Below are 54,411 nucleotides of genomic sequence, written 5' to 3'. Positions count from 1 at the left end.
TGACTATGTGATTTCTCGCATGGCCACTTGTGATGCTGATAATCTTTTTGACTATCAGTCCGTACTCACAAGCACCCACACGAATTGCTTGATTCAATTTGTTAAAGAGCGTTTGGTTAAGAGCTTTTCGTCTCAACCGAGGCGCGCATTCTACGCTTTCCTCAGAGCCTGTCAAGCGTTTATTTTGAAGTTTTTTGCGAGAAACTCGTTTAGCTTCAAACACTTGGCTCGCTGCGATCTCTCGTAGCGGGAGGCGAATTCTACAGCGTTTAAAACCGCTGTCAACCTTCTTCTCAACCGCTGGCGATCATTTGATCGTAGCCCTTTCAGCGCCTTCCGAATCGGCTAACTCGTTGAATTTCAAGGAGTTTGTCGTTCCGTTGTCGCTGGAAGTGGGGCGCATTATAAGGGGATTAAAAGACTGGTCAAGGGTTAATTTCATTTATTTGAAATATCCCGAGCGAAGACCCTGTAAAGGCCACCAAGTGCTCGCCACAACACCTTCAGCGCCTGTGAGATCGAGCGCCGCCCGCGCGGCGCTTCGCGGGACAAGCCCGCTCCCACAGTCTGTTTCAGGCCAGTTATTCCTGCACCTCCCCACTCGCACCCTGGGGATTGTAGAAAAGCTGAGGCGACACCTTCTATATCGAGGGGGACAAACAAGGCGGGCAGCGGAAACCTCACAGAAAAGACTGGCCCGAAACAGACTGTGGGAGCGGGCTTGTCCCGCGAAGCGCCGCGCGGGCGGCGCTCGGTCTCATAGGCGCTGCAGGTGTTGTGGCGGACACATCTCACCTAACACTATCTACAGCCAGGCCCACCGCCCAACCTGACACCCCACCACAACACCCCACCCCAAAAACAAAACGGGGAGACCTCTCGGCCTCCCCGCTTCTACATAGCTACACCCCAGCCAATCACTCAGCCTTCAGCGTAACCCGGCCAAACGACTTCTTGCCCGCCTGGCACACATGGGTAGCACCCAGGACAAACATGAAGTCCTTGTCGACCACCGCGCCATCAACCTTCACCGCACCGCCACTCAGCAAGTCCCGTGCCTGCGCCGAATTCTTCACCAGGCCAGCCCGGTTAAGCACGGCAGCAATCGGCAGGTCTTCCGCCGCCGCCACTTCGATCTCCGGCAGGTCTTCCGGCAGCTCGCCTTCCTTCATACGGTTACCCGCCGCACGGTGGGCATTGGCCGCAGCCTCTTCACCATGGAAACGCGCCACAATCTCTTCCGCGAGCTTGATCTTGATGTCTCGTGGGTTGGCACCCTTGGCGACATCAGCGCGGAACTGATCGATCTCTTCCATCGAACGGAAGCTCAGCAGTTCGAAGTAACGCCACATCAAGGTATCCGGGATCGATACCAGCTTGCTGTACATCACCCCTGGCGCTTCCTGAATACCAACATAGTTGCCCAACGACTTGGACATCTTCTTCACGCCGTCGAGCCCTTCGAGCAGCGGCATGGTCACGATGTTCTGTGCTTCCTGGCCATAGGCACGCTGCAGCTCGCGCCCCATCAGCAGGTTGAACTTCTGGTCGGTACCGCCCAGCTCGACGTCCGCCTTCAGTGCTACCGAGTCGTAGCCCTGCACCAGCGGGTAAAGGAACTCGTGAATGGCAATCGGCTGATTGGTGGTGTAGCGCTTGTCGAAGTCATCACGTTCGAGCATGCGCGCCACGGTGTACTGCGACGCCAGGCGAATGAAGTCGGCCGGGGTCAGCTTGTCCATCCAGGTGGAGTTGAACGCGACTTCGGTCTTGGCCGGGTCGAGAATCTTGAACACCTGCTGCTTGTAGGTCTCGGCGTTGTCCAGCACCTGCTCACGGGTCAGCGGCGGGCGCGTGGCGCTCTTGCCGCTCGGGTCACCGATCATGCCGGTGAAGTCACCGATCAGGAAGATGACCTGGTGGCCCAGCTCCTGGAACTGGCGCAGCTTGTTGATAAGCACCGTGTGACCCAGGTGCAGGTCCGGGGCGGTCGGGTCGAAGCCGGCCTTGATGCGCAGAGGTTGGCCGCGCTTGAGCTTCTCCACCAGTTCCGACTCGACCAGTACTTCTTCCGCACCGCGCTTGATAAGCGCCAGCTGCTCTTCAACCGACTTCATAGACAAACCCGCAAGGCTCAGATTCAGGGGGAGCCAACCATACAAGATCGGCCGTCAATTACAAGTTTCGCAAAGGAATGTGACCCGCACACAGGTCTGCGGCGTCTACGCGCCCTTGCGCGAAAATGGATTTGGTTATATTTTATACAGTTATTTCATCTTCATCATGTCATTCATCTTTTCCATTTCACCTTTTTCAAAGTCACCTTACTCATGACCAACGAACCGCCTAAAGCGCCCAAGCTTTATCCGAAAAGCCATCTGTTGGCCGCCAGCGGCATCGCCGCCCTGCTCAGCCTGGCTTTGCTGGTATTTCCCTCCAGCGAAGTGGAAGCCAAGAAAACCACCCTCAACCTCGAGCTGGAAAGCCCCGCCGAGCAACTGAAGGACGATTCCCGTGCCGCACCGCTGGTGCAGGCACAAGGTGAGCAAGGCTCGCCATTCGCCCAGATCGAAGACACCGCACCCGAAACCCAGAAAGCCGAGCAGCAAGCTCCGGAAGCCAAACCGGTCGCCGAAGCCGACAAGGAACCTGGCCATCGCGAAGTTACCGTCGCGCGTGGCGATACCCTGTCCACCCTGTTCGCCAAGGTTGGCCTTCCGGCCAATGCGGTGCACGACCTGCTGGCCAGCCACAAGCAGGCCAAGCAGTTCAGCCAGCTCAAGCATGGCCAGGTACTGCAGTTCGAACTCGACAAGGATGGCCAGTTGGCCAGCCTGCACAGCAAAGTCAGCAACCTTGAAACCATTCGCCTGACCAAGTCTGCCAAGGGCTATACCTTCAACCGTGAAATCAGCAAACCGGTCGTGCGAACCGCCTATGCCCACGGTGTGATCAAGAGCTCGCTATCGGCTTCCGCCCAGCGTGCAGGCCTGTCTCACAGCATGACCATGGACATGGCGCGCGTGCTGGGTTACGACATCGACTTTGCCCAGGATATTCGCCCTGGCGATGAATTCGATGTGGTCTACGAGCAGAAGGTGATGGACGGCAAGGTCGTGGGTACCGGCAACATCCTCTCCGCGCGCTTTACCAACCGCGGCAAAACCTACACCGCCGTGCGCTACACCAACAAGCAGGGCAACACTACCTACTACACGGCCGACGGCAACAGCCTGCGCAAGGCCTTCATCCGTACCCCGGTGGACTTTGCCCGCATCAGCTCGCGCTTTTCCGCCGGCCGCAAGCACCCGATCCTGAACAAGATTCGCGCCCACAAAGGCGTCGACTACGCTGCCCCGCGCGGTACGCCAATCAAGGCTGCCGGTGACGGCCGCATCGAGCTGGCCGGGCGCCGTGGCGGTTACGGCAACACCGTGATCATCCAGCACGGCAACCGTTACAAGACGCTCTACGGCCACATGCAGGGCTTTGCAAAAGGCATCAAGACCGGCAGCTCGGTCAAGCAGGGTCAGATCATTGGCTACATCGGCACCACCGGCTTGTCCACCGGTCCGCACTTGCACTACGAGTTCCAGGTCAACGGCGTTCACGTCGACCCGCTGAGCCAGAAAGTGCCAATGGCTGACCCGATCGCCAAGAACGAGCGCCAGCGCTTCCTGCAGCAGAGCCAGCCGCTGATCGCCCGCATGGATCAGGAAAAGGCCACCCTGCTCGCAGCGAACAAGCGCTAAGCCATGGCGCTCTACCTGGGGGTGATGTCCGGCACCAGCCTCGATGGCCTGGACATCGCCCTGATCGAACAGGGCGAGCAGCTTGAGCTGCTCGCCACCCACTACCTGCCCATGCCTACCGATCTGCGCCAGGAATTGCTCTCCCTGTGCAGCAGCGGGCCGGACGAAATCGCGCGGGCAGCGCTGGCAGAAAACCGCTGGGCCAGCCTGGCAGGCGAAGGTATCCACCAACTGCTGGCCCGACAAGGCCTGCAGGCTGACGCCATCCGCGCCATTGGCAGCCACGGCCAGACCATCCGCCACGAACCGGCACGCGGTTTTACCGTGCAGATTGGCAACCCGGCACTGCTCGCCGAGCTGACGGGTATCAGCGTGGTCGCCGATTTCCGCCGCCGCGATGTGGCTGCAGGCGGCCAAGGCGCGCCGCTGGTTCCGGCCTTCCATGAAACCCTGTTCAGCCACCTTGGCCAGCGCTTGGCAATTCTAAATGTGGGCGGTTTCAGCAACCTCAGCCTGATCGAGCAGGACAAGCCGGTCCACGGCTTTGATTGCGGCCCGGGGAATGTGCTGCTGGATGCGTGGATCGAGCGCAAGCGCGGCCAAACCTACGATGCTGACGGCGCCTGGGCAGCCTCGGGTGTGGTGCAGGCCGACTTGCTCGGCGCACTGCTGGCCGACCCGTTCTTCGCCGGCAGCGGCCCGAAGAGTACCGGCCGCGAGGTGTTCAACCTGCCTTGGCTGGATGGCCACCTTGCCTGCTTGCCCGCTTATCGCGACGAAGATGTACAGGCGACACTGTTGGAAATGACCGCACGCAGCATCATCGAGTCACTAGGCAGCGCCCAGCAAGGCACCCAAGCGCTGCTGGTCTGTGGTGGTGGCGCCCGCAACGGCGCACTGATGGCCCGCCTCGGCCAGTTGCTACCCAAAGCCCAGGTCGCCAGCACTGGCGCCCATGGCGTAGACCCAGACTGGGTCGAGGCCATGGCCTTCGCCTGGCTCGCTCACTGCTGCCTGGAAGGCATTGCCGCCAACCGCCCAAGCGTCACTGCCGCCAAGGGCCTGCGCGTACTGGGCGCGATCTACCCGGCATAACCGCTACGCCAAAAAGCAAAACGCCGCGCAATTGCGCGGCGTTTTCGTATGGCCAGGCTTCAGATCGAGAACGACGAGCCGCAACCACAAGTGGTAGCAGCATTCGGGTTCTTGATCACGAAACGCGAGCCTTCCAGGCCTTCCTGATAGTCCACTTCGGCGCCAGCCAGGTACTGGAAGCTCATCGGGTCGACCACCAGGGAAACGCCTTCGCGCTCGACGATGGTGTCGTCTTCGGCCACGTCTTCATCGAAGGTGAAGCCATACTGGAAGCCCGAGCAACCACCACCGGTCACGAACACCCGCAGCTTCAGACGTTCATTGCCTTCCTCATTGACCAGGTTCTTCACCTTCTGGGCTGCCCCATGGGTGAATTCCAGACCAGTAGGGGTGAAGGTTTCGACGCTCATGTTGATTCTCCCGGCGCGGTAGCCGCCATAAAACTCGATGACGCGCATTATCCGCTTTCCCGAGAAAATCGGTCAAGAATACGTAAGCAGCAAGTGCTAGCTACAAGCTGCAAGATGAACACGATGCACCCTCTTGCGGCTTGTAGCTTGAAACTTGCAGCTATATCAGGGCAGCAGGCCAGCGTGGGACAGGCCCATGCGCTCATCCAGGCCGAACAGGATGTTGAGGTTCTGCACCGCCTGGCCGGAAGCGCCTTTGACCAGGTTGTCGATCACCGACAGCACCACCACCAGGTCACCACCTTGCGGGCGATGAACGGCAATGCGGCAGACGTTGGCACCGCGCACGCTACGGGTTTCCGGGTGGCTGCCCGCCGGCATCACATCGACGAACGGTTCATCGGCGTAGCGCTTCTCGAACAGCGCCTGCAAGTCGACCGAGGTATCGACCACGTTCGCGTACAGGGTAGCGTGGATGCCACGAATCATCGGCGTCAGGTGCGGCACGAAGGTCAAGCCGATGTCCTTGCCAGCGGCCAGGCGCAGGCCCTGGCTGATTTCCGGCAGGTGGCGGTGGCCCTTGACCGCATAGGCCTTCATGCTTTCGCCAGCTTCGCAGAACAGCGAACCCACCGCTGCGCCACGGCCCGCGCCGCTGACACCCGACTTGCAGTCGGCGATCAGCCGCGAAGGGTCGGCCAGGCCGGCTTCCAGCAGCGGCAGGAAGCCCAGCTGGGTGGCGGTCGGGTAGCAACCCGGTACGGCGATCAGTCGCGCCTGGCGGATCTTCTCGCGGTTCACTTCGGGCAAGCCGTACACCGCGTCCTTGAGCAGCTCTGGCGCGCCGTGCGGCTGGCCATACCACTTGCCCCACTCGGTGGCGTCCTGCAGGCGGAAGTCGGCCGACAGGTCGATCACCTTGGTGCCGGCCGCCAGCAGCTCGCCGGCCAGGGCGTGGGCAACACCGTGCGGGGTGGCGAAGAACACCACATCGCAAGCCGCCAGGGCCTGGCTGTCCGGCACGCTGAACGCCAGCCCGTCATAATGGCCGCGCAGGTTCGGGTACATGTCTGCCACTGCCACGCCCGCCTCGGAGCGCGAAGTGATGACCGCCACTTCGGCCTGTGGGTGCTGTGCCAGCAGACGCAACAGTTCGACGCCGGTGTAACCCGTGCCGCCGACAATACCGACCTTGATCATAACGCTTGCCCCTTATCAACGAGCCGTCTGGAAAGCGCACGATAATAGGGGCGCAAGGCGCCTGTAACAACTCTTCGGGTGACCCTTCGGGCGCTAGACCACTACTATCTGACGACCGTGATTACCTGAAGGAACTCCCTCCATGCTTTACCTATGGATCAAAGCGTTGCATATCGTCAGCGTGGTCTGCTGGTTCGCCGGCCTGTTCTACCTGCCGCGGCTGTTCGTCTACCACGCCCAGAGCCAGGACAGCATCAGCCAGGACCGCTTCGTGACCATGGAACGCAAGCTGTACCGTGGCATCATGAACCCGGCAATGATCGCCACCTACGTGTTCGGCGCCTGGATGCTCTACCTCACCCCCGGCTGGCTGAGCCAGGGCTGGCTGCATGCCAAGTTGACCCTGGTGATCCTGCTGACCGGCTACCATCACGTGTGCGGCGCCCAGCGCAAACGCTTCGCCAGTGGCACCAACACCCGCAGCCACGTCTACTATCGCTGGTTCAACGAAGTGCCCGTGCTGTTCCTGCTGGGTATCGTAATTCTGGTGGTGGTCAAACCGTTCTGACATTGCCACCCTGCCTAGGAGCCTTGCCATGTCGCTACCTGCCTCGCTCGAACAACGCTTGCGCCTGCCTGTGGTTGCCGCACCGATGTTCCTGATTTCCAACCCCAGCCTGGTGCTGGCCTGCTGCGCCAGCGGTGTGGTTGGCAGTTTCCCGGCCTTGAACCAGCGTGAGAGCGCCGGCTTCAAGGCCTGGCTGGAGGAAATCGAGGCCGGTCTGGCACGGTTGCTGGCGCCAGCGCCCTATGCGGTGAACCTGATCGTCCACCCGACCAACCCGCGCCTGCAGGCCGACCTGGCCTTGTGCGTCGAGCACCGGGTGCCGATCGTCATCACCAGCCTGGGTGCGGTAAAGGAAGTGGTCGATGCCGTACACGGCTATGGCGGCCTGGTGTTTCATGATGTCACCACTCGCCGCCATGCCGAGAAGGCCGCCGAAGCGGGTGTCGATGGGCTGATTGCCGTTGCTGCCGGTGCAGGCGGCCATGCCGGCACCTGGAGCCCGTTCGCCCTGGCAGCGGAAATTCGCCAGTTTTTCGACAAAACCCTGCTGCTGGCGGGCTGTATCAACCACGGCCACGAGATCCTTGCCGCACAACTGCTGGGGGCCGACTTGGCGTACATGGGCACGCGCTTTATCGCCACGGCAGAAAGCCAGGCCCAGAGCGCCTACAAACAGATGCTGCTGGAGGCCCACGCTGCCGACATCGTCCACACACCGGCGGTCTCCGGCATTCCAGCCAGCTTCCTGCGCCCCAGCCTGGAACAAGCGGGCTACGACCTGAATGCTCTCAAGGGCGGCCATGAACAAGGCAAACTCAAGCCGATAGACGACGAAGCCAAGGCGTGGAAAACCGTCTGGTCGGCAGGTCAGGGCGTTGGCGGTATCGACGACCTGCCCAGCGCCAGCGCACTGATCGAACGCCTGTACAGCGAGTACCAGCAAGCCCTGCAGCGCTGCCAGGCCCTGCAGGTTCGGGCCTTGTAGCAAAAGGCAACACCTTGCCCGGCCAAGCTGTACACTAGGCGCCCTCTTCCGCCCCCAGGAGCCTTGCATGACCCGTTACGCCATGATTACTGGTGCTTCCAGCGGCCTGGGCCTGGCCCTGGCGGAAGCACTGGCACGGCGCGGGCGCAACCTGATCCTGGTGGCACGCCAGCGCGAAACGCTGGAACCGGTGGCCATCGAGCTGACCCAACGCTTTGGTGTCGAGGTGCTGTTCCGCGCCTGCGACCTTAGCCAACCGCTGCGCCTTTCAGGCTTCGTGCTGGAGCTGGAAGAAGGCGAGCGGCGCATCGACCTGCTGGTCAACTGTGCCGGCCAGCGCACCTACGGGCCGTTCCTGGCCCATGAGTGGGCAGACGAGCAAGACCTGTTGGAGGTCAACGTGCTGGCCCTGAGCCGCCTGTGCCACGCCATCGGCAACCTGATGGCGGTGCAAGGTGGCGGGCAGATTCTCAACGTTGCCGGCCTGGCTGGCGTAGCGCCTGGCCCGTGGATGGCCGCCTACGCTGCCAGCAAGGCCTACGTGCTGAACTTTTCCCAGGCCCTGCGCGAAGAGCTCAAGCCCGCCGGCATCAAGGTCTCGGTACTGTGCCCGGGCCCGGTGCGCTCTGCACGCCGGCCCATTGCTCGCCTGGAGGGCAAGCCGCGCTGCCTCAGCCCCGAGGAAGTGGCGCTGTACACCGTACGCGCGCTGAACAAGAACCGTGCCCTGATCATGCCCGGCCGGCGCAACCGCTGGCTGGCATTTGCGCCGCGCCTGCTGCCGCGCTGGCTGCTGCGAAAGCTGGCCGGGGCCATTCACCGCCGCTATTGCCCGGTCGGCATGGAATAGCCACTGGGCGAGCAACGCTCGGCTGAGTACACTCGGCCCGACCCTCACCATGGAGCAAGTGCTGTGGACGATCTATTCCTCAAAATCATCAACCGGGAAATCCCGGCGGATATCATCTACGAAGACGACCAGATCCTGGCCTTCAAGGACATTGCACCCGCAGCGCCGGTACATTTTCTGGTCATCCCGAAAAAGCACATCCGTACGCTCAATGACCTGACCGAAGAGGACAAGGCCCTGGCTGGCCACATCCTGTTCACCGCCCAGCGCCTGGCTGTCGAGCAAGGCTGCGAGGAAGGCTTCCGCGTGGTCATGAACTGCAACCCGAAAGGCGGCCAGACCGTCTACCACATCCATATGCACGTGCTTGGCCAGCGCCAGATGAACTGGCCACCGGGCTGATCCACGGCAAGCGACCCTGCCGCTATTGCGGTAAACTGTCGGGCACATTCTTGCGGAGGTGCCCGATGGCTACCGAACGTCACTACTCGCCGCTCGACCGCTTGTTGCTGCAGGCCGATACCGCCATGCGCACCTTGCTGCCCTTCAGCGGCCAACCTGCCCGGCCATCGCCGGCCATCATCCAGCCAGACGCCGACCTGGACGAACAGCAGTCCCGCCATATTGCCGGGCTGATGCGCATCAACCATACCGGTGAAGTCTGCGCCCAGGCGCTGTACCAGGGCCAGGCTCTGACTGCCAAGCTGCCCGAAGTGCGCAAGGCCATGGAGCATGCCGCCGAGGAAGAAATCGACCACTTGGCCTGGTGCGAGCAGCGCATTCGCCAGCTGAACAGCCACCCGAGTGTGCTCAACCCGCTGTTCTACGGCATGTCGTTCGGCATCGGTGCACTCGCCGGGCTGGTCAGCGACAAGGTCAGCCTGGGCTTCGTCGCCGCCACCGAGCACCAGGTGTGCAAACACCTCGACGAACACCTGGAGCAGATCCCGCAAGAAGACGAAAAGTCCCGGGCCATTCTCGAGCAGATGCGCATCGACGAAGAGCAACACGCCGAGTCTGCCCTGGAGGCCGGTGGCTACCGCTTCCCTGCCCCTGTCCGGTTTGGCATGAGCTTGCTGGCCAAGGTCATGACCAAGAGCACCTACCGTATCTGAAGGCACCCCCATGACGGATCGATTCGACGCCAAGGACCTGGCGCGCGCCGTGCAAGCCGGCGTTCTCCAGCAGGGCCAGGACCAGGCCCTGCTGGCCTTCCTGCGCCAGCAACCGGCAGCACGCGGCAGCTTCCAGCTGGCCCATGTTGCCTTCTACTTTGGCGCCATGCTGATCATGGCGGCCATGGGCTGGTTGCTCACCGAGGCCTGGATGAGCATCGGCGACGGCGCACTGCTGGTCATTGCCAGCCTGTACATCCTGCTGATCACCTTGTTTGCCCTGAAACTGCAGCGCCGCGGCCAGCCCATCGCTGCCGGGGTGCTGGCAGCCGTCGCGGTCAGCATCGTGCCGCTGGCCGTACTCGCCATCGAACGGCTGGTTGGCTGGTGGCCCGTGCACGACACGCAGGCAAACTACCACCATTACTACACCTACGTGCAGAGCGGCTGGCTGGCGATGGAACTGGCGACAGTACTGGCCGGTTTGCTGATGCTGCGGCTTATCCCCTACCCGTTTATCGTCATGCCCATCGCCGTGGCGCTGTGGTTCATGTCGATGGACCTGAGCGAATGGTTCTTCGGTTCGCCGTTCAGCTGGGAACAGCGCCGTGAAGTATCGCTGTGGTTCGGGTTGGGGATGTTGGTGGTATTCCTGGTGGTGGACGGCCGCACGCGCGAGGATTACGCCCATTGGGGTTACCTGGCCGGGCTGGCGGCGTTCTGGGGCGGCCTGACGCTTGTGGACGACGGCAGCGAGTTGGGCAAGGCCCTGTATTGCCTGATCAACATTGCGCTGATGGGCATGGCGGTGCTGCTGCGCCGGCCGGTGTTCATGGTGTTCGGAGCGCTGGGGGTGGCGGCTTACCTGGGGTACCTGTCGTACGACGTGTTTGCCGAATCGTTGTTGTTCCCGGTGGTGGTGACCTTGATCGGGTTGGGGGTTATCTGGTTGGGGTTGGTTTACCAGAAGCGGCGGGAGCGGTTGAGTGAGGCGCTTAGAAGCGCAATGCCGCAATGGTTGAGGGAGGCTCTTCCAGCACTGCGTGACTGAAGATCGCCGGGGCCGCTCTGCGACCCATCGCCGGCAAGCCAGCTCCCACATGTACCACGCCAGTCCTGAACCTGATGCTGTACCTGTGCAGGCTGTGTGAAAACCTGAAATTTTTAGCCAGCTCCTGCAAAATGCCCCGCATCAACGATGCGGGGCATTTTTCATGGCGTACATTCAGGGCGAACCACGGAATCAGACCAGCCTGTTTCCAGTCTCGATTGATGAGCTCATCCCGGCTGACCACCTGGTGCGTGTCATTGATGCGTACGTCGCCCGAATTGATTTGAAGGTGCTCGGCTTCGACAGGGCAGAGCCCAAAGTGAATGGACGTCCGCCCTACAACCCCGCTGATTTGCTCAAGCTTTACCTATACGGCTACTTCTACCAGATACGTTCTTCCCGTCGTCTCGAAGCCGAGTGTCAGCGCAATGTCGAGGTCATGTGGCTGCTCAACCGTCTTGCTCCAGATTTCAAAACCATCGCTGATTTTCGTAGAGACAACACGGTGGCGTTTTCAGCCACCTGCCGTGCTTTCGTGCAGTTTTGTCGAGGAGCGGGCTTGGTCAAGGGCGACCTCGTCGCTATTGATGGCAGCAAATTCAGAGCCGTAGCTTCCAATAACCGCCATGTCAGTCTCAAACATCTCAAGCGGGACCTGGAAAAGCTGGACCAGCGCATTGCTCGATATCTGGCAACGCTGGATGAGTCGGATCTGAGTGAGAGTGCCGAGAAAATCGATACCAACAAGGTGAAAGAAGCCTTGCACCGCCTTCAGTCAAAGCGCGCTAACAACCTGACCGGTCAAGCACTGATGGAGGAACTGGGGCTTTCCCAGATTATCGTTGGGGAAGACGAGGCGAAGATGTGCTCCGCAGGGCAACTTTGCGGGCTACAACGTGCAATCTGCAGTGGATGAAGAGCATGGGTTAATCGTGCACCACGAAGTAACCCAGGACAGTGATGACCGCAGGCAGCTTGCCCCGATGGCAACGGCTGTCCAGCAGGTGCTGGATCAAGAAGACGTCACAGTGACTGCAGATGCAGGTTATTCAAACGGCGAGCAATTCCAGGTCTGTGACGATGCCGGTATCACAGCAATCGTACCGCTCAACCGAGAAAACCGCTCGGCTGAAAACGCCCTCTTTCCTCAGGCTGACTTCAAGTATGACCCTGAAACTGACAGCTATCGGTGTCCGGCGGGTCAGGTGTTGATACTGAAAAGTATGAACAAGGGATCGGCTAACTACCACGCTCAAGCATCTGCCTGTGGCAATTGCGCTCTGAAAGGAAATTGCACGAGGGCACGACAACGCACGCTAAAACGCCATCCCAATGAGGCAGCGTTTGAACGAATGACCAAACGCTTGCATGCCAATCCGGACATGATGCTCAGGCGCAAAAGTACGGTTGAGCATCCTTTCGGCAACTTGAAGCAGTGGGCACTGGGAACCGGGCGGTTCCTGCTACGCCAATTGCAGGGAGCCAAAGCTGAGATGGCGCTGGCAGTGACCAGCTACAACCTGAAGCGAACCATCAATATCCTGGGAACCCGCAGGCTGCTGGAGATGCTGGCCTGAGAGGTATCTCTCGGGTATGTGAAAATATCAATCAGAGATCAGCCCTGGCGGGCTGATCTCTGATTCTGAGTTTTCACACAGCCTGTGTGGGAGCTGGCTTGCCGGCGATGGGCTGCGAAGCAGCCCCAAAAATGGTGGCTTTAACCCAGCTCTACAATTTCATAGCCATGGGTAATCTCAACCCCGGCACGCTCAAGCATGATCGACGCCGAGCAGTACTTTTCCGCCGACAGCTCCACCGCACGCTTGACCTGCGCTTCTTTCAGCCCACGCCCCTTCACCACGAAGTTCATGTGGATCTTGGTAAACACCTTCGGGTCTTCGCTGGCGCGCTCGGCTTCCAGGAACGCCTCACAGCTCTCCACCGTCTGGCGCGACTTCTTCAGGATGCTGACCACGTCAAAGCTGCTGCAGCCACCCAGGCCCAGCAGCAGCATTTCCATCGGGCGCACACCCAGGTTGCGGCCGCCGGCCTCGGGCGGGCCGTCCATCACGACGACATGGCCGCTCCCCGATTCGCCGAGGAACATTGCCTCACCGGCCCACTGGATACGTGCCTTCATCTACCTGGACTCCTGATTTTCGGAAAAGGGTGTCAGCTTAGACCTTGTGCGGCTGTGGGAAAAGTACGAGAGGTGTTGGTTTAGTGCCGAAACATCCGGTGACGTCTGATAAGCTGGCGCCAAATGACTGGCGCTTGCCGCCAGCCAACCTCTAAAAAAAGCCTATGCCTCGTATCGAACAGGATTTCGTGATGGTTGCCTCCGCCCTACCCGCCAAGATCAAGAACATCGACAAGCTGCTGGTGCACTGCCAGCGCCGCCGCTACACCGCCAAAAGCAACATCATCTGCGCCGGCGACCGGGCCGAGACACTGTCGTTCATCATCAAGGGTTCGGTAACCATCCTCATCGAAGACGACGATGGCCGTGAAATGATCATTGCCTATCTCAACAATGGCGATTTCTTCGGCGAGCTGGGCCTGTTCGAGCCGATCGACGGGGAACAGCAGCGCAGTGCCTGGGTGCGCGCCAAGACGGAGTGCGAAGTAGCTGAAATCAGCTACGAGAAATTTCGCGAACTGGCGCGCCAGGACCCTGACATTCTTTACGCACTGGGCAGCCAGATGGCCCAGCGCCTGCGCAACACCACGCGCAAGGTCGGTGACCTGGCCTTCTTCGACGTAACCGGGCGGGTTGCCCGTTGCCTGCTGGAGTTGTGCAAACAGCCCGACGCCATGACCCATCCCGATGGCATGCAGATCAAGATTACCCGTCAGGAAATCGGCCGTATCGTCGGTTGCTCGCGGGAAATGGTCGGCCGCGTCCTCAAGGATCTTGAAGAGCGCAGCCTGGTACAGGTCAAGGGCAAGACCATGGTGGTCTACGGTACCCGCTAGTCCTTGGGCAGCTCGGCCAATACCTTGGCATAGGCCTGGGACAGGCGCTCGAACCAGGGCGCCGCAGGCGCCACTTCGTGCAAGGCAATGTGCGCATCGGCGCGGCAACGTTGCTCAAGCTCGCAGCACTCGTTGAAACGATTGACTGCCGCCACCATCGAATCTCGCTCGTTATCCAGCAGCAGTGCACCGTGCACCAGAACCACCGGGCGCTTGCCACCCAGGCCCTGGCGCCAGCGCTGGGCAGTACCGACCAGCTTGCGACCGTTAAGGTTGACGTTGTAGCGGCCATCGCAGAAGGCACCGTCGATTTCCCCCACTGACGCCACCCCGCCCCACTCGCGCAGTACATCGCACAACGGCAGGCACAGGCGTTCGTAGGCGTTCTCGATACGGCCGTGGTCACCTTCGCTGCGAGGTGCGGCGTAGACCAGTGCAACATTTACAGTGGCATGCGATTGCGGCACCGGCTCACCGCCGGTTTCACGCAGCAGCACTGGCCAACCGGCAATGGCCAGCTCTGCACAGGCGGCTTCAAAGTTGTCCAGCCGGCTCATGCGCCGGGGCATGACCAAGGCATGGTCGGTGGGGCGCCAGAACAGCACGCCACTTTCGCGTTCGCCGCGGCAGACGGCAGCCAGCAGTTCCTGTTCGGCGTGCAGGCCTTGTTCAACGGTCAGGGCCAGGGGTTGATCGGTCATTGATCCACCTTTGATGTTGTTCTCAGGGGCCTATTCGCGGCGGTCCGACGCATCGGTGAACCCGCTCCTCCAACGGTACGCATACCCATGTAGGAGCGGGTTCACCGATGCGTCGGACCGCCGCGAATAGGCCATTCCAGGCATACAAAAAAGCCGGCAACAACGCCGGCTTGGTTTTGCTCAGTCCAGTTGCTGAACAGTCTTCTTCACCTGATCCGGGAAGAACAGCCGCTGCAGCTCCAGCCCAGGTTGCTCGGCGCGCATGAACGCCTCACCGACCAGGAACGAGTAAACCTCGTTGATCGCCATCAACTCAACATCGGCCCGGTTCAAGATGCCGCTCTCGGTAATCGCCAAGCGATCACGCGGTATGCGCGGCAGCAGGTCAAGGGTGGTTTCCAGGCTGACTTCAAAGGTGTGCAGGTTGCGGTTGTTCACGCCCACCAGCGGCGTATCCAGGGTTTTCAGTGCGCGCTCCAGCTCATCGCCATCGTGCACTTCTACCAGTACATCGAGACCTACGTCCTTGGCAGTGGCGGCCAGTTCGGCCATCTTCACGTCATCCAGCGCTGACACAATCAACAACAGGCAGTCCGCACCCAAGGCCCGGGCCTCGACGATCTGGTACGGGTCGACCATGAAGTCCTTGCGGATCACCGGCAGCGAAACCGCCGCGCGAGCCTGTTGCAAGTACTCATCGGCTCCTTGGAAGTAATCTACATCGGTCAGCACCGACAGGCAGGTAGCACCGCCCTTCTCGTAGCTGACGGCGATTTCCGCCGGCACGAAGTCTTCACGGATCACGCCCTTGCTTGGCGAAGCCTTCTTGATTTCGGCAATCACCGCAGGCTGCTTGCGCTTGGCCTGCTCGATCAAGGCATTGGCGAAGCCTCGCGGGGCATCAGCGGCCTTGGCCAGGCGCTCTAGTTCAGCAAGGCTGACCCGCGCACTGCGCTCGGCCACTTCCTGGAACTTGCGGGCAATGATCCTTTCCAGCACCGTCGGCACACTCATGCTTCGTTCTCCACCTTGAATACTGCAGTAAAGGCACCCAGTTCCTGCAACTTCTCCCAGGCCAGCCCGGTGTGCAACACGTCGTGTGCCAGTTCTACACCTTGGGCCAGGGTCATAGCATGGTCGGCGGCATACAGTGCCGCGCCCGCGTTGAGCACGATCATTTCCGCAGCCTTCTGGCCGTTTTCGGTCTTGCGCCGGCCCAGCGCATCGCGGATCAGCTCCAGCGACGCCTGCGGATTCTCGACGGCCAGGCCATGCAGGCTCTGGCTTTTCATGCCGAGGTCTTCCGGCTCTACCCAGTATTCAGTGATTTCGTCGTTCTTCAGCTCGGCAACAAAGGTGGGCGCGGCCAGGCTGAACTCGTCCAGGCCGTCCTTCGAGTGCACCACCAGCACATGCTTGCTGCCCAGGCGCTGCAGTACTTCGGCCAGCGGGCGGCACAGGGCCTGGGCAAACACGCCGACCACCTGGTGTTTCACTCCGGCCGGATTCGTAAGCGGGCCGAGCATGTTGAACAGGGTACGCAGGCCCAGGTCGCGACGCGGGCCGGCGGCATGCTTCATGGCCGAATGGTGGCTTTGCGCGAACATGAAGCCGATACCCAGGCTGTCGATGCAACGGGCAACCTGGACCGGCGTCAGGTTCAAGTAGATGCCGGCAGCTTCCAGCAAATCGGCACTGCCGCTCTTGCCCGACACGGCGCGGTTGCCGTGCTTGGCCACGGTGCACCCCGCTGCCGCGAGGACGAACGACGACGCCGTGGAAACGTTGAAGATGTTGGCGCCATCACCGCCGGTACCGACGATATCGACCACGCCATCGAGGCTCTGCAGCTCAACCTTGTCGGCCAGCTCGCGCATCACCGACACCGCACCGACAATTTCATCGATGCTCTCGCTTTTCATGCGCATGCCCATGAGGAAGGCGCCGATCTGCGCCTCGCTGCACTGGCCAGTCATGATCTGGCGCATGACATCACGCATTTCTTCGGTGGAAAGGTCCAGCTGGCCGACGATACGGCTCAACGCGCTCTTGATATCCATGTGCGATCCTTAGCGGCGGCCGCCGGTCTGCTTGAGGAAATTGGCGAACAGCTCGTGGCCCTGCTCGGTCAGGATCGATTCGGGGTGGAACTGCACCCCTTCGATATTCAGTGTCTTGTGACGCAGGCCCATGATCTCGTCGACCGAACCGTCAGCATGAGCGGTCCAGGCAGTCACTTCCAGGCACTCAGGCAAGGTTTCGCGCTTGACCACCAGCGAGTGGTAGCGGGTTACCGTAAGCGGGTTGTTGAGGCCGGCAAACACGCCCAGGTCACGGTGGTGGACCGGGCTGGTCTTGCCGTGCATCACCTGGCGGGCCCGTACCACGTCACCGCCAAAAGCCTGGCCGATGGACTGGTGGCCCAGGCATACGCCAAGAATCGGCAGCTTGCCGGCGAAATGCAGGATGGCCTCGATGGATACGCCCGCCTCGCTCGGCGTGCATGGGCCTGGAGATACGACGATGCGCTCGGGGTTGAGGGCTTCGATCTGGGCGATGGTCATTTCGTCATTGCGTATGACCTTGACCTCGGCACCTAGCTCGCCGAGGTACTGCACGACGTTGTAAGTGAATGAGTCGTAATTGTCGATCATCAGTAACATCGTATTAAACCTCTTGAATCTACTGACTTCAGGATTCGAACCTTCTTGCTCCCGCCGCAGGCGCAGCTTGGCCTATAAAAGGCGGTAGACAGGAAGGCAAACGGGGGCGGGCCGGACGGGCCGGCAGGGGATAAAGTCAGGCGCGCCAACGCCAACGGGCGTGGGCCTTGATTACGCGCATCAAGAGTTTACTGACGATCAACACAGGATAGGTCTCGCTCATACGTCCCGGCACAGTAGCCTACCGGGGCGGCGGGCGCAATATGCCCGTAAACACGGGGAAACGAATGGACTTGGGAGCGATGCCCCTCGATTTGCTAAGGTCGACCGGGTTGTCTTGATAAAAACAAAGAAAAGGATGTTCCCCGATGCGAAAAGCCCCGTTATTGCGCTTTACCCTAGCCTCCTTGGCATTCGCTTGCAGCCAGGCTTTCGCTGCACCTTCGCCCTACTCCAGCATGATCGTGTTTGGCGACAGCCTCAGCGATGCCGGGCAGTTTGGAGGCGCACGCTTCACCAACCGTGATGCCGATGGCAACTATGCCCCCGTGTCGCCGATGATCCTCGGCGGGCGGCTGGGGGTAGACCCGGCAGCCCTTGGCCCTTCCACCTCCCCCATAAACCCGGCGCTGGGGATCCCCGACGGCAACAACTGGGCAGTCGGCGGCTACACCACCCAGCAGATCCTCGATTCAATCACCAGCACGTCCAAAACCGTGATCCCGCCTGGGCGCGAAGGTGCCGGGCTGGTACTGCGAGAAAAGCCCGGCTACCTGGCCAACGGCCTGCGCGCCGATCCCAATGCACTGTACTACCTCACCGGCGGCGGCAACGACTTCCTGCAAGGCCTGGTCAACAGCCCGGCCGACGCGGTGGCTGCCGGTGCCCGCCTGGCCGCCAGCGCCCAGGCCCTGCAACAAGGTGGCGCACGCTACATCATGGTCTGGCTGTTGCCCGACCTCGGCCAGACACCAAACTTCAGCGGCACACCACAACAAAACCCGCTCTCATTGCTATCAGCGGCCTTCAACCAGTCGCTGCTCAGCCAGTTGGGGCAGATAGATGCCGAGATCATCCCGCTGAACATCCCGGTGCTGCTGAGCGAGGCATTGGCCAGCCCCAGCCAGTTCGGCCTGGCCACCGGGCAAAACCTGGTCGGCACTTGCTACAGCGGCGAAGGCTGCGTGGAAAACCCGGTGTACGGCATCAACGGTGCCACGCCAGACCCGACCAAGCTGCTGTTCAACGACTCGGTGCACCCGACCATCGCGGGCCAGCAACTGATCGCCGATTACGGCTACTCGATCCTTTCCGCCCCGTGGGAGCTGACCCTGCTGCCAGAAATGGCCCACGCCAGCCTGCGCGCCCACCAGGATGAATTGCGCAACCAGTGGCAAACACCCTGGCAGGCAGTTGGCCAATGGCAAGCCTTTGTCGCCAGCGGCGCCCAGGACCTGGACTTCGACGGCCAGCGCAGCGCCGCCAGCGGCGATGGCCGCGGCTACAACCTGACCGTGGGTGGCAGCTACCGCCTGAACGACGCCTGGCGCCTGGGCCTGGCCGGCGGGGTGTACCGGCAGAAGCTGGAAGCCGGCGCACAGAACTCGGACTACAAGCTCGACAGTTACCTGGCCAGCGCCTTCGCCCAGTACCGCCAGGATCGCTGGTGGGCCGATGCGGCACTGACTGCCGGCCACTTGGACTACAACGACCTCAAACGGACCTTCGCCCTTGGCGTGAACGACCGCAGCGAAAAGGGTGACACCGATGGTGAGGCCTGGGCGATGTCCGCGCGGTTGGGCTACAACCTGGCGGCCGACAGCAGTAACTGGCAGTTGGCGCCGTTCATCAGCGCCGACTATGCGCGGGTAAAGGTGGACGGCTATGACGAAAAGAGCGGGCGCTCGACAGCGCTGGGCTTCGATGACCAGGAGCGCACGTCACGACGATTGGGCGTGGGGCTGCTGGGCAGCGTACAGGTGCTGCCGGGTACCCGGCTGTTTGCCGAGGTGGCGCAGGAGCATGAGTTCGAGGATGACCAGCAGGATGTGACGATGCACCTGACCAGCTTGGCGGCGAATGACTTCACCTTGACTGGCTATACGCCGCATAGCGACCTGACCCGAGCCAGCCTGGGGGTTAGCCATGAGGTGGTGGCGGGGGTGCATTTGCGTGGGAACTACAATTGGCGCAAGAGTGATGAGTTGACGCAGCAGGGGGTTAGCCTGGGGGTCAGTGTCGACTTCTAGATTGCCGGGGCCGCTTTGCGGCCCTTTCGCGACACAAGGCCGCTCCTACAGGGAAACGCGATCGCCGGGAAAATGCGATCCCCTGTAGGAGCGGCCTTGTGTCGCAAAAGGGCTGCAAAGCAGCCCCAAAGGCCAGTGAATTATTTGCTGGAAGTCTGCTCAGCCAACGCCACCGCACGGAACATCGCCCGGCGCTTGTTGATGGTTTCTTCCCACTCCAGCGCCGGCACCGAATCAGCCACAATGCCGCCCCCCGCCTGCACATGCAGCTCGCCATCCTTGATGACCGCAGTGCGGATGGCAATCGCGGTATCCATGTTGCCGTTCCAGGCAAAGTAACCCACGGCACCACCGTATACCCCACGCTTGACCGGCTCCAGCTCGTCGATGATCTCCATCGCGCGAATCTTCGGCGCACCCGAAAGCGTACCGGCCGGCAAGATCGCCCGCAGTGCATCCATTGCCGTCAGCCCTTCACGCAGCTGGCCGGTGACATTGGACACGATGTGCATGACGTTTGAATAACGCTCGATCACCATCTTCTCGGTCAGGCGCACGCTGCCGGTCGAGGACACTCGGCCCACATCGTTGCGCCCCAGGTCGATCAGCATCAGGTGCTCGGCGATTTCTTTATCATCCGACAGCAGGTCGTCTTCCAGCGCGCGGTCGGCCTCTTCGGTCGCACCGCGTGGGCGGGTACCGGCAATCGGGCGCACGGTGACCAGGTTGTCCTCGACACGTACCAGCACCTCGGGCGAGCTGCCGACCACGTGGAAGTCGCCAAAGTTGAAGAAGTACATGTACGGTGTCGGGTTGAAGCAACGCAGTGCACGGTACAGGTCGATGGGCGCGGCCTTGAAGTCGATCGACATGCGCTGCGAAGGCACCACCTGCATGCAGTCGCCCGCCAGGATGTATTCCTTCACGGTATCGACTGCGCGCTCGTAATCTTCCTGGGTAAAGCTTGAGCGGAATGCCGGCTCTGCAGCCATCGGGCCGCTCAGGTCCAGGCCACGGCGCGGTGTGATCGGCTGACGCAGGGTTTCCAGCAGGCCTTGCAGGCGTGCCTGGCCCTGTTCGAACGCCTGCTCTTCAGCCGGGTCGACCAACACGATGGCGTGCATCTTGCCCGCCAGGTTGTCGAACACCACCACCGCATCGGACACCATCAGCAGGATATCCGGCACACCCAGCGGGTCCGGGTTGGGGCAGGCCCCCAGGCGCTTTTCTACATAACGCACGCAGTCGTAGCCGAAGTAACCGACCAGGCCACCGTTGAAGCGCGGCAAACCGGGGATATCGGCGACCTTGTAGCGGTCCTTGAAGGTTTCGACGAACGCCAGCGGGTCTCCGACATCATGGCTTTCCACCTCGACGCCATCCTGCAAAATGCTGACGTGGTAGCCGTGCACACGCATCACGGTGCGCGATGGCAGACCGATCATCGAGTAACGGCCCCATTTCTCGCCGCCCTGCACCGATTCGAGCAGGTAGGAGTTGGGTTGGTCAGCCAGTTTCAGGTAGATCGACAGCGGCGTATCGAAGTCGGCCAGGGTTTCGCAGGCCAGGGGAATGCGGTTATAGCCGGCAGCAGCCAGGCGCAGGAATTCTTCGCGGTTCATGAGTAGCCTCGTGGCAAGCAGCAATAGGTCAGGCAAACGGACGGGCCGGCACGCGCCGGCAGGCTGAAGTCAGGCGCGCCAACGCCAACGGGCCAGGGCCTTGATGACTTTCATCCAGAATTTGCCAGTAACCGCCACGGTGGACTCTCTGTCTTGTGAGGCTTGAAGGTCCGCCAACGTTATCCCAGTGGCCGGGTCTGCGCAACCGGGCAGCAATGCGCGCAGGTCGTCGATCACCAGGCTGGGGGATTCGTCGTTGATCGGCCGACCATGGTTGTAGCCGTAGGTAAGACCAACGCACTGTACGCCGGCCGCTTTGGCCGCCAGCACATCACTGCGCGAGTCGCCGACGAACAGCGACTGCTGCGGGGTAACGCCGGCCATCTGCATGACAAACAGCAGGGCTGCAGGGTCAGGCTTTTTCTGCGGCAGCGTGTCACCGCCGATGATCCAGCGGAAGTAGCGGCCAATCTTCATCTGGTCCAGCAAGGGGGCGACGAAACGCTCGGGCTTGTTGGTGATCAGCGCCATTTCCACGCCCTGCTTCTGCAGCCAGCGCAGGGTGTCTTTCACGCCGGGGTAGACCACGGTGAGCTCATGGCTTTCGGCATAGGCGTCCATGAACAGCGCCAGGCCTTGTTCGGCCAGCGCATCATCCACGGCTTCATGCTCGATGCCGCCGGCCAGGGCACGGCGCACCAGCACCTGGGCGCCGTTGCCAACCCAGTGGCGCACCGCCTCCAGGCCAGCAGGCGGGCGCCCCAGTTCGAGCAGCATGCGGTCCACGGCGGCGGCCAGGTCTGGCACGGAATCGATCAGGGTACCGTCCAGATCGAACATCACCAGCCTGGGCAGCGTCCCCGGGAACAGCTGCTCGAAGCCACTCATGGGCGGGCCTGGGCCAGTTCAGCGCGCATCTTGGCGATGACTTCCTGGTAGTCCGGGGCGTTGAAGATCGCCGAGCCGGCCACGAAGGTGTCGGCGCCAGCGGCAGCGATTTCGCGGATGTTGTTGACGTTGACGCCACCGTCGATTTCCAGGCGGATATCACGGCCGCTGGCATCGATCAACGCGCGCGCCTCGCGCAGCTTGTCGAGGGTGCCAGGGATGAACTTCTGCCCGCCAAAGCCTGGGTTGACGCTCATCAGCAGCACCATGTCGACCTTGTCCATCACGTACTTCAGCGCGTCCAGGCTGGTGGCCGGGTTGAACACCAGGCCGGCCTTGCAGCCGCCGTCCTTGATCAACTGCAGCGAACGGTCGACGTGCTGCGAGGCTTCCGGGTGGAAGGTGATGTAGGTCGCGCCCGCTTCGATGAAGTCGCCGATGATGCGGTCGACCGGGCTGACCATCAGGTGAACGTCGATTGGCGCGGTGACGCCGTACTTGCGCAGGGCGGTGCACACCATCGGGCCGATGGTCAGGTTGGGGACGTAGTGGTTATCCATGACATCGAAGTGGACGATGTCGGCACCCGCGGCCAATACCTTGTCGACATCCTCGCCCAAACGGGCGAAATCGGCAGAGAGAATGGAGGGGGCAATAGCGTAGGGCTGCATGGCGCACCTGTTGGCAGAATCACGGTGGCGCGCATTGTAACTCAGGGAAAGGGATGAGGGCTGATTGGTATCAAAGGGTGTCGATCAGTTGTTGTTACCTGTGCCGGCCTCTTCGCGGCTAAAGCCGCTCCCACAGAGACCGCAGTCCGCCATGTAGGAGCGGCTTTAGCCGCGAAGAGGCCAGCACAGGCAACCCACCCTCAGGCCGGCTGCTGGGTTCTCAACTTCTCGCTACGCCCCCGCAACCACTCAAGGGTCAGCAGCAAGATCACCGAGAAGGCAATCAGCAAGGTCGCCGCCGCCGCAATGGTCGGGCTCAGGTTCTCGCGAATACCGCTGAACATCTGCCGTGGCAGGGTCGCCTGCTCCGGCCCGGCGAGGAACAGTGTCACCACCACCTCGTCAAACGACGTGGCAAAGGCGAACAACGCCCCGGAAATCACCCCAGGGGCAATCAGCGGCAGGGTCACCCGGCGGAAGGTCAGCAGCGGTGAGGCGCCCAGGCTGGCTGCTGCACGCACCAGGTTGTAGTTGAAGCCCTGCAGCGTTGCCGACACGGTAATGATGACAAACGGCACGCCCAGCACCGCATGCACCAGTATCAGCGAGGTGAAGCTGTTGCCCATGCCCAGCGGGGCAAAGAACAGGTAACTGGCCACGCCGATGATCACCACCGGTACCACCATCGGCGAGATCACCAGCGCCATCACCAGCGACTTGCCAGGGAAATCGCCGCGGGTCAGGCCGATGGCCGCCAGGGTGCCAAACACCATGGCCAGCACCGTGGCCGCTGGGGCGACGATGATGCTGTTCTTCAGCGCCCGCATCCACTCGGCCGAGCCGAAGAAGTCCTGGTACCACTGCAGGGAAAAGCCCTGCAGCGGGTACACCAGGAAGCTGCCACTGTTGAACGACAGCGGCACAATCACCAGCACCGGCAAGATGAGGAACAGGAGGATCAACCCGCAAAGAATGCGCAGGCTGTAGAACCAGACCCGCTCCACGGGTGACATGTAAGGGCTCAGCATGACAAGGCTCCTCAGCTCAGGCGCAGGCGGCTGGCGCCGACCAGCCAGCTATAGATCAGGTACAGCAGCACGGTCGCCAGCAGCAACAGCCCGCCCAGCGCGGTGGCCATGCCCCAGTTGATGCTGGTGTTGGTATAGAAGGCCACGAAGTAGCTGACCATCTGGTCGTTCGGGCTGCCCAGCAGTGCCGGGGTGATGTAGTAGCCGATGGCCAGGATGAACACCAGCAGGCAACCGGCACCAACCCCGGCGTAGGTCTGCGGGAAGTACACCCGCCAGAAGCTGGCGAACGGGTGGCAGCCCAGCGAGATCGCCGCACGCATGTAGCTCGGCGAAATGCCCTTCATCACGCTGTACAGCGGCAGGATCATGAACGGCAGCAGGATGTGCACCATCGAGATGTACACGCCGGTGCGGTTAAACACCAGTTCCAGCGGTTGGTCGATGATGCCCATGGCCATCAATGCGCTGTTGATCAGCCCGCCCGACTGCAGCAATACGATCCACGCCGCCACCCGCACCAGGATCGAGGTCCAGAACGGCAGCAGTACCAGAATCATCAACAGGTTGCTCTGCCGGGTCGGCAGGTTGGCCAGCAGGTAGGCCAGCGGGTAGGCCAGCACCAGGCAGATGGCGGTAATTACCACCCCCATCCACAGGGTACGGGCAAAGATGTCCAGGTAAATGGCCTGGTCCGGGGTGGCCTTGGCCAATTCGCCAAGGTCATCGATACGGTGGTCTACAGAGGCCAGCAGGTAGAACGAGGTGACCGTGCTGGTATTGCGGCGGATCGCCTGCCAGTAGGCCGGGTCGCCCCAGCGCTCGTCGACGGCCTGCAAGGCGTCTTTATAGGAGGCAGGTTCAGCCTTGAACGGCAGGGCACGAGCGGTCTTGGTCAACAAGCTGCGGTAGCCGGCCAGTTCCATGTTCAAGCGTTTGGAAAGGTCGCCTAGGGTCTGGTTCTTGCGCGATTCGGCCAGGTCCTGGCTCAGCGCCTTGTACACATCCTCGCCCGGCAGGCTCTTGCCATCCCACTGGCTGATGACCTCGACCGTACGCGGCAGGCCGCCGACCACTTCCGGGTTGCCGACGCTCTTGTACAAAAGGGCGGCGATCGGCACCAGAAACACCAGCAACAGGAACAGCGCCAGCGGCGCGATCAACGCCTGTGCCTTCCAGCGGTTGACCCGCTCGGCATGCTTGAGGCGCTGCTTGAGACTTGGACCGGCGCCTTCGTTGAGGGGCACTGCAATGGCCATGGCGAACTCCGCGTTACGAACTGAAATTGGGGCTGCTGCGCAGCCCATCGCCGGCAAGCCAGCTCCCACAGGTGCTGCGCTGGCTTCGGGGTATCTGACCCCCTGTGGAAGCTGCTCAACAGGTACTGCACAGAACTCGGGAATGACGCGATCCCTGTGGGAGCTGGCTTGCCGGCGATGGGCCGCAAAGCGGCCCCTGCGCTGGTCGTTTACTTCTTCGCCGCCCAGGCGTTGAAGCGTTGCTCCAGCTGCTCGCTGTTGTCGGCCCAGAAGGCCACGTCGATCTGCACCTGGTTGGCGATGTTTTCAGGCGTGGTCGGCATGTCCTTTTTCACGTCATCCGACAGCAGGCTCACGGCCTTGGCGTTGGCCGGGCCGTAGGCGATGTTCTCGGAGTAGATCTTCTGCTGCTCGGGTTTGACGCTGTAGGCGATGAACTTCTTCGCCTCCTCGACGTTCTTGGCGCCTTTTGGGATCGCCCAGGCATCAAAGTCATAGATGCCGCCGTTCCACACCACCTTGAGGTTGCTCTCTTTCTGCACCGCGGCAATACGGCCGTTGTAGGCAGAGCTCATGACCACGTCACCCGAAGCCAGGAACTGCGGCGGCTGTGCGCCGGCTTCCCACCACTGGATGTTGGGTTTGAGTTCATCGAGCTTCTTGAAGGCACGGTCCTGGCCGTCCTTGGTCGCCAGCACTTTGTAGACATCCTTGGGCGCAACGCCATCGGCCATCAGCGCAAATTCCATGGTGTACTTGGCGCCTTTGCGCAGGCCACGCTTGCCCGGGAACTGCTTGGTGTCCCAGAAATCGGCCCAGCTGGTAGGTGCGGTCTTGAGCTTGTCGGCGTTGTAGGCCATGACCGTGGACCAGACGAAGAAGCCTACGCCGCAAGGCTGAATGGCACCCGGCACGTAGTCGGCCTCGTTGCCGAACAGGGCCGGGTCGAGTTCTTCGAACATGCCCTCATCGCAACCGCGCGCCAGTTCTGGGGATTCAACCTCTACCAGGTTCCACGACACGCTCTTGGTGTCGACCATCGCCTTGACCTTGGCCATTTCGCCGTTGTACTCACCGGCGACAATCTTGCCATTACCCGCCTTCTCCCATGGCTCGTAGAACGCCTTGACCTGAGCAGCCTTGTTGGCGCCGCCGAACGAAATCACGGTCAGGTCTGCGGCCATGGCCTGGCCGGCGGCGAACAGCCCCAGGGCCAGGGCGGTCAGTTTCAACTGCTTGCACATTATTATTCTCTCCACAGTACAGGGTTGGTGAAGCAATCCATCAATGGGCTTCGGCAATCGGATCGAGCGCGCGGGCGTGCTCCACCTCCCAGCCCAGCGGTACCACATCGCCCACGGCCAGGGCCGGGTCGAGCTCGGCAATCGGCTGTTTCACGAAGAAGTCGCCCTTGCCGCAAACCTCCAGGCGCACCCGCACGTGGTCGCCCAGGTAAATGAATTCGGCCACCCGGCCCGAGAAGCGGTTGACGCAGCTTTCGCTGTGGCCGTTCAGGCGCACACGCTCGGGGCGGATCGACAGGGTGACCGGCTCGCCGGCCTGGCCGACATTCACGGCCAGCGCCTCGACCCGCTCGCCGCGCGGCAATTGCACTTGGCAGCGCTTGCCATCGCTGGCCAGCAGGGTGCCGTTGATGCGGTTGTTCTCGCCGATGAAGTTGGCGACGAAGGTATTGCAGGGCTCTTCGTACAGCGTGCGCGGGTCGGCGATCTGCTGGATTTCGCCCTGGTGGAACACCGCCACGCGGTCGGACATGGTCAGCGCTTCGCCCTGGTCGTGGGTCACGTACACCACGGTCACGCCCAGGCGCTGGTGGATGTGCTTGATTTCCATCTGCATGTGTTCACGCAGCTGCTTGTCCAGTGCGCCCAGCGGTTCGTCCATCAGCACCAGCTGCGGCTCGAACACCAATGCCCGGGCCAGCGCTACCCGCTGTTGCTGGCCACCCGACAGCTGGCCCGGGTAGCGCTTGGCGAAGGCATCGAGCTGCACCATGTTCAGTACGCGCTTGACCCGCTCGCTGATGTCGGTCTTGCTCAGGTTGCGCACGCTCAGCGGGAAGGCCAGGTTCTCGGCCACGGTCATGTGCGGGAACAGCGCGTAATTCTGGAACACCATGCCGATGTCGCGCTTGTGCGGCGGCACGTTGTTGATCGAGCGCCCGGCCAGCTGGATCTCCCCTGCGGTGGGGGTTTCGAAACCGGCCAGCATCATCAGGCTGGTGGTCTTGCCCGAGCCGGACGGGCCAAGCAGGGTGAGGAATTCGCCCTTGCGGATGTCCAGGTTGAGGTCTTTGACGATCAGCGACTCGCCGTCGTAGCTCTTCTGCACACCACGGAAGCTGACCAGTGTTTCGCTGGTTGCAGCGTTCGACTTCGCCTCGCTCATGCCTGCACCTTCTTGTTGGATGACTGCGTAGGCAAAAGAGTAGAAGAGCCGCAAGCGCCCGAAAATCGGGGGTGCTGAGAGAATGCCATCATCCGGATGGAAGATTTGCTGTAGGGATTGCCCTACAAGGATGGCGGGATTGGGATGCTACTCCTCTGCCCTGCACCGCCCGTTGGAGGAGCGGGTTTACCCGCGAAAAGGGCCTGGCCTGCCATGTGTAGTGCCTGAACCGGCCCTTTCGCGGGTAAACCCGCTCCTACAACGGGCGGTGTGGCCGCAGGTGGGCATGTCGCAATCAGACCAGCTTGTGCTCCATCGCGTACTTCACCAGTTCCGCCAACGAGTTCACTTTCAGCTTCTGCATCAGGCGCGCCTTGTGGGTGCTGATGGTCTTGCTCGACAGCGCCAGCTGCTGGGCGATGTCGTTGACATTGGCGCCCTGCGCCAGGCGCTCGAACACCGAGAATTCCCGCTCTGACAACAGCGTATGCAATGGCCGCGACTCGGTCAGGCCCACTTCGAACACCATGCGGTCGGCCAGCGCCGGGTCGATATAGCGCCCACCGCCGGCCACCCGGCGAATCGCCGTAAGCAGCAACGCCGGGTCACTGTCCTTGGTCGCGTAGCCCGCCGCGCCAGCCTTCAGTGCCCGCGCCGCCATCTGCGCCTCATCGTGCATCGACAGCATCAGGATCGCCGGCGCATCGTGCAGCGCGCGAATCCGCGGGATCGCTTCCAGCCCGCTCACGCCCGGCATCGAGATATCCAACAGCACCACCTCGCACGGCGTATGGCGCAGGGTTTCGAGCAACTGCTCGCCATTACCGGCCTCCCCTGCCACCTGCATGTCCTTGGCCAGGCCGATCAACTGCTTGATGCCTTCACGGACAATGGTGTGGTCTTCGGCCACCAGCACTCGAATCACGCTTGCTCTCCTACTCCAACGGAATGGCCACGCTCAGGCTGGTGCCTTCGCCCGGTTGACTGTGCAGCGCCATGCTGCCGCCCAGCATCAACACCCGCTCGCGCACCCCCACCAGGCCAAACGAGGTGGGCCGGGTCTGCTCGCGGCAGAAACCCTGGCCATCATCGCTGACCGTCATGCGCAAACGCCCGCCTTCATGCAACAACTCGATTTCCACGCTGTGCGCCTGGGCGTGGCGCATCACGTTGGTCAGCGCTTCCTGCAGGATGCGGAACAAGCCGGTAGCCTTGGCGTCGCTCAATGCTGGCAGATTATCCGGTACTTGCACCAGGCAGGGGATTTGCGTGCGCGCTTCAAAGCGTCGCGCCTGCCACTCGATGGCCGAGGCAATCCCGGCATCAAGAATGGGTGGGCGCAGGGCAGTCGCCACGTCACGCACCAGCTGGAACAACTGGGCGATCAGGCGCTTCATGCTGGTCAGGCGCTCGTTCAGGCCCGGGTCCAGCTCGGCAAAGGCCAGCTCGCACATCGACACTTCCAGCTTGAGCACGGTCAGCATCTGCCCCAGTTCATCATGCACTTCCCGGGCGATACGGGCTTTTTCTTCCTCGCGCACGCTCTCCAGGTGGGCCGACAGCTCACGCAGCTGCTCCTGGGACCTGGCCAACGCCAACTCGGCCCGCTTGCCCTGGGTGATGTCCCATACTACGCCGTCCCACACCACCTGGCCGTTGCCCAGGCGCCGGGTACTGGCCTTGATGTCGGCCCAGCGCTGTTCGCCCTGGCGGGTGAGGATGCGCCCCTGCCATGACCAGTCCTGATCGCTGGCCAGGGCCAAGTCCTGCACCCGGTGGTAGTCGGCGCGGTCTTCGGGGTGCACCAGGTTACGCAGGCCCATCTCTGGGTGCTGGATCTCGCTGGGCGCATAACCCACCAGGGCTTCGCTACCCTCGCTGATGTAGGGAAACTCCAGGTCGCCCTCGGCCGGGTCGCGCTCCAGGCGAAACACCAGCCCCGGCACGTTTCCGGCAATGCCCTTGAGCCGTGCCTCGCTTTCGCGCAGCGCTGCCAGGGCGCGGTGGCGCTCAGTCACATCGGCGAGGTAGACCACCAGGTACTCGGAATCGCGAAAGCGCAGAAAGCTCAGCGACAGCTCCACCGGCAGCAGGCTGTGGTCGGCGCGCCGGCACTGGGTTTCGAACTGGCCGACACCCCCCGTCCCGGTACGTGCGCCCTTCCATAGCTCAAGCCAGCGGTCCATGTTCAGGCTTGGCTCGAAGTCGCTGAACGGTCGCTCCAGCAGCGCGCCCTCGGCATAACCGAGCATGCGCTCGGCAGCGTGGTTGGCGTAACGCACATGGCTGTCCCAGTTGACCCAGAGGATACCCACCGTGCTCTGGTCGATCGCGAACTGGCTCAGGCGCAGCGCCTCTTCACCCACCTGGCGCTCCACCAGGCTTTCCCGCGTGGCCAGCAGGCTGCGCTCCAGCTGACGCTGTTGCCGGCGTTGCCACACCAGGGTGGCCAGCGCGCACAACAGCAGCATGCCGAACAGCAAGGCCAGGTTCTGCCAGAAGCCCGGCGATTCGCTCAAACGCGGGTACTTGGGCTGCAACCAACGCTGATGGAGTTGCTCCAGCTCTTTGGCGGGCAGCGCCTGCAAACCTCGCTCGAGTACGTCGGCCAGCAGCGGCCAGTCGCGCCGCGACCCGATACGCAGCAACTGCGGCAGGCCGATATCACCCACCACGGCCAGCTCGCCGAACTCGCTCTCACGCGACAGGCGACTGAGCTGCGCTTCATCCAGCACCGCGAAACTGGCCTGGCCACCTACCACCAACTGCAAGGCCTCGCGTTCGTTGGGCACGCCCTGCAGGTTGAGGCTGCCATAGTTGCCGCGCAGGTAGTCTGCCAGTTGGCTGGGCATGCGTACGGCTACCCGCTGCTCGGCGTCCAGCGCTTCCAGCTCCACGGCCATGGCCCCGGTACGCGGCCCCACCACCAGTTGCGGCACGCGCATGTACGGGTCACTGAACAGCCACAGGCGCAGGCTGGCCGGGGTCTGAGTAAGGCCTGGGGCAAAGTCGACTTCACCGCTCTGCAGGGCGTGCTCAAGGCTGGCCTGGTCATTGAAGTTGCGCCAGGTAAGGTCCAGGCGCAGCACCTGGGCCAAGCTGCTCACCAACTCCACGTTGGCACCATAAAGTTGCTGCAAGCGCCGGTCGAACTGGGCATAGGGTGCTTGCAATACCAGGCCGACGCGCAGGCTGCGGTGCGTGTCCAGCCATTGCTGCTGGGCAGGTTCCAGCGCAACGGCGGGCGGCGTCTCAGGCAGGGCAATTGCCATCAAGGGCAGCCACAAGCAGCCGAGAACCAACAGGCGACGCACTCGCTTCATTTACACGCTCGTCTTGGCAAGGGCGGCCATGCAGCATGGCCGTCACGGGCAAATACTATTAGGCTGCCGGTATCATTCTGGCCTTGGGTTGACTCATGTCCACACTTTATCGCACGACGCTGGCAATGTGCTGCCTGGCCTCGATTCTTCCACTCGGCGCCGTGGCCGCCGATGCCGAAAAACCACCTGTTGCCACCGTGGCGCCCGCTGCCGAAGCGCCGCGGCCGCCGCTACTGGAACGCAGCCAGGAAGATGCCCAGGCACTTGAACGGCTGGTGCCCAAGGCCGAGCAGCAGACCCTGCAGGTGGGTGCCGACAGCTTCCTGGCGCTGTGGAAGCCGGCCAACGACAGTGATCCGCAAGGGGCGGTGATCATCGTCCCCGGTGCCGGTGAAACGGCCGACTGGCCGAACGCCGTCGGCCCGCTGCGGCAGAAATTCCCCGATGCAGGCTGGCACAGCCTGAGCATCAGCTTGCCCGACCTGCTTGCCGACAGCCCGCAGGCACGGGTCGAGGCCAAGCCCGCTGCCGAGCCGGAAAAGCCCAAGGGTGAAAGCGCACCGGTCAAGGATGTACCCGCCGACGCCAATGCCAACGTCGCCCAGGCCACTGCGGCCGATGCCGACACGGCTGAGAGCACCGACGCCGAACTGGCCAGCGAACAGAGCGACGCTGCCGATGCCGAGCGCATTTTCGCCCGCCTGGATGCCGCCGTGGCGTTTGCCCAGCAGCACAACGCCCGCAGCATCGTGCTGATTGGCCACGGCAGCGGCGCGTACTGGGCGGCCCGCTACCTGAGCGAGAAGCAACCGCCGCAAGTGCACAAGCTGGTGATGGTGGCGGCGCAGACGCCGGCGCGGGTGGAGCATGACCTGGAAAGCCTGGCGCCGACCTTGAAGGTGCCGACAGCCGACATCTACTACGCCACCCGCAGTGCTGACCGCAGTGCGGCCGGGTTGCGCCTGCAGGCCAGCAAGCGGCAGAAGGACAGCCAGTATCGGCAGTTGTCGTTGATTGCCATGCCAGGCAACAAGGCGGCCGAGCAGGAGCAGTTGTTCCGCCGGGTGCGGGGGTGGATGAGCCCGCAGGAATAAGGTTTGCCATGATGGCCTCATCGCCGGCAAGCCAGCTCCCACAGGTACCCCCAAGTCTCAGGAACTGTGTATTACCTGTGGGAGCTGGCTTGCCGGCGATGAGGCCATCAAAGGCCCCGCCGCTTGCGGATCATGGCATAGGCCTGGTGCAACTCACGCGTACGCTCGGTTGCCTCACGCACCTGTGCCTCTGTGGCGCCGGTACCCGCCAGTTTGTCCGGGTGATGCCGGCTGACCAACCGGCGATAGGCCTGCTTGACCTTGTCGACCTCGGTGTCCGCCTCGACCGCCAGCAAGCGCAACGCCGCCGCATAGGTCATGGCCGCCCCTTCCGGCCTTACGACCTTGCGCGGCTCGTACTCCAGTGACATGGCCTGCACCTGGCGCCGGCTCATGCCCAGCTTGCTACCCCAGTCCAGCAGCAGTTCACGTTCCTTGTTGCCCATCTTGCCGTCAGCCCAAACCATGCGCCAACAGGCGCGCAAGGTGCCTTCGGCCGCATGCGGCTGCTGGCGAATACGCCGTAGGTGGCCGCCAAGCCGGTCCTTGCCGGCCTTGCCGCGGTTGAACGCATTGATTGCGCGCAACCGTGCTGGCTCGGCCAGGTCCAGGCGGACCATTTCCTGGCGCGCCTGCTGGATATGCTGCTCGGCCACCCGGCCATCGCACTTGGCCAGGCGCCCGAGCATCACGAACAACAACTCGTCATCGCGCATGGCCGGGCGCCCGCCCAGGCGTTCGCGCATGTCTTCCCAGCCTTCCAGGCGCAAACGGCGGTCAAGGGCCTGCCCGAGCAACACACCGAGCAAGGCGCCCGGAATGCTGGCCACGGCAAAGCCGGCGCCGGCGCCAATCAGTGTGCCTGGCCACCACATGTCAGGCGCGCTCGCCAATCAGGCGCTCGGCCTCGGCCAGGCGCTCGAGCGTGCCTACATCTACCCAGTGCCCACGGTAGTGCTCGCCTGAGACCTTGCCGGCCGCCATGGCCTGACGCAACAGCGGTGCCAGCTTGAAGGCACCGACCTGGCAACCTTCGAACAGCGCCGGGTGCAGCACCGAAATGCCACTGAAGGTCAGTGTGCCGGGCGCATCATCGCCATCGACTACCTGCTCGCTGTTTAAGCGGAAATCGCCTCGGCCATGATGGCCAGGGTTATCGACCAGCACCAGGTGGGCAAGGCCTTGCAGGGGGGCCTTCAGGCGCGCGAAATCGTAGTCGGTCCAGACATCGCCGTTCACCAGCAGGAAGGGCTCATCGCCCAACAGCGGCAGGGCCTTGAAGATACCGCCGCCGGTTTCCAGCGGCTCGCCCTCCGGCGAGTAGCGGATGCTCAGGCCAAAGCGGCTGCCATCCCCCAGGTAGTCTTCGATCTGCTGGCCGAGCCAGGCATGGTTGATTACCACCTCGGTAATGCCCGCTGCAGCCAGCGCGCGCAGGTGATATTCGATCAGCGGCTGGCCGGCGACCGGGACTAACGGTTTAGGGGTGTGCAGGGTCAGCGGGCGCATGCGCTCGCCTTTACCTGCCGCCAGGATCATTGCCTTCATGCACGCGCTCCGGCCTGCAACTCGGCAATCAGCGCACCCAGCTCCGCCAATTCGGGCCGGCGACCGATCACTTCATCTATATAGGCGAAGAAACGCGGCACGTCGCCCAGGTAGCGCGGCTTGCCGTCGCGGTGGCAGATGCGGGCAAAGATGCCGATCACCTTCAGGTGGCGCTGCACGCCCATCAGGTCGCTGGCGCGCTGGAAGGCCTCGAAATCGGCGTGCACCGGGATGCCGGCAGCCTGCGCCTGCTGCCAGTAGTCGCGCAGCCAGCCTTCTACCCGCGCCTGCGGCCAGCTGACGAAGGCGTCCTTGAACAGGCAGGTGATGTCATAGGTGACAGGGCCGTACACCGCATCCTGGAAGTCCAGTACGCCGGGGTTGGGGCTGCTCTGCATCAGGTTGCGCGGCATGTAGTCGCGGTGCACCAGCACCTTGGGCTGGGCCAGGGCGCTGTCGATCAGCAGTTGGCTGACACGCTGCCAGGTGGCTTTCTGGTTGTCGTTGAGGGCAAGGCCAAGCTCACGCCCCACATACCACTCGGGGAACAGCTCGACCTCGCGCCGCAGCAGGGCGTCGTCATAGCTGGGCAACTGGGCGTCCATTGGCAGGCGCTGGAACTTCAGCAGCGCTACGATGGCGTCGGCAAACAGCGCGTCGGCGTTGTCGGCATCAATGATATCAAGGTATGTCTGGTGACCCAGGTCGCCCAGCAGCAGGAAGCCGCGTTCCAGGTCCTGGGCGTGAATCAACGGTACATGCACGCCGGCGCTGGCCAGCAGCTGATCAACGGCGACGAACGGTCGGCAGTTCTCCTGCGGCGGGGGCGCATCCATGACCACGAAGCTGTGGCCAGCACCCTGCCAGCGGAAGTACCGGCGGAAGCTGGCATCACTGCTGGCGGCGGTCAGGCTGCCTTCGGGCACTTCGCCCCAGGCGTTGCTGTGGAAAAGATCTTTGAGCTGCTCAGCGAGCCAGACCGTCAGTTGTTGCAGGCGTACATCGTGTTCAGGCATTACAAGGGTCTCCGACGGCCCTAGCCGTCAAGCGGGTCATGCTTTATTATCCAGCATCTTTTTCAGACCATCGAGAGGCGTGCGGCCCCACACGCGGGCAGATGGCACGCAGGAAGCCCGGACTAATAAGATGGCATTGAAATCCCCCGCGTTTCGTAGAAAGTTTCCGTTGCTGGTAACCGGCGGTCTGCTGGCCCTGCAACCTCTGGCCACCTCGTACGTGGTGGCAGCCGAGCAGTTCGACTGCCAAGTGTCCGCCGCCGGTGGCTGGGACTGCAAGCCCAAAGCCCCAGTCGGCAACCTGCCGCCACGCCCGGTTCACGAGGGTGCTGCTGTCAGCACTGGCACCGAGGCCGCCAGCGAAGGCGAAACCGCGGACAAGCCAATGCTGGTCACCGCGGCCAAGGGCCGCGGCCTGAAGTCGCGCAGCGAAGACTACAGCCACCTGGACTGGGTGCCGCGTGAAAAGCTCACGGCCGCGCAGCTGGCCGAAACCGGCCCGTATTGCGGTGGCGCCTACATCGAGCCGACCCGCCCGGGCATGGCCGACACCACGCCGAAAGACGAGTCGCCGACCTACATCAACGCCAAGGTGTCCAAGTACCAGCAGGAGCAGCAGATCGCTACCCTCGCCGGTGACGTGGTCATGCGCCAGGGCAGCATGCAGGCCGAAGCCGACGAGGCCAACCTGTACCAGGCCGAGAACCGGGGCGAGCTCAAGGGCAACGTCAAGATCCGGGACAACGGCTCGCTGGTGGTTGGTGACCAGGCAGAAATCCAGCTCGACACGGGCGAAGCCCAGGTCGACAACGCCGAATACGTGATGCACAAGTCGCACATCCGCGGCAACGCCCTGTACGCCAAGCGTAGCGAAAACGCCATCATCCGCCTCAAGGACGGTACGTACACCACCTGCGAACCGGGCAGCAACGCCTGGCAGCTGAAGGGCAACAACATCACCCTGAACCCGGCCACCGGCTTCGGTACGGCGACCAACGTCACCCTGCGGGTCAAGGATTTCCCGGTGTTCTACACACCGTACATCTACTTCCCGATCGACGACCGTCGCCAGTCCGGCTTCCTGCCGCCTTCTTTCAGCACCAGCAGCGACACCGGCTTCATGCTGGTCACGCCGTACTACTTCAACCTGGCGCCGAACTACGATGCCACGTTGTACCCGCGCTACATGACCAAACGCGGCTTGCTGATGGAAGGCGAATTCCGCTACCTGACCAAGTCCAGCGAAGGCCAGTTCGGCGGCGCGTACCTGAACGACAAGGACGACGACCGCAAAGACCAGACTGACTACAAAGAACAGCGCTGGATGGTCAACTGGCAGCACAAGGGTGGCCTGGACGAGCGCCTGATGACCGAGGTGGACTACACCGACATCAGCGACCCGTTCTACTTCCAGGACCTGGAGTCGGACCAGATCGGCGTGGAAAGCCGCGACCTGCTGAACCAGCAGGGTGCGCTGACCTATCGTGGCGACAGCTACACCGCACGCCTGAACGTGCATGCCTACGAAATGGCGACCATTTCGCAGATCACCCCGTACGACCGCCTGCCGCAGCTGACCCTGAACGGGACGCTGCCATTCCAGCCGGGCGGCTTGAACCTGGGCTACGAAACTGAAGCAGTTCGCTTTGAACGTGACCTGAAGAACGATTTCGTTCGTGACAAAGATGGCAACCCTGATTTCTCCGCAGGGGCAGCAGGTCGTCGCCTGGACGAGAACGTCAGCGGTATCGCCCGCGCCAACGGTACTCGCCTGAACGTGGCACCGTCGATCAGCCTGCCAATGCAGGCCAGCTATGGCTTCGTTACACCGAAGCTGAAGTACGCTTATACCCATTACGATCTGGATCTGGACAGCAAGGGCAAGGCCGAAGCGATTACGCAATCGACTCAACCTGGCTACGGCAGCTACAACAGCTCGCTGAATCGCGATATCCCGATCTTCAGCGTCGACAGCGGCCTATACTTCGACCGCAACACCTCGATGTTCGGCAACAACTATCGCCAGACCCTCGAACCGCGCCTGTTCTACCTCTACGTCCCGTACAAGGACCAGAAGGACATCCCGCTGTTCGATACCGGCGAAACCCTGTTCAGCTACGATTCGCTGTTCCGCGACAACCGCTTCAGCGGCACTGACCGCATCGGTGACGAGAACAAGCTGTCGCTGGGCGTGACCACCCGCTGGATCGAAGACAACGGTTTCGAACGCCAGAACTTCAGCATCGGCCAGGCCTACTACTTCAAGGACCGCAAGGTTCAGCTGCCAGGTATCGACTACCGCACCCGCCAGGACTCGCAGTCCGACGTGTCGCCGTACGCCCTGCTGTACAACTACTACTTCAACCGCGACTGGCGCTTCAACTCGGACTTCAACTGGGACCCGGACAGCCGCAGCACCCGCTCGGGCAGCGCGATGTTCCACTACCAGCCTGAAGACAACCCGAACAAAATCGTCAACTTCGGTTATCGCTACCGTAACGACACCATTGCCTACGACTCGGCTACCGGCACCTGGAAAGTGGGCGGCGGTGACTATGGCACCCCTGGCGATCCGAACTACATCAAGGATTACTACAAGATCCAGCAGCACGACTTCTCGGTCATCTGGCCGATCGTGCCGCAGTGGAGCGTGATTGCCCGTTGGCAGCATGACTACAACCGCAACCGCACCCTGGAAGCCATGGGTGGTTTCGAATACGACAACTGCTGCTGGAAGCTGCGTCTGGTCAACCGTTACTGGATCGACTACGACGATTTCAGCCAGGCCCTTCCACAGAACGAAAAAGGCGACCACGGTGTCTTCCTTCAAATCGTCCTGAAAGGTCTCGGTGGTGTAGTGGGCAACAAGGTCGAATCTTTCCTCGACCAAGGCATTCAAGGTTATCGTGAACGTGAAGACCAAGCTTATTGATCGACTGCGCCCAGTGCTGCTGGGCGTCGCTTTGCTGAGTGGCGCGGTACATGCCGCGGTACAACCGCTTGATCGCGTGGTGGCCATCGTCGATAACGACGTGGTCATGCAAAGCCAGCTGGACCAGCGCGTCCATGAAGTGCAGCAAACCATCGCCAAGCGTGGCGGCGGCGTGCCGCCCGCCGGCGCCCTGGAACAGCAGGTACTGGAACGCCTGATCGTCGAGAACCTGCAGCTGCAGATCGGCGAACGCTCGGGCATCCGCATTACCGACGAAGAGCTGAACCAGGCCATCGGCACCATTGCCCAGCGCAATGGCATGTCGCTGGACCAGTTCCGCGCCGCCCTGGCCCATGACGGCCTGTCGTTCGACGACGCCCGCGACCAGGTCAAGCGCGAGATGATCATCAGCCGCGTGCGCCAGCGCCGCGTAGCCGAGCGCATCCAGGTGTCGGAGCAGGAAGTGAAGAACTTCCTCAACTCCGACATGGGCAAGATGCAGATGTCGGAAGAGTACCGCCTGGCCAACATCCTGATCCCGACCCCGGAAGCGGCCAACTCGGACGACATCCAGAAGGCTGCGCGCAAGGTCGGCGATGTCTACCAGCAGCTCAAGCAAGGTGCCGACTTCGGCCAGATGGCGATTGCCAACTCGGCCAGCGAGAACGCCCTGGAAGGCGGCGAGATGGGCTGGCGTAAAGCCGCCCAGCTGCCACCCGACTTCGCCAAGATGCTCAGCAGCATGCCAATTGGTGAAATCACCCAGCCGATCCGCATCCCCAACGGCTTTATCATCCTCAAGCTTGAGGAAAAGCGCGGTGGCAGCGAGAACGTGCTGCGTGACGAAGTACACGTGCGCCACATCCTGATCAAGCCAAGCGAAATCCGCAGCGAAGCGGCCACCGAGCAACTGGCCGAGCGCCTGTACGACCGCATCAAGAACGGCGAAGACTTCGGCGAGCTGGCGAAGAGCTTCTCGGAAGACCCGGGTTCGGCGCTTAACGGCGGCGACCTCAACTGGGTAGACCCGAACAGCCTGGTACCGGAGTTCCGCGAGCAGATGGCCAACGCCCAGCAAGGCGAAGTGACCAAGCCGTTCAAGACCCAGTACGGCTGGCACGTATTGGAAGTGCTGGGCCGCCGTGCCACCGACAGCACTGAGCAGGCGCGCGAACAGCAGGCCCTGAGCGTGCTGCGTAACCGCAAGTACGACGAAGAGCTGCAAACCTGGCTGCGCCAGATTCGCGACGAAGCCTACGTTGAAATCAAGCTGCCTGGCGCTGACCAGGCCGCCCAGTGAAGCCCCTGCGCTTCGCCGTTACTCCCGGCGAGCCGGCCGGCATAGGCCCCGACCTGTGCCTGCTGCTCGCCGCAGACGCCCAGCCCCACCCCCTGATTGCCATCACCAGCCGTGACCTGCTCGCCGAGCGGGCCACGCAGCTGGGGTTGGCCGTCAACCTGTTGCCGGTAGCCCCGGGCCAATGGCCCGAGCAGCCGGCGCCAGCGGGTAGCCTGTACGTCTGGGATACCCCCTTGGCAGCCCCGGTTACGCCGGGCCAGCTGGACAAGGCCAACGCCGCGTTCGTGCTGGAAACCCTGACCCGCGCCGGTCAAGGCTGCCTGGACGGGCATTTCGCCGGGATGATCACCGCCCCTGTCCACAAGGGCGTGATCAACGAAAGCGGTATCGCCTTCTCCGGGCATACCGAATTCCTTGCCGAACTGACCCACACCGCGCAAGTGGTGATGATGCTGGCCACCCGTGGCCTGCGCGTGGCCCTGGTGACCACGCACCTGCCGCTGCGTGACATTGCCGACGCCATCACCGCCGAGCGCATCGAGCGCGTTACCCGTATCCTGCATGCCGACATGCGCGACAAGTTTGGCATTGCCCAACCGCGCATCCTGGTGTGCGGCCTCAACCCGCACGCGGGTGAAGGCGGCCACCTGGGCCGCGAAGAAATCGACATCATCGAGCCGACCCTGGCCCGCCTGCGCACCGAAGGCATGGACCTGCGCGGGCCGCTGCCGGCCGATACCCTGTTTACCCCCAAATATCTGGAGCACTGCGACGCGGTGCTGGCGATGTACCACGACCAGGGCCTGCCCGTACTCAAGTACAAGGGCTTTGGCGCTGCAGTGAACGTGACCCTGGGCCTGCCGATCATCCGTACCTCGGTTGACCACGGCACCGCCCTGGACCTGGCCGGCAGCGGCAAGGTCGACACCGGCAGCCTGCGCGTCGCGCTGGAAACCGCCTACCAGATGGCCGAGAACCGACCATGAACGAGCAATACCAACACCGGGCGCGCAAGCGCTTCGGCCAGAACTTCCTGCACGACGCCGGCATCATCGACCGCATCCTGCGTGCCATCAACGCCAAGGCCGGCGAACACCTGCTGGAAATCGGCCCGGGCCAGGGCGCCCTGACCGAAGGCCTGCTGGGCAGCGGTGCACAGCTGGACGTGGTGGAACTGGACAAAGACCTGGTGCCGATCCTGCAGCACAAGTTCGCTGACCGCGGCAATTTCCGCCTGCACCAGGGCGACGCCCTGAAGTTCGACTTCAACCAGCTGGGCGTGCCAGCGCGCAGCCTCAAGGTGGTGGGCAACCTGCCCTACAACATCTCCACCCCGCTGATCTTCCACCTGCTTAGCCATGCCGGGCTGATCCGCGACATGCACTTCATGCTGCAGAAGGAAGTGGTCGAGCGCATGGCTGCCGGCCCTGGCGGTGGTGACTGGGGGCGTCTGTCGATCATGGTGCAGTACCACTGCCGCGTGGAACACCTGTTCAACGTAGGCCCGGGTGCTTTCAACCCGCCGCCGAAAGTGGACTCGGCGATCGTTCGCCTGGTGCCGCACGAAGTGCTGCCGTACCCGGCCAAGGACCACCTGCTGCTGGAACGTGTAGTACGTGAAGCGTTCAACCAGCGCCGCAAGACCTTGCGCAACACCCTGAAAGGCCTGCTCGACAGCGCAGCCATCGAAGCCGCTGGCGTGGATGGCAGCCTGCGCCCTGAACAGCTGGACCTGGCGGCGTTTGTGCGCCTGGCTGACCAGTTGGCTGATCAGCAACAAGCCTGATACAGGTACTGCACACCCTTCTAAGGCTGTGCAGTACTTGTAGGAGCGGCCTTGTGTCGCGAAAGGGCCGCAGAGCGGCCCCAGGATCTCAGCGTTAATGCAAATATTGCTGGGGCTGCTGTGCGGCCCTTTCGCGACACAAGGCCGCTCCTACAAGTGACCCGCGCCAGCCAATCCGGATGGCGCTGGCCCTCCCCCCTGCCAATGGCCTAGACTGCATTATTGCGTCAGCTCGCCCAAGGCCCTTGCATGTCCGACCCCCGCTATCAGATCGACGTCAGCGTCGTGACCCGCTTCCTCAAAGAACAATCCGACCCCGAAAACAGTCGTTTCGCGTTCGCCTATACCATCACCGTGCAGAACAACGGCTCGCTCAAGGCCAAGCTGCTGTCGCGCCACTGGCTGATCACCAACGGTGACGGCGAGGTCGAAGAAGTGCGTGGCGCCGGCGTGGTCGGCCAGCAGCCCAACATCGACCCGGGCCAGAGCCATACCTACAGCAGCGGTGCGGTCATCAGCACCCGTGTGGGCACCATGCAGGGCAGCTACCAGATGTTTGCCGAAGACGGCAAACGCTTCGATGCCGAGATCGCCCCGTTCCGCCTGGCGGTGCCCGGGGCACTGCACTGATGGCCACCTACGCCGTCGGTGACCTGCAGGGTTGTCTGCAGCCCCTCAAATGCCTGCTCGAACGCGTCAACTTCAACCCTGCCGTGGACCGCCTGTGGCTGGTCGGTGACCTGGTCAACCGCGGCCCCGAGTCGCTGGAAACCCTGCGCTTCCTGTACTCGATCCGCCAGTCGCTGGTCTGTGTGCTGGGCAACCACGACCTGCACCTGCTGGCCGCCTGGCACAACGTCGAGCGCCTGAAAAAAAGCGACACCCTGCGCGAGATCATCGAAGCCCCGGACGCCGACCAGCTGTTTGACTGGCTGCGCCAGCAAAAGCTGCTGCATTACGATGAAGCCAGGGGCATCGCCATGGCACACGCCGGCATTCCGCCGCAGTGGACGCTGGGGCAAGCGCTTAAGCTGGCAGAGGAAGTGGAGCAAGTGCTGCGCGACGATGGGCGCCTGAAGCTCTACCTCGACGGCATGTACGGCAACGAGCCGAACAAGTGGAGCAAGAACCTTACCGGCATTGAGCGCCTGCGCGTCATCACCAACTACTTTACGCGCATGCGCTTCTGCACTGCCGGGGGCAAACTCGACCTCAAGAGCAAGGAAGGCCTTGGCACCGCCCCTAAAGGCTACAAGCCCTGGTTTGCCCACAAGGACCGCCGCTCACGCCACGTGAAGATCATCTTCGGCCACTGGGCCGCCCTTGAAGGCCGTGCCGATGAACCTGGCGTCATCGCCCTGGACACCGGCTGCGTGTGGGGCGGCGCCATGACCCTGTACAACGTCGACAGCGGCGAATACCACCGCTGCGACTGCGCCGACGACGGCACCGTTCGCCAGCCGGCTCAACCCACTACACTGAACGACCAACCCTGACCCACGCTGATCAACCCTGAAGAGAACCGTAGCCATGAGCGAATTCAAGCGCATCCCTCCCGAACAGGCCCTGGCCCTGCGCGCGCAAGGTGCGGTAGTCGTCGACATTCGCGACCCGCAGGCCTTCGCGGCCGGCCATATCACTGGCGCACAGCATCTGGATAACCATTCGGTGGCCGAGTTCCTCCGCAATGCCGACCTCGATGCCCCGACCCTGGTAGTGTGCTACCACGGCAACTCCAGCCAGAGTGCTGCCGCGTACCTGGTGAACCAGGGTTTCTCCGACGTCTACAGCGTCGACGGTGGCTTTGAACTGTGGCGCGCCACCTACCCGGCCGAGACCGCCCAAGGCAGCGTCGAATAATTTTTTCATTTTTACTGCAGCCCGCGCCCCGTGCGGGCTTGCGGCTTATCTGACGAACGGTCGTTCGTAACTTCTGCCTACCTCGCCCCTTGACCTTGCGGATAACCAACTACGCTTAAGCTCAGGCCATCCAAAAAAGGGGAGAGCCGGTACACCGGCGTGCGGGTCATCGGTAGCGTTACAAGGTGTTCTGGGGGGTATACAGCAATCGGCGAACCCGGTTGCATGCCAGCATCAGCTGACTGATCCGGCGTCGTCTCCACGTATCGAGCGAGGTGACGTCATGAGTATTTTTAGCCACTTCCAAAACCGTTTCGAGTCCACGCGCCAGGAAGAACTCTCGCTGCAGGAGTACCTCGAGCTGTGCAAAGAGGATCGCAGTGCCTACGCATCGGCGGCTGAGCGGCTGCTGCTGGCTATCGGTGAGCCAGAGCTGATCGACACCTCTACCAACTCCAGGCTGTCGCGCATTTTTTCCAACAAGGTTATTCGCCGCTATCCGGCCTTTGCCGACTTCCATGGCATGGAAGAGTGCATTGACCAGATCGTGTCGTACTTCCGCCACGCCGCCCAGGGCCTGGAAGAGAAGAAACAGATCCTCTACCTGCTGGGCCCGGTAGGTGGCGGTAAATCGTCGCTGGCCGAAAAACTCAAGCAACTGATGGAAAAGGTACCGTTCTACGCCATCAAGGGTTCACCGGTATTCGAATCGCCCTTGGGCTTGTTCAACGCCACCGAAGATGGGGCCATTCTCGAGGAAGAGTATGGGATCTCACGGCGCTACCTGAACACCATCATGTCGCCATGGGCCACCAAGCGCCTGCAGGAATTCGGCGGCGATATCAGCAAGTTCAAGGTGGTGAAGCTCTACCCCTCGATCCTCAACCAGATCGCCATCGCCAAGACCGAACCCGGCGATGAAAACAACCAGGACATCTCCGCCCTGGTCGGTAAAGTCGATATCCGCAAACTTGAAGAATTCCCACAGAACGACGCCGATGCTTACAGCTACTCGGGCGCGCTGTGCCGGGCCAACCAGGGCCTGATGGAATTCGTCGAAATGTTCAAGGCGCCGATCAAGGTGCTGCACCCCTTGCTCACCGCCACCCAGGAAGGCAACTACAACAGTACCGAAGGCCTCGGGGCCATTCCCTATACCGGTATCCTGCTGGCCCACTCCAACGAATCGGAGTGGCACACCTTCCGCAACAACAAGAACAACGAGGCGTTCATCGACCGTATCTACATCGTCAAGGTGCCGTACTGCCTGCGCGTCAGCGATGAGATCAAGATTTACGACAAGCTGCTGGTCAACAGTTCGCTGTCCAAGGCCCATTGCGCGCCGGACACACTCAAGATGCTGGCCCAGTTCACTGTGCTTTCACGGCTCAAGGAACCTGAAAACTCCAACATCTATTCGAAGATGCGCGTGTACGACGGGGAAAACCTCAAGGATACCGACCCGAAGGCCAAGTCGATCCAGGAATACCGCGACTCGGCCGGCGTCGACGAGGGCATGAATGGCCTGTCGACTCGCTTCGCCTTCAAGATCCTGTCCAAGGTGTTCAACTTCGACCCACACGAAATCGCCGCCAACCCGGTGCACCTGCTGTACGTGCTGGAGCAGCAGATCGAACAGGAACAGTTCCCGGCCGAAGTGCGTGAACGCTACCTGCGCTACCTGAAGGAATACCTGGCGCCGCGCTACATCGAGTTCATCGGCAAGGAAATCCAGACAGCCTACCTGGAGTCCTACAGCGAATACGGGCAAAACATCTTCGACCGTTATGTGCTGTACGCGGACTTCTGGATCCAGGACCAGGAATACCGCGACCCGGAAACCGGCGAGATCCTCAACCGCATCGCCCTCAACGAAGAGCTGGAGAAAATCGAGAAGCCGGCCGGCATCAGCAACCCGAAAGACTTCCGCAACGAGATCGTCAACTTCGTACTGCGCGCACGCGCCAACAACAACGGCAAGAACCCAAGCTGGCTCAGCTATGAAAAGCTGCGGGTGGTGATCGAGAAGAAAATGTTCTCCAACACCGAAGACCTGCTGCCGGTCATCAGCTTCAACGCCAAGGCCAGCAAAGAGGACCAGAAGAAGCACAACGACTTCGTCACCCGGATGGTGGAGCGTGGTTATACCGACAAGCAGGTGCGCCTGCTCTCGGAATGGTACCTGCGGGTCAGGAAATCGCAATAAAGCGGCATGCTGCCTAGTGACAAGCTACAAGCTGCAAGCCTCAAGTTGATTGGCGCCGGCGCAAGCCAGGCGCCAACATCTGCGGCAGTGATGGCTGCTTCTACTTGCAGCTTGAAGCTTACCGCTTGGAGCTTATGGCTTGTGGCTTGCAGCTGTTCCCAGCTACCGGAGGGACCATGAGCTACGTTATCGACCGCCGCCTGAACGGCAAGAACAAGAGCACGGTCAACCGCCAGCGCTTCCTGCGGCGGTACCGCGAACACATCAAGAAGGCCGTCGAAGAGGCGGTAAGCCGCCGTTCCATCATGGACATGGAACACGGCGAACAGATCAGCATTCCCGGGCGCGACATCGACGAACCGGTGCTGCACCATGGCCGCGGGGGCAAACAGACCATCGTGCACCCTGGCAACAAGGAGTTCACCGCCGGTGAACACATCCCCCGCCCGCAAGGTGGCGGCGGGGGTGGCAGTGGCCGAGGCAAGGCCGGCAACTCCGGCGAAGGCATGGACGAGTTCGTCTTCCAGATCACCCAGGAAGAGTTCCTCGAATTTATGTTCGAGGACCTCGAACTGCCCAACCTGGTCAAGCGTCACCTCACCGGTGCCGACACCTTCAAGACAGTACGCGCCGGTATCGCCAATGAAGGCAACCCGTCACGCATCAACATTGTGCGTACCCTGCGTTCGGCCCATGCCCGGCGTATCGCCCTGACCGGCAGCAGCCGCGCGCTGCTACGCGAAGCGCAGAAAGAACTGGCCCGGCTGAAAGTCGAAGAGCCGGATAATTTCACCGACATCCAGGAAGTCGAGCAGGAAATAGAGCGCCTGAAGGCGCGCATCAACCGCCTGCCCTTCCTCGACACCTTCGACCTCAAGTACAACCTGCTGGTCAAGCAACCCAACCCCAGCTCGAAAGCGGTGATGTTCTGCCTGATGGACGTCTCCGGCTCGATGACCCAGGCGACCAAGGACATCGCCAAGCGCTTCTTCATCCTGCTGTACCTGTTCCTCAAGCGTAACTACGACCGTATCGAAGTCGTGTTCATCCGCCACCACACCAGTGCCCGGGAAGTTGACGAAGAAGAGTTCTTTTACTCGCGGGAAACCGGCGGCACCATCGTCTCCAGCGCACTGAAGCTGATGCAGGAGATCATGGCTGAACGCTACCCGGCCAGCGACTGGAACATCTATGCCGCCCAGGCCTCAGACGGCGACAACTGGAACGACGACTCGCCGATCTGCCGTGAGATTCTGTCCAAGCAGATCATGCCGCATGTGCAGTACTACACTTACGTCGAGATCACCCCCCGTGAGCACCAGGCGCTGTGGTATGAATACGAACGCATCGGCGAAGCCTACCCCGACACGTTCGCCCAACAGCAGCTGGTATCGGCCGGCGACATCTACCCGGTCTTCCGTGAACTCTTCCAGCGCAGGTTAGCCACATGACCGCCAGAGCACAGAGACGCCAACCCATTTCCACCGGGTCCGAGTGGACGTTCGAACTGATCCAGACCTACGACCGGGAAATCAGCCGCCTGGCCGAGCGTTACGCCCTGGACACCTACCCCAACCAGATCGAAGTAATCACCGCCGAGCAGATGATGGATGCCTACGCCTCGGTCGGCATGCCGCTGGGCTACCACCACTGGTCCTACGGCAAGCAGTTCCTCAGCACCGAGAAGTCGTACAGCCGTGGCCAGATGGGCCTGGCCTACGAGATCGTGATCAACTCCGACCCGTGCATCGCCTACCTGATGGAAGAAAACACCATGTGCATGCAGGCACTGGTGATCGCCCATGCCTGCTACGGGCATAACAGCTTTTTCAAGGGCAATTACCTGTTCCGCACCTGGACTGATGCCAGTTCGATCATCGACTACCTGGTGTTCGCCAAGCAGTACATCGCCCAGTGCGAAGAGCGCCATGGCATCGATGCCGTAGAAGACCTGATCGACTCTTGCCATGCCTTGATGAACTACGGGGTCGACCGCTACAAGCGCCCGTACCCGATTTCTGCCGAAGAGGAGCGGCGTCGGCAGCAGGAGCGCGAAGAGCACCTGCAGCGGCAGATCAACGACCTGTGGCGGACCATCCCCAGAAGCGCCGACAAGGCGGGTGAGCGCGATGAGGGGCGCTTCCCCGCCGAACCGCAGGAAAACATCCTGTATTTCATTGAGAAAAACGCCCCTCTGCTCGAACCCTGGCAGCGCGAAGTGGTGCGCATCGTGCGCAAGATCGCCCAGTATTTCTACCCGCAGCGCCAGACCCAGGTGATGAACGAAGGCTGGGCAACCTTCTGGCACTACACCCTGATGAACGACCTGTACGACGAGGGGCTGATCACCGAAGGGTTCATGATGGAATTTCTGCAGTCGCACACCAGCGTGGTGTTCCAACCCGGCTTCGACAGCCCGTACTACAGCGGCATCAACCCCTACGCGCTGGGCTTTGCAATGTACACCGACATTCGCCGCATCTGCGAAAACCCGACGGAGGAAGATCGCCACTGGTTCCCCGACATTGCCGGCAGTGACTGGCTTTCTACCATCAAGTTTGCCATGAGCAGCTTCAAGGACGAGAGCTTTATCCTGCAGTACCTGTCACCCAAAGTGATGCGCGACCTCAAACTGTTCAGCATCCTCGATGATGACCAGCGTGATGACCTGCTGGTGCCCGCCATCCATGACGAAGCCGGCTACCGGGTCATTCGTGAGCAACTGGCGGCCCAGTACAACCTGGGCAACCGTGAACCGAACGTGCAGATCTGGAGCGTCGACCGCCGTGGCGACCGCTCGCTGACCCTGCGCCACCAGCAGCACAACCGTAAACCGCTGGGCGACTCGACCGAAGAAGTGCTCAAGCACCTGCACCGCCTGTGGGGGTTCGATATCCACCTGGAAACCGTCCAGGGCGAGCAAGTGATGAAGACCCACCACATGCCACCACGCGGCGAACACGGCGAAAGCGCCGAATACGGGCGCATGGACCTGGCGGTCATTCACCACCTCTAGCGCAACGCCATGGCTGCCGACGGGTTATCCTGTCGGCAGTTATGGAGAGCTGCACATGCACATCTACAAAGTTGGCGGCGCCGTGCGCGACCGCCTGCTCGGCCGCCCGGTCAGCGACATTGACTGGTTGGTGGTCGGCGCCAGCGTCGAGGAAATGCTTGCCCAAGGTTATCGCCCGGTCGGGGCGGATTTCCCGGTTTTTTTGCACCCGAAAACCGGTGAGGAATACGCGCTGGCGCGTACCGAGCGCAAGAGCGGGCGTGGTTATGGCGGGTTCACCTTTCACGCCAGCCCCGATGTCACCTTGGAAGAAGACCTGATTCGCCGGGACCTCACCATCAATGCAATGGCCGAGGACGAAGCCGGCACGGTACATGACCCGTACCATGGCAAGCAGGATCTCGACCAACGCTTGCTACGCCATGTTTCCCCGGCGTTCGCCGAAGATCCGCTGCGCGTCTTGCGCGTTGCGCGCTTTGCTGCCCGCTATGCGGCGCTGGGCTTTCGGGTTGCCGACGAGACCCTGGAGCTGATGCGTCAGATCAGTGATTCGGGCGAGTTGCAGGCGCTGACCGCCGAACGCAGCTGGAAGGAAATCGAGCGAGCGCTGATGGAGGCGCAACCGCAGGTGTTCTTCCAGGTGCTGCGTGCATGTGGAGCCCTGCAACAGCTGCTGCCTGAGCTTGAGGACGACACCCAGGCCCTGGCAGCGCTGGGGCAGGCCGCGCTGCACGAACAGCCCCTGCACGTGCGCTGGGCCTGCCTGCTGCATACCCTGCCCCCGACCTCGATCAAGGCGGTCAACCAGCGCCTCAAGGCGCCGCGTGAGTGCCAGGAATTGGCGTTGCTGACGGGTGAGTGCCTGGGGCAGGCAGACCAGGCGCTGGCTTTGCCTGCTACGGCCTTGCTGGAGCTGCTGCAAAAGTTTGATGTGTACCGGCGGCCGCAGCGCTTCGAGGATTTTCTGAGCGCTTGCGCAATGACTGCGCTGGGCGGGGGTGATGCGGGTTATCCACAAGCGGATTATCTGCGTGGTGCAGCGGCGGCGGCGCGGGCGGTGGATGTGAAGCCGTTGGTGCAGGCTGGACATACCGGCCAGGTTTTGGGCGAAGCGCTCAAAGGGGAGCGACTGAAAGCGCTTGAGGCTTACCAGCGCGGTTAGACATACCGGCCTGCAGGTGTAGGAGCGGCCTTGTGTCGCGAAAGGGCAGCGAAGCAGCCCCGGCGATTTGTGCACCTGCGCTGATATTCTGGGGCTGCTTCGCAGCCCTTTCGCGACACAAGGCCGCTCCTACACCCGCGAAAGGGCCGGTACAGGTTTACGCCGGAGTCAACTGCAACCCACGCCACTCAAAGGCCACCGGGGCCAGCACCTGGTCGATCTGCGCTTCCTGCCACAGCTGCGCCATGGTCTTGCCCACCCCCGGATGCACCAACTCGGGTGCCAGCAGCGACAGCGGCCACAGTACAAAGGCGTTCTTCAAAATCTCGGCGCGCGGCAGCACCAGCCCATCGAAGGTGCCATGCAAGCCGTCATACATCAGCACGTCGATATCCAGCGGCAACCCTTTGCGATCGGGCGCATAGCGGCCATTTTCGGCTTCGATGAACTTCAGCCGGCGGTCCAGTTCGATCAACGGCAACGCGGTTTGCCCGGTCACCACGAAGTTGATGAACGGCCCGCTCTTGATCCCCACCGCCTGGCTTTCAAAAACCGGCGAACAGCGCATGTCGGTGAGGATGCCGGCCAATGCATCAAGCCCGGCGCACAGGTGCGCCTCACGGTCGATGTTGCTGCCAAGGCCCAGGTAAACCGTGCTCAGAGACATCCGCGCTCGATCTCCACGCCTACACCGCCACGGGCCGCCGGTACCGCGCCGGGCTTGGTCAGCTTCAACCGCACCCACGGGATGTGGAACTCTTCCATCAAGGTTGCCACCAGGCGCTCGGCAAAGGTTTCCACCAATTCGAAACGGGCCTGCTCGGCAAACGCCTGGATACGCGCCGACACGCTGGCGTAGTCCAGCGCCAGGTTCAGGTCATCACCTGCTGCTGCCGGGCGGTTGTCCCAGGCAAAGCTCAGGTCCAGGCGCAAGCACTGGCGAATATCCCGCTCCCAGTCATAGGCACCGATGACGGTATCGACTTCCAGGCCTTCGATGAACACTCTGTCCAAGCACTTCTCTCCACAGCACGACAAGGGCGACTGGCGCCGTTAGAATCAGGGCGTCCTCGCCCGGAATAGTTAGCATGTTTTGGTTACTGGCGTTGCTCGCCTACCTGCTCGGCTCGCTGTCCTTCGCCATTGTCCTTAGCCGCCTTTCGGGCAGCCCGGACCCGCGTTCCAGCGGTTCAGGCAATGCAGGCGCCACCAACATGCTACGCCTGGCAGGCCGCAAGATGGCGATCCTGACCCTGCTTGGCGACCTGTGCAAGGGCCTGTTGCCAGTATTGCTCGCCCGCCTTGCCGGGCTGGACCTGCACGAACAGGCCTGGGTTGGCGTGTGCGCGGTGCTGGGCCATCTGTTCCCGCTGTACTTCCGCTTCCAGGGCGGCAAGGGCGTGGCGACGGCCGCCGGCATGCTCATGGGCCTGTACTTCCCGGCCGCACTGCTGGCCATTGGCGCCTGGCTGCTGATTTTCTACCTCACCCGCACCAGCTCGCTGGCCGCACTGATCGCCACGCCGCTGACCCTGCCACTGCTGGCCTGGCGCGAGCCAGAAGCCCTGCTGCCGATCACCGTGCTTACCGCATTGATCGTGTGGAGCCACCGCAGCAACCTGCGCGACCTGTTCGCCGGGCGCGAGCGCCACTTCTGAACCTTGCCGTCAAACCGTGCAGTTGCGGCCCTTACAGCGGCGGCAACTGCTCCATCGGCCAGCGCGCCTGCACGCTGATCGCCAGGCCCTGCTGCTGCCCGGCCAACAGGCGCTGGCAACCGGCATAGGCGATCATCGCGCCGTTGTCGGTGCAGAACTGCGGGCGCGCGTAGTACACGTTGCCCTTGATGCCAGCCAGCATGTCTTCCAGCGAGGCGCGCAACGCCTTGTTGGCACTCACGCCGCCGGCAATGACCAGGCGCTTGAGGCCAGTCTGCTTGAGGGCACGCTTGCACTTGATGGTCAAAGTCTCCACCACCGCCTGCTGGAATGCCAGGGACACGTCGCAACGGGTTTGCTCACCGTCGTCGCCAGCACGCTTGCACTGCTGCCAGGTGTTCAGGGCGAAGGTCTTGAGGCCACTGAAACTGAATTCCAGGCCTGGGCGATCGGTCATCGGCCGCGGGAATACAAAGCGCCCAGGCACGCCCTGCTCTGCCAGGCGCGCGATTTCCGGGCCGCCAGGGTAATTCAGGCCAATCAGCTTGGCAGTCTTGTCGAACGCCTCGCCGGCGGCGTCATCCAGGCTCTCGCCCAGCAACTCGTACTGGCCGATGCCATCAACCCGAACCAACTGGGTGTGGCCGCCGGAAACCAACAAAGCGACGAACGGAAACTCGGGCGGGTTTTCTTCCAGCATAGGCGCCAGCAAGTGGCCTTCCATGTGGTGCACGCCAATCGCCGGAATGTCCCAGGCAAAGGCCAGCGCCTGAGCGCAGGAAGCCCCTACCAGTAATGCCCCGACCAGGCCAGGGCCCGCGGTGTAGGCAATGGCGTCGATTTCGGTGGCAACACAGCCAGCCTCGTCCAGCACCTGGCGGATGAGCGGCAGCATGCGCTTGACGTGGTCACGCGAGGCAAGCTCGGGCACCACGCCACCAAACACGCGGTGCAGGTCGATCTGGCTGAACAATGCGTCGGCCAACAGACCGCGTTCACTGTCGTATAATGCGACGCCAGTTTCGTCGCAGGATGTTTCCAATCCCAGTACTAGCATGGGTTCGTCCCTTGTGGGGGCTGAATTCGAAGCCGCGCATGATAGTCCCCGTGTCGGATGCCGACCAGCGGTTTTCGATCAGAGGCTTTGCATTCCGGCTTGCTAAGGGTTAACATCCGCAACCCTTGAAAACCGACGTTCTCCAGCACACCTTTGTTTTGCCAGGAGCACGTCTACCCCGGTAATGAATTAAGGTAGCCCTGGATGCCAGCCGTCAAAGTTAAAGAGAACGAACCCTTCGACGTAGCTCTGCGTCGTTTCAAGCGCTCCTGCGAAAAAGCCGGTGTACTGGCTGAAGTTCGTAGCCGCGAGTTTTACGAGAAGCCGACCGCAGAGCGTAAGCGCAAAGCAGCTGCAGCTGTTAAGCGTCACGCCAAGAAAGTTCAGCGCGAACAGCGCCGCGCCGTTCGTCTGTACTAATACAGGCGTTCAACGCAAAGCTTCTGCCCTGCCCGGCTAACCGCCGGGCGATGGCAGTGGTCGTTTCAAACTTGGGCAGCTAGCCCAAGGCCCTGCACAAGCTTCACGCGAACTGCACATGGGCAACCTGCCTGAAACGTCAGAGCTGGTCCTTCTTGCTGTATGACCAGACGTGCACGTCAGACTGACGGGCCCTTAGGGGCTGGCGACGAGCACACATTTCCTCGCACCTCCCCAAGCGGTACCCGCCCCATTCGGCGCGCGAGCGATTAGACTTGCCAGTTGCCAGATGACGAGACTGCCATGGCCGGGCTGATTCCCCAGAGCTTCATTGACGACCTGATCAACCGCCTCGACATCGTCGACGTGGTGAGTTCGCGCGTCCAGCTGAAAAAGACCGGCAAGAACTACTCCGCCTGCTGCCCGTTCCACAAGGAAAAGACCCCTTCCTTCACGGTCAGCCCCGACAAGCAGTTCTACTACTGCTTCGGCTGCGGCGCCGGTGGCAACGCCCTGGGCTTCGTCATGGACCACGACAACCTGGACTTTCCCCAGGCTGTCGAGGAACTGGCCCGCGCCGCCGGCATGGAAGTGCCCCGCGAGCAAGGCCGCCGCGACAACAAGCCGCGCCAGCCTACCGACTCGCCGCTGTACCCGCTGCTGGATGCCGCCTCGGAGTTCTACCGCCAGGCCCTGCGCAGCCACCCGACCCGCAAGGCGGCGGTGGACTACCTCAAGGGCCGCGGCCTGTCCGGGGAAATCGCCCGCGATTTCGGCCTGGGCTTCGCTCCGCCTGGCTGGGACAACCTGCTCAAGCACCTGGGCGCCGACACCCTGCAGCAGAAGGTAATGATCGATGCCGGCCTGCTGATCGAGAACGCCGAAAGCGGCAAGCGCTACGACCGCTTCCGCGACCGGGTGATGTTCCCGATCCGCGACAGCCGCGGGCGCATCATTGCCTTCGGTGGCCGAGTGCTCGGCGACGACAAGCCCAAGTACCTGAACTCCCCGGAAACCCCGGTGTTCCACAAGGGCCAGGAGCTGTACGGGCTGTACGAGGCGCGCAAGCACAACCGCAACCTCGACGAAATCATCGTCGTCGAGGGCTACATGGACGTCATCGCCCTGGCCCAGCAAGGCCTGCGCAATGCCGTGGCCACGCTTGGCACCGCCACCAGCGAAGAGCACCTCAAGCGCCTGTTCCGCGTGGTGCCCAGCGTGCTGTTCTGCTTCGACGGCGACCAAGCCGGGCGCAAGGCCGCCTGGCGTGCCCTGGAGTCGACCTTGTCGAACCTGCAGGACGGCCGCCGCGCGCGCTTCCTGTTCCTGCCCGAAGGCGAAGACCCGGACAGCCTGGTGCGCGCCGAAGGCACCGATGCTTTCATGGCCCGCATCAACCAGCATGCCCAACCGCTGGCCGACTATTTCTTCGAGCAACTGGGCGTCGAAGCCGACCCGCGCTCGCTGGAAGGCAAGGCGCACATGGCGACCCTGGCCGCACCGTTGATCGAAAAGATCCCCGGCGCCAACCTGCGTCAACTGATGCGCAACCGCCTGAAAGAAATCACCGGCCTCGACCCACAGCAGGTCGAACAACTGGCGCAGCAGGCGCCAGCGGCCGGCAGCGTGCCGGATTACGACCCGGGCTACGACTACGACGCCATGGCCAGCTACACCCCCGACTACGGCGACATGCCCCAGCACGACTTTGCGCCGGTGCAGCAGGAGCAGGCGTGGAAGCCAAACAAGGGCGGCGGCAAGAAGCCCTGGAGCGACAAGCCATGGGACAAGAACCGTAAGGGCGGCAAGCCCTGGCAGCAACGCGACGAAGCACCGCCACGTGTGCCGGCACCGGTCGAACCGCCTACCCTGGCGGCCCTGCGCACCCTGCTGCACCACCCGCTGCTGGCCGGCAAGGTGGAAGACGCCAGCCACTTCGCCGACGAAGAACACCTGTACAGCCAGCTGTTGGTGGCATTGATCGAAGCCGCACAGAAAAATCCTGGGCTAAGCTCAATGCAGTTGATCGCACGTTGGCATGGTACCGAACAGGGCCGCCTGCTGCGGGCCTTGGCAGAAAAGGAATGGCTGATCGTGGCCGACAACCTTGAACAACAGTTTTTCGACACTATAACTAGCTTGTCCGCCCGCCAACGCGAGCGCAGCCTGGAACAACTGCTCAGGAAATCACGTCAAAGCGAATTGACCAGCGAGGAAAAAACCCAGCTCCTCGCCCTGCTGAGCCGGAATGTTCCCGCACAAACGCCGACCTCATCTGGCGCGTGAGGCCCATGCTCGGGTATAATCCTCGGCTTGTTTTTTGCCCGCCAAGACCTTCAGTGGATAGGGTGTTATGTCCGGAAAAGCGCAACAGCAGTCTCGTATCAAAGAGTTGATCACCCGCGGTCGTGAGCAGGGCTACCTGACTTACGCGGAGGTCAACGACCACCTGCCTGAGGATATTTCAGATCCGGAACAGGTGGAAGACATCATCCGCATGATCAACGACATGGGGATCAACGTATTCGAGAGTGCTCCGGA

49 protein-coding genes and 1 pseudogene (1 of these 50 cut by a window edge) are annotated in these 54,411 nt (G+C 62.2%); 27 read left to right on the top strand and 23 right to left on the bottom strand.

Going from position 1 to position 54,411, the window contains the following annotated elements:
* Positions 1 to 917: 917 nt before the first annotated feature.
* Positions 918 to 2,117, bottom strand: coding sequence for a tyrosine--tRNA ligase (gene tyrS, locus ACI2KG_RS18480; protein ID WP_404662860.1), 1,200 nt, complete (start codon positions 2,115 to 2,117; stop codon positions 918 to 920).
* 213 nt (positions 2,118 to 2,330) lie between these two features.
* Here tyrS and ACI2KG_RS18475 point away from each other — a divergent pair, with 213 nt between their 5' ends.
* Both ACI2KG_RS18475 and ACI2KG_RS18470 read left to right on the top strand, forming a co-directional pair.
* Positions 2,331 to 3,752, top strand: coding sequence for a peptidoglycan DD-metalloendopeptidase family protein (locus ACI2KG_RS18475; protein ID WP_404662859.1), 1,422 nt, complete (start codon positions 2,331 to 2,333; stop codon positions 3,750 to 3,752).
* 3 nt (positions 3,753 to 3,755) lie between these two features.
* Positions 3,756 to 4,847 (top strand): anhydro-N-acetylmuramic acid kinase, encoded by a 1,092-nt coding sequence (locus tag ACI2KG_RS18470; protein ID WP_404662858.1) that lies wholly within the window; start codon positions 3,756 to 3,758, stop codon positions 4,845 to 4,847.
* 59 nt (positions 4,848 to 4,906) lie between these two features.
* On the opposite strand, the gene erpA is transcribed toward ACI2KG_RS18470, so the two are convergent.
* Positions 4,907 to 5,257 carry an iron-sulfur cluster insertion protein ErpA gene (gene erpA / locus ACI2KG_RS18465; protein WP_003255511.1) on the bottom strand — a complete coding sequence of 117 codons (351 nt, stop codon included), beginning with the start codon at positions 5,255 to 5,257 and terminating at the stop codon, positions 4,907 to 4,909.
* A 165-nt stretch (positions 5,258 to 5,422) separates the two neighbouring features.
* Complete coding sequence (gene argC, locus ACI2KG_RS18460; RefSeq protein ID WP_400617089.1) at positions 5,423 to 6,457, bottom strand: N-acetyl-gamma-glutamyl-phosphate reductase; 1,035 nt, start codon at positions 6,455 to 6,457, stop codon at positions 5,423 to 5,425.
* A 142-nt stretch (positions 6,458 to 6,599) separates the two neighbouring features.
* Between argC and hemJ the strand changes: the two genes are divergently transcribed.
* From hemJ to ACI2KG_RS18425, 7 genes and pseudogenes are all read left to right on the top strand, one after another.
* Positions 6,600 to 7,025, top strand: a complete 426-nt coding sequence (gene hemJ, locus ACI2KG_RS18455; protein ID WP_060501620.1) for a protoporphyrinogen oxidase HemJ — start codon at positions 6,600 to 6,602, stop codon at positions 7,023 to 7,025.
* A gap of 28 nt (positions 7,026 to 7,053) precedes the next feature.
* The gene (locus ACI2KG_RS18450) at positions 7,054 to 8,010 is read left to right on the top strand and encodes an NAD(P)H-dependent flavin oxidoreductase (RefSeq protein ID WP_404662857.1); all 957 of its coding nucleotides are present in this window, start codon (positions 7,054 to 7,056) and stop codon (positions 8,008 to 8,010) included.
* Positions 8,011 to 8,077: 67 nt separating this feature from the next.
* Positions 8,078 to 8,860, top strand: a complete 783-nt coding sequence (locus tag ACI2KG_RS18445) for an SDR family NAD(P)-dependent oxidoreductase (RefSeq protein WP_404662856.1) — start codon at positions 8,078 to 8,080, stop codon at positions 8,858 to 8,860.
* Between the two features lie 63 nt (positions 8,861 to 8,923).
* On the top strand, positions 8,924 to 9,262 hold the full coding sequence (locus tag ACI2KG_RS18440) for a histidine triad nucleotide-binding protein (RefSeq protein ID WP_003255518.1): 339 nt from the start codon (positions 8,924 to 8,926) through the stop codon (positions 9,260 to 9,262).
* 65 nt (positions 9,263 to 9,327) lie between these two features.
* Positions 9,328 to 9,975, top strand: a complete 648-nt coding sequence (gene coq7, locus ACI2KG_RS18435) for a 2-polyprenyl-3-methyl-6-methoxy-1,4-benzoquinone monooxygenase (RefSeq protein ID WP_069943216.1) — start codon at positions 9,328 to 9,330, stop codon at positions 9,973 to 9,975.
* A gap of 10 nt (positions 9,976 to 9,985) precedes the next feature.
* Entirely contained in the window at positions 9,986 to 11,026 is a 1,041-nt protein-coding gene (locus ACI2KG_RS18430; RefSeq protein WP_404662855.1) for a DUF2157 domain-containing protein, read from the top strand.
* Positions 11,027 to 11,189: 163 nt separating this feature from the next.
* Positions 11,190 to 12,603, top strand: a pseudogene (locus ACI2KG_RS18425) (IS1182 family transposase).
* 140 nt (positions 12,604 to 12,743) lie between these two features.
* Here ACI2KG_RS18425 and ACI2KG_RS18420 read toward each other — a convergent pair.
* A complete protein-coding gene (locus ACI2KG_RS18420) occupies positions 12,744 to 13,166 on the bottom strand; it encodes an OsmC family protein (RefSeq protein ID WP_404662854.1) in 423 nt (140 codons plus the stop codon).
* A 191-nt stretch (positions 13,167 to 13,357) separates the two neighbouring features.
* On the opposite strand from ACI2KG_RS18420, the gene crp reads away from it, so the two are divergent.
* Complete coding sequence (crp, locus tag ACI2KG_RS18415; protein ID WP_400617076.1) at positions 13,358 to 14,002, top strand: cAMP-activated global transcriptional regulator CRP; 645 nt, start codon at positions 13,358 to 13,360, stop codon at positions 14,000 to 14,002.
* Here the strand turns inward: crp and ACI2KG_RS18410 are convergent.
* From ACI2KG_RS18410 to ACI2KG_RS18395, 4 genes are all read right to left on the bottom strand, one after another.
* A complete protein-coding gene (locus tag ACI2KG_RS18410; RefSeq protein ID WP_404662853.1) occupies positions 13,999 to 14,703 on the bottom strand; it encodes a biotin/lipoate A/B protein ligase family protein in 705 nt (234 codons plus the stop codon). The genes crp and ACI2KG_RS18410 overlap by 4 nt on opposite strands.
* A 180-nt stretch (positions 14,704 to 14,883) precedes the next feature.
* Positions 14,884 to 15,717: an indole-3-glycerol phosphate synthase TrpC gene (gene trpC / locus ACI2KG_RS18405; RefSeq protein ID WP_404662852.1), complete on the bottom strand. Its 834-nt coding sequence runs from the start codon at positions 15,715 to 15,717 to the stop codon at positions 14,884 to 14,886.
* Entirely contained in the window at positions 15,714 to 16,763 is a 1,050-nt protein-coding gene (trpD, locus tag ACI2KG_RS18400) for an anthranilate phosphoribosyltransferase (protein WP_201202273.1), read from the bottom strand. The genes trpC and trpD overlap by 4 nt, the downstream gene beginning before the upstream one ends.
* 9 nt (positions 16,764 to 16,772) lie before the next feature.
* Positions 16,773 to 17,366 (bottom strand): aminodeoxychorismate/anthranilate synthase component II, encoded by a 594-nt coding sequence (locus ACI2KG_RS18395; RefSeq protein ID WP_003259809.1) that lies wholly within the window; start codon positions 17,364 to 17,366, stop codon positions 16,773 to 16,775.
* A gap of 368 nt (positions 17,367 to 17,734) precedes the next feature.
* On the opposite strand from ACI2KG_RS18395, the gene estP reads away from it, so the two are divergent.
* Complete coding sequence (estP, locus tag ACI2KG_RS18390) at positions 17,735 to 19,615, top strand: esterase EstP (RefSeq protein ID WP_404662851.1); 1,881 nt, start codon at positions 17,735 to 17,737, stop codon at positions 19,613 to 19,615.
* Positions 19,616 to 19,755: 140 nt separating this feature from the next.
* Here estP and trpE read toward each other — a convergent pair whose 3' ends face one another.
* From trpE to ACI2KG_RS18345, 9 genes are all read right to left on the bottom strand, one after another.
* On the bottom strand, positions 19,756 to 21,237 hold the full coding sequence (gene trpE, locus ACI2KG_RS18385) for an anthranilate synthase component I (RefSeq protein ID WP_404662850.1): 1,482 nt from the start codon (positions 21,235 to 21,237) through the stop codon (positions 19,756 to 19,758).
* Between the two features lie 69 nt (positions 21,238 to 21,306).
* Complete coding sequence (locus tag ACI2KG_RS18380; protein ID WP_404662849.1) at positions 21,307 to 22,125, bottom strand: phosphoglycolate phosphatase; 819 nt, start codon at positions 22,123 to 22,125, stop codon at positions 21,307 to 21,309.
* The gene (gene rpe, locus ACI2KG_RS18375) at positions 22,122 to 22,796 is read right to left on the bottom strand and encodes a ribulose-phosphate 3-epimerase (protein WP_043202780.1); all 675 of its coding nucleotides are present in this window, start codon (positions 22,794 to 22,796) and stop codon (positions 22,122 to 22,124) included. The genes ACI2KG_RS18380 and rpe overlap by 4 nt, the downstream gene beginning before the upstream one ends.
* Before the next feature lie 200 nt (positions 22,797 to 22,996).
* Complete coding sequence (locus tag ACI2KG_RS18370; protein WP_016715782.1) at positions 22,997 to 23,824, bottom strand: ABC transporter permease; 828 nt, start codon at positions 23,822 to 23,824, stop codon at positions 22,997 to 22,999.
* Positions 23,825 to 23,835: 11 nt separating this feature from the next.
* Entirely contained in the window at positions 23,836 to 25,083 is a 1,248-nt protein-coding gene (locus ACI2KG_RS18365; RefSeq protein WP_404662848.1) for an ABC transporter permease, read from the bottom strand.
* Between the two features lie 209 nt (positions 25,084 to 25,292).
* The gene (locus tag ACI2KG_RS18360) at positions 25,293 to 26,327 is read right to left on the bottom strand and encodes an ABC transporter substrate-binding protein (RefSeq protein WP_404662847.1); all 1,035 of its coding nucleotides are present in this window, start codon (positions 26,325 to 26,327) and stop codon (positions 25,293 to 25,295) included.
* A 40-nt stretch (positions 26,328 to 26,367) separates the two neighbouring features.
* A complete protein-coding gene (locus ACI2KG_RS18355) occupies positions 26,368 to 27,492 on the bottom strand; it encodes an ABC transporter ATP-binding protein (RefSeq protein ID WP_110747263.1) in 1,125 nt (374 codons plus the stop codon).
* 295 nt (positions 27,493 to 27,787) lie between these two features.
* Positions 27,788 to 28,417 (bottom strand): response regulator, encoded by a 630-nt coding sequence (locus tag ACI2KG_RS18350; RefSeq protein ID WP_400617059.1) that lies wholly within the window; start codon positions 28,415 to 28,417, stop codon positions 27,788 to 27,790.
* A gap of 10 nt (positions 28,418 to 28,427) precedes the next feature.
* The gene (locus ACI2KG_RS18345) at positions 28,428 to 30,815 is read right to left on the bottom strand and encodes a PAS domain S-box protein (protein ID WP_404662846.1); all 2,388 of its coding nucleotides are present in this window, start codon (positions 30,813 to 30,815) and stop codon (positions 28,428 to 28,430) included.
* Between the two features lie 95 nt (positions 30,816 to 30,910).
* Between ACI2KG_RS18345 and ACI2KG_RS18340 the strand changes: the two genes are divergently transcribed.
* Complete coding sequence (locus ACI2KG_RS18340) at positions 30,911 to 31,909, top strand: alpha/beta hydrolase family protein (RefSeq protein WP_404662845.1); 999 nt, start codon at positions 30,911 to 30,913, stop codon at positions 31,907 to 31,909.
* 107 nt (positions 31,910 to 32,016) lie between these two features.
* Here the strand turns inward: ACI2KG_RS18340 and ACI2KG_RS18335 are convergent, their stop codons facing one another.
* The 3 genes from ACI2KG_RS18335 to ACI2KG_RS18325 are packed head-to-tail and all read right to left on the bottom strand — an operon-like array spanning position 32,017 to position 34,473.
* Entirely contained in the window at positions 32,017 to 32,784 is a 768-nt protein-coding gene (locus ACI2KG_RS18335; protein ID WP_400617052.1) for a TerB family tellurite resistance protein, read from the bottom strand.
* A 1-nt stretch (position 32,785) separates the two neighbouring features.
* Positions 32,786 to 33,457: an N-acetylmuramate alpha-1-phosphate uridylyltransferase MurU gene (gene murU / locus ACI2KG_RS18330; protein ID WP_404662844.1), complete on the bottom strand. Its 672-nt coding sequence runs from the start codon at positions 33,455 to 33,457 to the stop codon at positions 32,786 to 32,788.
* On the bottom strand, positions 33,454 to 34,473 hold the full coding sequence (locus ACI2KG_RS18325; protein WP_404662843.1) for an aminoglycoside phosphotransferase family protein: 1,020 nt from the start codon (positions 34,471 to 34,473) through the stop codon (positions 33,454 to 33,456). The genes murU and ACI2KG_RS18325 overlap by 4 nt, the downstream gene beginning before the upstream one ends.
* Before the next feature lie 130 nt (positions 34,474 to 34,603).
* On the opposite strand from ACI2KG_RS18325, the gene ACI2KG_RS18320 reads away from it, so the two are divergent.
* The 11 genes from ACI2KG_RS18320 (at position 34,604) to ACI2KG_RS18270 (ending at position 48,735) form a co-directional block, all read left to right on the top strand.
* Positions 34,604 to 37,405, top strand: a complete 2,802-nt coding sequence (locus ACI2KG_RS18320) for an LPS-assembly protein LptD (protein ID WP_404662842.1) — start codon at positions 34,604 to 34,606, stop codon at positions 37,403 to 37,405.
* The gene (surA, locus tag ACI2KG_RS18315) at positions 37,386 to 38,705 is read left to right on the top strand and encodes a peptidylprolyl isomerase SurA (RefSeq protein WP_404662841.1); all 1,320 of its coding nucleotides are present in this window, start codon (positions 37,386 to 37,388) and stop codon (positions 38,703 to 38,705) included. Before ACI2KG_RS18320 ends, surA begins: the two co-directional genes overlap by 20 nt.
* Positions 38,702 to 39,691 (top strand): 4-hydroxythreonine-4-phosphate dehydrogenase PdxA, encoded by a 990-nt coding sequence (gene pdxA, locus ACI2KG_RS18310; RefSeq protein WP_404662840.1) that lies wholly within the window; start codon positions 38,702 to 38,704, stop codon positions 39,689 to 39,691. Before surA ends, pdxA begins: the two co-directional genes overlap by 4 nt.
* Positions 39,688 to 40,491 carry a 16S rRNA (adenine(1518)-N(6)/adenine(1519)-N(6))-dimethyltransferase RsmA gene (gene rsmA / locus ACI2KG_RS18305; protein ID WP_404662839.1) on the top strand — a complete coding sequence of 268 codons (804 nt, stop codon included), beginning with the start codon at positions 39,688 to 39,690 and terminating at the stop codon, positions 40,489 to 40,491. Before pdxA ends, rsmA begins: the two co-directional genes overlap by 4 nt.
* 249 nt (positions 40,492 to 40,740) lie before the next feature.
* Complete coding sequence (apaG, locus tag ACI2KG_RS18300; protein ID WP_400617038.1) at positions 40,741 to 41,121, top strand: Co2+/Mg2+ efflux protein ApaG; 381 nt, start codon at positions 40,741 to 40,743, stop codon at positions 41,119 to 41,121.
* Entirely contained in the window at positions 41,121 to 41,987 is an 867-nt protein-coding gene (locus tag ACI2KG_RS18295) for a symmetrical bis(5'-nucleosyl)-tetraphosphatase (RefSeq protein WP_400617035.1), read from the top strand. The genes apaG and ACI2KG_RS18295 overlap by 1 nt, the downstream gene beginning before the upstream one ends.
* Positions 41,988 to 42,021: 34 nt before the next feature.
* Entirely contained in the window at positions 42,022 to 42,351 is a 330-nt protein-coding gene (gene glpE, locus ACI2KG_RS18290; RefSeq protein WP_404662838.1) for a thiosulfate sulfurtransferase GlpE, read from the top strand.
* A 283-nt stretch (positions 42,352 to 42,634) separates the two neighbouring features.
* Complete coding sequence (locus tag ACI2KG_RS18285) at positions 42,635 to 44,557, top strand: PrkA family serine protein kinase (protein WP_400617031.1); 1,923 nt, start codon at positions 42,635 to 42,637, stop codon at positions 44,555 to 44,557.
* Between the two features lie 176 nt (positions 44,558 to 44,733).
* Entirely contained in the window at positions 44,734 to 46,008 is a 1,275-nt protein-coding gene (locus ACI2KG_RS18280; RefSeq protein WP_404662837.1) for a YeaH/YhbH family protein, read from the top strand.
* Positions 46,005 to 47,573, top strand: coding sequence for a SpoVR family protein (locus ACI2KG_RS18275; protein ID WP_404662836.1), 1,569 nt, complete (start codon positions 46,005 to 46,007; stop codon positions 47,571 to 47,573). Before ACI2KG_RS18280 ends, ACI2KG_RS18275 begins: the two co-directional genes overlap by 4 nt.
* A gap of 55 nt (positions 47,574 to 47,628) precedes the next feature.
* Positions 47,629 to 48,735, top strand: coding sequence for a multifunctional CCA tRNA nucleotidyl transferase/2'3'-cyclic phosphodiesterase/2'nucleotidase/phosphatase (locus ACI2KG_RS18270; protein ID WP_404662835.1), 1,107 nt, complete (start codon positions 47,629 to 47,631; stop codon positions 48,733 to 48,735).
* 157 nt (positions 48,736 to 48,892) lie between these two features.
* Here the strand turns inward: ACI2KG_RS18270 and folK are convergent, their stop codons facing one another.
* The gene (gene folK, locus ACI2KG_RS18265; protein ID WP_404662834.1) at positions 48,893 to 49,402 is read right to left on the bottom strand and encodes a 2-amino-4-hydroxy-6-hydroxymethyldihydropteridine diphosphokinase; all 510 of its coding nucleotides are present in this window, start codon (positions 49,400 to 49,402) and stop codon (positions 48,893 to 48,895) included.
* Complete coding sequence (folB, locus tag ACI2KG_RS18260) at positions 49,393 to 49,749, bottom strand: dihydroneopterin aldolase (protein WP_004375185.1); 357 nt, start codon at positions 49,747 to 49,749, stop codon at positions 49,393 to 49,395. Before folB ends, folK begins: the two co-directional genes overlap by 10 nt.
* Before the next feature lie 74 nt (positions 49,750 to 49,823).
* On the opposite strand from folB, the gene plsY reads away from it, so the two are divergent.
* Entirely contained in the window at positions 49,824 to 50,393 is a 570-nt protein-coding gene (plsY, locus tag ACI2KG_RS18255; protein ID WP_400617019.1) for a glycerol-3-phosphate 1-O-acyltransferase PlsY, read from the top strand.
* Positions 50,394 to 50,424: 31 nt separating this feature from the next.
* Here plsY and tsaD read toward each other — a convergent pair whose 3' ends face one another.
* Positions 50,425 to 51,450, bottom strand: coding sequence for a tRNA (adenosine(37)-N6)-threonylcarbamoyltransferase complex transferase subunit TsaD (gene tsaD / locus ACI2KG_RS18250; RefSeq protein WP_404662833.1), 1,026 nt, complete (start codon positions 51,448 to 51,450; stop codon positions 50,425 to 50,427).
* A 204-nt stretch (positions 51,451 to 51,654) separates the two neighbouring features.
* Between tsaD and rpsU the strand changes: the two genes are divergently transcribed.
* The 3 genes from rpsU to rpoD form a co-directional block, all read left to right on the top strand.
* Positions 51,655 to 51,870: a 30S ribosomal protein S21 gene (rpsU, locus tag ACI2KG_RS18245; protein ID WP_003255575.1), complete on the top strand. Its 216-nt coding sequence runs from the start codon at positions 51,655 to 51,657 to the stop codon at positions 51,868 to 51,870.
* 303 nt (positions 51,871 to 52,173) lie between these two features.
* Positions 52,174 to 54,156, top strand: a complete 1,983-nt coding sequence (dnaG, locus tag ACI2KG_RS18240; protein WP_400617015.1) for a DNA primase — start codon at positions 52,174 to 52,176, stop codon at positions 54,154 to 54,156.
* A 67-nt stretch (positions 54,157 to 54,223) separates the two neighbouring features.
* Positions 54,224 to 54,411: the beginning of an RNA polymerase sigma factor RpoD gene (gene rpoD / locus ACI2KG_RS18235; protein ID WP_404662832.1), read on the top strand. The gene runs 1,663 nt beyond the window's last position; the window shows 188 of its 1,851 coding nt (coding positions 1-188); it begins with the start codon at positions 54,224 to 54,226; its stop codon lies beyond the right edge, outside the window.

This window comes from Pseudomonas sp. NPDC089407 (assembly GCF_044900445.1).
Classification (GTDB): Bacteria; Pseudomonadota; Gammaproteobacteria; order Pseudomonadales; family Pseudomonadaceae; genus Aquipseudomonas.
This window is presented reverse-complemented; position numbering and strand designations above follow the sequence as displayed.

Coding starts and splice junctions, on each gene's coding strand:
- glpE (WP_404662838.1), top strand. CDS start 42,022: ATGAGCGAATTCAAGCGCATCCCTCCCGAACAGGCCCTGGCCCTGCGC.
- ACI2KG_RS18355 (WP_110747263.1), bottom strand. CDS start 27,492: ATGAGCGAGGCGAAGTCGAACGCTGCAACCAGCGAAACACTGGTCAGC.
- ACI2KG_RS18445 (WP_404662856.1), top strand. CDS start 8,078: ATGACCCGTTACGCCATGATTACTGGTGCTTCCAGCGGCCTGGGCCTG.
- ACI2KG_RS18335 (WP_400617052.1), bottom strand. CDS start 32,784: ATGTGGTGGCCAGGCACACTGATTGGCGCCGGCGCCGGCTTTGCCGTG.
- plsY (WP_400617019.1), top strand. CDS start 49,824: ATGTTTTGGTTACTGGCGTTGCTCGCCTACCTGCTCGGCTCGCTGTCC.
- ACI2KG_RS18475 (WP_404662859.1), top strand. CDS start 2,331: ATGACCAACGAACCGCCTAAAGCGCCCAAGCTTTATCCGAAAAGCCAT.
- ACI2KG_RS18295 (WP_400617035.1), top strand. CDS start 41,121: ATGGCCACCTACGCCGTCGGTGACCTGCAGGGTTGTCTGCAGCCCCTC.
- murU (WP_404662844.1), bottom strand. CDS start 33,457: ATGAAGGCAATGATCCTGGCGGCAGGTAAAGGCGAGCGCATGCGCCCG.
- ACI2KG_RS18470 (WP_404662858.1), top strand. CDS start 3,756: ATGGCGCTCTACCTGGGGGTGATGTCCGGCACCAGCCTCGATGGCCTG.
- ACI2KG_RS18360 (WP_404662847.1), bottom strand. CDS start 26,327: ATGTGCAAGCAGTTGAAACTGACCGCCCTGGCCCTGGGGCTGTTCGCC.
- folK (WP_404662834.1), bottom strand. CDS start 49,402: ATGTCTCTGAGCACGGTTTACCTGGGCCTTGGCAGCAACATCGACCGT.
- tyrS (WP_404662860.1), bottom strand. CDS start 2,117: ATGAAGTCGGTTGAAGAGCAGCTGGCGCTTATCAAGCGCGGTGCGGAA.
- rpsU (WP_003255575.1), top strand. CDS start 51,655: ATGCCAGCCGTCAAAGTTAAAGAGAACGAACCCTTCGACGTAGCTCTG.
- trpC (WP_404662852.1), bottom strand. CDS start 15,717: ATGAGTGTGCCGACGGTGCTGGAAAGGATCATTGCCCGCAAGTTCCAG.
- rsmA (WP_404662839.1), top strand. CDS start 39,688: ATGAACGAGCAATACCAACACCGGGCGCGCAAGCGCTTCGGCCAGAAC.
- ACI2KG_RS18275 (WP_404662836.1), top strand. CDS start 46,005: ATGACCGCCAGAGCACAGAGACGCCAACCCATTTCCACCGGGTCCGAG.
- trpE (WP_404662850.1), bottom strand. CDS start 21,237: ATGAACCGCGAAGAATTCCTGCGCCTGGCTGCTGCCGGCTATAACCGC.
- tsaD (WP_404662833.1), bottom strand. CDS start 51,450: ATGCTAGTACTGGGATTGGAAACATCCTGCGACGAAACTGGCGTCGCA.
- ACI2KG_RS18345 (WP_404662846.1), bottom strand. CDS start 30,815: ATGAAGCGAGTGCGTCGCCTGTTGGTTCTCGGCTGCTTGTGGCTGCCC.
- trpD (WP_201202273.1), bottom strand. CDS start 16,763: ATGGATATCAAGAGCGCGTTGAGCCGTATCGTCGGCCAGCTGGACCTT.
- ACI2KG_RS18280 (WP_404662837.1), top strand. CDS start 44,734: ATGAGCTACGTTATCGACCGCCGCCTGAACGGCAAGAACAAGAGCACG.
- rpe (WP_043202780.1), bottom strand. CDS start 22,796: ATGCAGCCCTACGCTATTGCCCCCTCCATTCTCTCTGCCGATTTCGCC.
- coq7 (WP_069943216.1), top strand. CDS start 9,328: ATGGCTACCGAACGTCACTACTCGCCGCTCGACCGCTTGTTGCTGCAG.
- ACI2KG_RS18430 (WP_404662855.1), top strand. CDS start 9,986: ATGACGGATCGATTCGACGCCAAGGACCTGGCGCGCGCCGTGCAAGCC.
- ACI2KG_RS18370 (WP_016715782.1), bottom strand. CDS start 23,824: ATGCTGAGCCCTTACATGTCACCCGTGGAGCGGGTCTGGTTCTACAGC.
- erpA (WP_003255511.1), bottom strand. CDS start 5,257: ATGAGCGTCGAAACCTTCACCCCTACTGGTCTGGAATTCACCCATGGG.
- argC (WP_400617089.1), bottom strand. CDS start 6,457: ATGATCAAGGTCGGTATTGTCGGCGGCACGGGTTACACCGGCGTCGAA.
- apaG (WP_400617038.1), top strand. CDS start 40,741: ATGTCCGACCCCCGCTATCAGATCGACGTCAGCGTCGTGACCCGCTTC.
- ACI2KG_RS18340 (WP_404662845.1), top strand. CDS start 30,911: ATGTCCACACTTTATCGCACGACGCTGGCAATGTGCTGCCTGGCCTCG.
- dnaG (WP_400617015.1), top strand. CDS start 52,174: ATGGCCGGGCTGATTCCCCAGAGCTTCATTGACGACCTGATCAACCGC.
- ACI2KG_RS18380 (WP_404662849.1), bottom strand. CDS start 22,125: ATGAGTGGCTTCGAGCAGCTGTTCCCGGGGACGCTGCCCAGGCTGGTG.
- ACI2KG_RS18325 (WP_404662843.1), bottom strand. CDS start 34,473: ATGCCTGAACACGATGTACGCCTGCAACAACTGACGGTCTGGCTCGCT.
- ACI2KG_RS18410 (WP_404662853.1), bottom strand. CDS start 14,703: ATGACCGATCAACCCCTGGCCCTGACCGTTGAACAAGGCCTGCACGCC.
- hemJ (WP_060501620.1), top strand. CDS start 6,600: ATGCTTTACCTATGGATCAAAGCGTTGCATATCGTCAGCGTGGTCTGC.
- crp (WP_400617076.1), top strand. CDS start 13,358: ATGGTTGCCTCCGCCCTACCCGCCAAGATCAAGAACATCGACAAGCTG.
- ACI2KG_RS18420 (WP_404662854.1), bottom strand. CDS start 13,166: ATGAAGGCACGTATCCAGTGGGCCGGTGAGGCAATGTTCCTCGGCGAA.
- ACI2KG_RS18285 (WP_400617031.1), top strand. CDS start 42,635: ATGAGTATTTTTAGCCACTTCCAAAACCGTTTCGAGTCCACGCGCCAG.
- estP (WP_404662851.1), top strand. CDS start 17,735: ATGCGAAAAGCCCCGTTATTGCGCTTTACCCTAGCCTCCTTGGCATTC.
- ACI2KG_RS18365 (WP_404662848.1), bottom strand. CDS start 25,083: ATGGCCATTGCAGTGCCCCTCAACGAAGGCGCCGGTCCAAGTCTCAAG.
- ACI2KG_RS18270 (WP_404662835.1), top strand. CDS start 47,629: ATGCACATCTACAAAGTTGGCGGCGCCGTGCGCGACCGCCTGCTCGGC.
- ACI2KG_RS18450 (WP_404662857.1), top strand. CDS start 7,054: ATGTCGCTACCTGCCTCGCTCGAACAACGCTTGCGCCTGCCTGTGGTT.
- ACI2KG_RS18395 (WP_003259809.1), bottom strand. CDS start 17,366: ATGTTACTGATGATCGACAATTACGACTCATTCACTTACAACGTCGTG.
- ACI2KG_RS18320 (WP_404662842.1), top strand. CDS start 34,604: ATGGCATTGAAATCCCCCGCGTTTCGTAGAAAGTTTCCGTTGCTGGTA.